A 55,999-nucleotide genomic window follows, 5' to 3' on the forward strand; every position below is an offset into this window, starting at 1 on the left:
GCCCCGGTCCTCGAGCTCGAGGACCGGGGCCGTCGACGTGTCCCTCTCCGTGTCTGTGTCCGCGCCCGGCGGGCCGTGCGGGCCGTCAGGGCCGCGGGGCCGGCGTCGTCCCGCGCGGGTGGCGGTCCGTGTGCTGCGGCCGTCTGCTGCCCGCGGGCGTCACCGGGGAGCGCTCGGCACGGCTGGTGTGCGGGCCGGGCGCGAGATAGACCGGCGACCGGGCGACGCGTCCGGCGGGAACCGGCTCGTGCACCGGGTCGGCGCGCTCGGTGAGCGGACGGACCACGACGGGGCGGCCCGCCGGGGCGGGCACCGGCGCCTTGGACGCGCGGCGGTCGCGCAGCCGGTCCCGCACGGCGAGGATCCGCGCCTCGGCCCGCGCGATCAGCGGCTCGAACCAGGGCAGCGCGAGCAGGATCAGCAGGCCCGCCACCCAGCCCAGCAGCACGTCGCTCAGCCAGTGGGTGCCGATGTAGACGGTGGACAGGCCGACGCCCAGGGACGTCACCGCGGACAGGGCGGACAGCCATCGCCTCGCCCGCGGGGTGGAGGCCAGGTAGGCCAGGATTCCCCAGGTCACCACGGCGTTCGCGGTGTGGCCGCTGGGAAATATATCCCCGCCGAGCCACATCTCGTTCGAGCCGATCTCGGTCGCGTAGTGCGGCCCGAGCCGCCCCATGCCGTACTTCGCGGCGCCCACCGTGACGTTGAGCAGCAGCAGGGAGACGCCGAGGGCGAGCAGCGGACGCAGCGTGTGCTGCCGCCAGGAGCGCCAGCCCAGCCAGGCGGCGACCATCACGGCGGTGGGGCCGCGCTGGCCCAGCACCACGTAGTAGTCGACGAAGGCGTGCAGCTCCGGCCACTGCTGGTAGGGGCGGAAGAACATGACCTGCCAGTCCAGACGGACCAGCCAGGAGGTGGCCACCACGGCCCACACGATCGCCGCGTAGAAGGCGAGGGTCGCGCCGAGGAGCACCACCCGGTGCCGGCTCATTCGCGGCATGCCGACGTGCGCCGGTCGCTCCGGCTCACGGTCCAGCCTCGCGAACACCCGGTCCAGACGGGTGTGACTCCGTTCGGTACGCACCCAATCGACGTTACAGCGAGTGAGTGTGCGGCCCCGACGATTCAGCGGCTTTGTGATGACGATGTGATGTGGCATTCCTCTCAGCCGGGCCTTTATTTCCGGCGAATCCGAACCCCCGCGCGCAATTGTTTTGGGCATGCCGTGCGCCCGGTTTATCGGTCTTCCGAATTGGTTCACCCGCAGCTCGCACGGAATTCCCGCCCCGCTCACCGGGCGGTCGCGCGGCGTGACCGGACCGGTCGCGCCGCGTGATCAGGGCGGTCCCGACCCGTTCAGCCAGAAGGCGCCGTACGCCGCCGAGGCCGCGGCGGCCGCCCCCAGCCCCGCCGCGAGCAGACGCGTCCGCGCCCGGGCCAGCGCCAGGGCGAGCGGCAGCAGCAGCGGGAAGGCCGGCATCAGCAGCCGCGGCTTCGACCCGAAGTAGCTCGACGCGCACAGGGCGAGCGCGGTGACCGTGCCGGCGTAGACCAGCAGCGGGAGCGGCTGCCGCCGGCGTACGCACAGGACGTAGAGCCACACCACCAGGGCCACGCCCGCGATCAGCGCCACCCCGGCGAGCGCGGACGGGAAGGACGTGAAGCGGCCGGCGACGAACCGGGCGAAGGCGTAGCCGCCGTCGAAGCCGTTGCGCCAGCCGGCCTGCACCTCCAGATAGCCCAGCGGGCCGTCCCCGGTCCGGGCGCCGACCCACAGGACGTACCCGGCGGCTCCGAGGGGCGCGAGCAGCATCCCGGCCACCCGGCGCAGGCGCACACCGGGGGAGTGCGGCGGCTGCGGAGCGCCGTACGGTGCGCCCGTACGCGGGGCGTCCGGCGTCGGACCGGCGTGGCCGTCACCGCGCGCGCCGGCCGCCGGTACCGCACTGCCGTCCCCCACGAAGGAGGAGCCGGAGCGCTCCCGCAGGAACGCGGCGATCCCGGCCGCCCACACCGCCGCGACCACCGCGAGCCCCACCGGCCGGGTCAGCCCCGCCAGCCCCGCCAGCAGGCCCGCCGTCACCCAGTGCCCGGTCAGCACCGCGTACAGCGCCCAGGCCGCCAGCGCCGTGAACAGCGACTCGCTGTACGCCATCGACTGCACGATCCCGACCGGCAGCACCGCCCACAGCAGCACCGCGCACACCCCGGCCCGCGGCCCGTACAGATGGCCGGCGACCGCGAAGATCCCCCAGGCCGCGGCGAGCGAGGCGAGCAGGCTCACCACGAACCCCCCGTCGGCGTACGACAGCGGGGACACCGCCGCCGCCAGCCGCTCCAGCCACGGAAGCAGCGGGAAGAACGCCAGGTTGGAGTGCACGTCGCCGTTGGGCAGCCGTACCTCGTAGCCGTACCCCAGCTCGGCGACCCTCGTGTACCAGAGGGAGTCCCAGCGGGCGGTCAGCAAGGTGTACGCGCTCTTGCCGCGCGCCTCGCTCCACAGGGCCAGGACGACCAGGCCCAGGGCACGCACGGCGGCGTACCCGAGGAGCGCCGGGGCGGCCCGGCGGAGAACTCCGGGGCGGGCCGCGGCGGCACGCGTCTCGAGATCGGTGGTCACGCGCCGATTATCGACCCGGCCCGGAACCGGCCCGCCCCGCGTCGGCGTGGCAACCGTGGGGAAGGGGCGGCGAAGACGTGGCGCACGCCACACCGATCGTCCGCGAGGTTGAGAGGCCCGCCACTCGACCCCGGCGTTCCCTCGCGTACTCTGACGTGTCACTCGCCGTTCGCCGCGCGGGCCGGGGACGACCGCTCCTCTCCGGCCGAGGCACGGGGGAGTCCCCCACCCCGTGAGCCCGCGGCTTTCGCGAGGGAACTTCTGGGAGGTACGTACATGTCCGGGACGACCACGGCCGCCTCGCTGCGCCGTAGGGCGGCCGGGGCCGGTGCCAACCGGTGGGTGGTGCTCGTCGTCCTCTGCGTCAGCCTGCTGCTGGTCGCCGTCGACGCCACCGTGCTGCACGTGGCCGTCCCCGCCGTCACCGAGGACCTCAAGCCCGGCGCGGTGGAGCTGCTCTGGATCGTCGACGCCTATCCGCTGGTCTGCGCCTCGCTGCTGATCCTGTTCGGCACCCTGGGCGACCGGGTCGGCCGCAGACGCGTCCTCCTCCTCGGCTACACCCTGTTCGGCGTGGCCTCGGCCTTGGCGGCCTTCGCGGACGACGCGCACCTGCTGATCGTCGCGCGGGCGCTGCTCGGCGTCGGCGGCGCGATGATCATGCCCGCGACGCTGTCGATCCTGCGCCAGGTCTTCCCCGACCGCCGCGAGCGGGCGCTCGCCATCGGCGTCTGGAGCGCCGTCGCCGCCGTCGGCGCCGCGGTCGGGCCGCTGCTCGGCGGCTTCCTGCTGGAGCACTTCTGGTGGGGCTCGGTCTTCCTGGTCAACATCCCGCTGATGCTGGTCAGCCTGCCCGTCGGGCGCATCCTGCTGCCCGAGTCGAAGGGCGACGGCGACGGCCCCTGGGACGTGGTCGGCGCGCTCACGGCCGCCGCCGGGCTGTTCGCGGTGGTCCTCGGCGTGAAGCGGCTCGGCGCCGGCGAGCTCGGCGCGGCCACGCTGGTGCCGCTGGCCGCCGGGATCGTCCTGCTGGTGCTGTTCGTCCGCCGGCAGCGGCGCCGCGAGCATCCGCTGCTCGACCTGCGAATGTTCTCCCGCCCCGCGTTCAGCACCTCGGTGGGCTGCATCGTGCTGGCCATGCTCGCCCTGGTGGGCCTGGAGCTGATCGCGGCGCAGTACCTCCAGCTGGTGCTGGGGCTGTCCCCGCTGGAGACCGGGCTGCGGCTGCTGCCGCTCACCGTCGCGGCCATGGCCGCGGGCCTGGCGGGCGCCCGGATGCTGCGCCGGTTCGGCCCGCGCCGCATGGTCTCCCTCGGCTTCTGCCTGACGGCCGGAGCGGTGGTGCTGCTGACCGCGATGGGCGGCGAGGACAACGCGCCGCTGCTGCTCGGCGGGTTCGTGCTGCTCGGCTTCGGCCTGGAGACCACCCTGTTCGGCGCGTACGAGTCGATGCTCAGCGAGGCGCCGCAGGAGCAGGCCGGCGGGGCGGCGGCGATCGGCGAGACGTCCTACCAGCTCGGCGCCGGCATCGGCATCGCGCTGCTCGGCAGCGTGATGAACGCGGCCTACGCGCCCGGCCTCTCCCAGGTCCCCGGGGTGCCCGCCCGGGCGTCCGACGCGGCGGCGCACTCGCTCGGCGAGGCGTACGAGGTGGCGGCACGCCTCGGCGGCCCCGCGGGGGAGGCGCTGCGGCTCGCCGCGCGCCACTCCTTCGTCCACGGCCTGCACGTGACGCTCCTGGTCAGCGCGGGCCTGCTCCTGGCCGGCGCGGCAATGGCCCTGCGCCTCCCCCGCCTGATGCACTGCGACCCCGACGAAGCCGCCCCTTCCGAGACGCCCTTCGAAGTCACCTTCGCGACCGACGTGGCCTCCGGCGGGAGCGCCCCCGTGTCGATGCCCGCGCAGCGGGAGACGCGGGAGCCGTACGGGTCAGGCGTGAAGGTGTAAGGCGCACGGCGCGCGCCGGGGCCGGTCGCGGAGCTGCCCGGCGGGCGGCTCGGTGCGCGCGCGGCCTGAGCCGGGACCGGCCGCGGGTCTGGCCGGCAGGCCGGCGCCGGCGCCGCATCCGGGACGTCCGCCGGTGCCGCCGAGGTTCCCTCCGGGACTGTCGTCGGGGCCACCCTCCTGGCCGTGGCACGGGCCGTGTCTGCGGCCGTCCCCGGGCAGGCCCGCTGCCGGAGCTGCCCAGGGGCCGGTGCGATGCCGCATCCGGGACGTCCGCCGGTGCTTCCGCCGAGACTCCCCGGGCGGCTCGGTGCGCGCGCGGCCTGAGCCGGGACCGGCCGCGGGTCTGCCCGGCAGGCCGGCGCCGGCGCCGCATCCGGGACGTCCGCCGGTGCCGCCGAGGTTCCCTCCGGGACTGTCGTCGGGGCCACCCTCCTGGCCGTGGCACGGGCCGTGTCTGCGGCCGTCCCCGGGCAGGCCCGCTGCCGGAGCTGCCCAGGGGCCGGTGCGATGCGCATCCGGGACGTCCGCCGGTGCTTCCGCCGAGACTCCCTCCGGGACCGTCTTCGGGGGCACGCCCCCGGCCGTGGCACGGGCCGTGTCTGCGGCCGTCCCCGGGCAGGCTCGCTGCCGGAGCCGCCCAGGGGGCCGGTGCGATGCCGCCCCGGGGCCGGATCCGGTGCCGCCGAGGCGGGGGTCCGGGGCCGCCCCCGGCACCGGGAGCACCCCCGTGCGACTGCCCCGCGCAGCGGAAGCCGCCCGGGTCGGGGTGGACGGCGGAGGAAGCTCGTCGTAACGTCGGCGCGAGCCTGACTAGCAGTGCTAGTCGACATACCGGATGACCAGCCCCCGGAGGGTGCCCCCATGGCCGCGTCCGCGAAGCCGCCCGCGTTCGATCCCGCCGATCCCCTCGGCCTCGACGACCTGCTGGAGCCGGAGGACCTGGCGATCCGGGACACGGTGCGCGGCTGGGCGGCGGACCGTGTGCTGCCGTACGTCGCGGACTGGTACGAGAAGGGCGAGCTGCCCGGCATCCGGGAGCTGGCCCGGGAACTCGGCGGGATCGGCGCGCTCGGCATGTCCCTCGACGGCTACGGGTGCGCGGGCGCGAGCGCCGTGCAGTACGGGCTGGCCTGCCTCGAGCTGGAGGCGGCCGACTCCGGCATCCGCTCGCTGGTCTCCGTGCAGGGCTCCCTCGCCATGTACGCCCTGCACCGCTTCGGCAGCGAGGAGCAGAAGCAGCGGTGGCTGCCCCGGATGGCGGCCGGTGAGGTCATCGGCTGTTTCGGGCTGACCGAGCCCGACCACGGCTCCGACCCCGGCTCGATGCGCACCTACGCCAAGCGCGACGGCTCCGACTGGGTCCTCAACGGCCGCAAGATGTGGATCACCAACGGGTCCGTGGCCGGGGTCGCGGTCGTCTGGGCGCAGACCGACGACGGCATCCGCGGCTTCGCCGTGCCCACCGACGCCCCCGGTTTCTCGGCGCCGGAGATCAAGCACAAGTGGTCCCTGCGCGCCTCCGTCACCAGCGAGCTCGTGATGGACGACGTACGGCTGCCCGCCGACGCGGTGCTGCCGGGGGTGACCGGGCTGAAGGGCCCGCTGAGCTGTCTGTCGCACGCCCGGTACGGGATCGTGTGGGGCGCGATGGGCGCCGCGCGCAGCTGCTTCGAGACGGCGGTCGACTACGCGAAGTCACGGGAGCAGTTCGGGCGGCCCATCGGCGGCTTCCAGCTCACCCAGGCCAAGCTCGCCGACATGGCGGTGGAACTGCACAAGGGGATCCTGCTCGCCCATCATCTGGGGCGGCGGATGGACGCCGGCCGCCTGCGTCCCGAGCAGGTCAGCTTCGGCAAGCTCAACAACGTGCGGGAGGCGATCGAGATCTGCCGCACGGCCCGGACGATCCTCGGGGCCAACGGGATCTCGCTGGAGTACCCGGTGATGCGGCACGCGACGAATCTGGAGTCGGTGCTCACCTACGAGGGCACCGTGGAGATGCACCAGCTGGTGCTGGGCAAGGCGCTCACCGGAATCGACGCGTTCCGGTAGAACGGCCTGCGGGGGAGGGGGCGGGGCCGGCTGAGCGGCCCCGCCTCAGCTCTGGTTGAAGAAGCCGTCGGCGCGGTGCGCGGCCGGCTCGCCGCTGACCACCTCGGTGTCGGCGGGGCTGAGCAGGAACACACGGTTGGACACCCGCTCGATGGAGCCGCGCAGACCGAAGATCAGGCCCGCCGCGAAGTCGACGACGCGCTTGGCGTCGGCGGCGTCCATGGCCGTGAGGTTCATGATGACCGGCACGCCCTCGCGGAACAGCTCACCGATGGCACGGGCGTCCCGGAAGCTGTCCGGGGTGATGGTGCCGATCCGGCGGCCCCGCTCCTCGGCGGCGTCCGCGGCCACCTTGACCCGCGGATCGGTGACCCAGGCCTCCCCGGGCTCGGTCCCGTCGGAGTAGTCGTCGTCGTAGTAACGCTCGTCTTCGTTGTCGTCGACGAGGCCAAGCCAGGCACTCGCCTTGCGTACCGATCCCATGGACGCCTCCTCTCACAGCGGTCTTTCGTGCGTTCCGCATCCCTATGGTCGTCCATGATGCGGAGGGTGCGCCAAGTGGATAGACGCCGCGCGGGGGGTTTGTGACGGTACTGGTGCACAGCGAATCCGTCGAGAGTCCTGGTTTCCCAAGGGCCGCGACACAAACGGCTGCTGACTGTGAGTGAAATATGATTCTACGCGGCGTACGGGTGAAGGGGGGCGCATCCGGGTGAACGCCGCGGCCGGTACGATGCCGCACCTGAACGTCGTACGCACGCATCGGGGGACGTCGTGTTCGGGATCGTCAGGCCTTGCCGTCACCGGCTGGGCGAGAAGCTCACCGCCCAGTGGACGGCCCATCTCTGCGGGCTCTGTCTGGCCCTGCGCGGCGACCACGGGCAGCTCGCACGGATCGTCACCAACTACGACGGGCTGCTGATATCGGTTCTGACGGAGGCTCAGTCGGGCCCGGGCGGCGGCGGCGCGGGGCGCCGGACCGCGGGCCCCTGTCCGCTGCGCGGGATGCGCACCGCGTCCGTCGCCCACGGTGAGGGCGCGCGGCTGGCCGCGGCCGTCTCCCTCGTCCTCGCCTCCGCCAAGGTGCGCGACCATGTCGCCGACGGCGACGGGCTGCTGGCCCGCCGTCCGGTGGCGCTCGCCGCGCGCCGGGTCGCGGCGAGCTGGGACCGGGCGGGCGCCCGGACCGGCTCCGACGTCGGCTTCGACACCGCGGTCCTGGTCGACGCGGTGGACCGGCAGACCGGCATCGAGTCGCTGGCCGGACCCGGCACCCCGGTCCTCACCGTCACCGAACCGACCGAGACGGCGACCGCGGCGGCCTTCGCGCACACCGCCGTGCTCGCCGGACGGCCGCACAACGCCGCACCGCTCGCCGAGGCCGGACGGCTCTTCGGACGGCTCGCGCATCTGCTGGACGCGGTGGAGGACCGGGAGGCCGACGCCGCGTCCGGCGCCTGGAACCCCCTCACCGCCACGGGCACCTCGCTCACGGAGGCCCGCCGGCTCGCCGACGACGCGGTGCACGGCATACGGCTGGCGCTGCGCGAGGTCGAGTTCACGGACGGCGGTCTCGCCCACCGGCTTCTCGTGCATGAACTCCCCGACTCCGTCCGGCGTGCCTTCGGTACGCCCTCCTGTGCCCACGGTTCGCATCCGTACGCCCCTCCGGGTGCTCCCGGTGCGCCGGGCGCGCCCACGCCGCCCGGGCCGCCGCGCCGGGACCGGCGCGGGCTGCTGGCGGGGTGCGCCGTATGGCTGGGACTCGCCTGTACCTGCCAGCTCTGCTGCGGGACCTACGAGGACCCGTGGACGCGTGAGCGCAAGGACGGCTGTCTCCACAACTGCGACTGCGACTGCTGCAACTGCTGCGAGTGCTGCAACTGCTGCGGTGAGGACGGCTGTTGCAGCGGGTGCGACTGCGGCTGCGACTGCTGAGGCGGCCTCGGACGTGACGGGTGCGCCGACGGTTCCCTCAGGGGGCGAGATCCGGCCATCACGATCTTCGTTCGACCGGTCGTCACAGGGGTGTGACGACCGGTAACGCTGGGGCTGGAGGGGATCAAGTCGACCAGTCGTCCCTAATCACCGGGCAATCCCTAGGCCAAAAGGCACCCTTGCGCCGAACGGTCGGTCGGCCGAATACTCACCGCAGCGCTTGTCAGGGGCACGACGGGTCCGGAATCCGGTCCGCCGTCCGCTGGCTGCGCCTCACCGGGCCCACAACCCCACGAGGGCCCCCAACTTCCTTTGTGGAGGAACGAAACGTGAGGATCAAGCGCACCACCCCCCAGAGCGGCATCTCGAGACGGACTCGGCTGATCGCCGTCTCCACCGGCCTCGTGGCCGCCGCCGCGATCGCGATCCCCAGCGCGAACGCGGCCGACACCCCCACCACCTTCAGCTCCTCCGCGCTCAAGAGCGCGAGCAGCTCGGTGCTGAAGGCCGACGTCCCCGGCACCGCCTGGGCCGTCGACAGCAAGACCAACCGGGTCGTCGTGACCGTCGACAGCACCGTCTCCCAGGCCGAGATCAACAAGATCAAGCAGCAGGCCGGGGAGAACGCCGAGGCGATCACCGTCAAGCGCACCCCGGGCAAGTTCACCAAGCTCATCCAGGGCGGCGACGCCATCTATGCGAGCAGCTGGCGCTGCTCCCTCGGCTTCAACGTCCGCAGCAGCAGCGGTGCCGAGTACTTCCTGACCGCCGGTCACTGCACCGACGGCGCGGGCACCTGGTGGTCCAACTCCTCCCACACCACGGCCATCGGCTCGACGGCCGGCTCCAGCTTCCCGGGCAACGACTACGGCATCGTCCGGTACACCGGGTCCGTCAGCCGGCCCGGCACCGCGAACGGCGTGGACATCACCCGCGCGGCCACCCCGAGCGTGGGCACCACGGTCATCCGTGACGGCTCCACCACGGGCACGCACAGCGGCCGGGTGACCGCGCTCAACGCGACCGTCAACTACGGCGGCGGAGACATCGTCTCCGGTCTCATCCAGACCACGGTCTGCGCCGAGCCCGGCGACTCCGGCGGCGCGCTCTACGGCAGCAACGGCACCGCGTACGGTCTGACCTCCGGCGGCAGCGGCAACTGCTCCTCCGGCGGCACGACCTTCTTCCAGCCGGTGACCGAGGCCCTGAGCGCCTACGGGGTGAACGTCTACTAGGACGCCCCGCCGGCCCGGCCGGTTTCGTACGGCTCCCCCGAGGAGCCGGCAGCCCCACGAGCCCCCGCACGCGACCCGCGTGCGGGGGCTCGTCCTGTTCCGGGCCGGACGCCGCGGCCGGTGCAGGTGCAACTTCTGTGCGTCGCCCCCCGCACGGATCCCGCCGCGAGGGGTCGATTTTCGGCCACCGACCGAACGGATGGTACGTGCCCCCGGTAACCCCCGCGTGACGTTTGCAGTATGAACCGTCCCGCGTCTCCATGAACTGTCAGGACATAGAGGGCGCGCGGCCGTTGTCGCACGCGCGTCCTGAAGTCGACCTTGTGTGCTCCCTGTGACGTTCGGAAGAGTAGGCGGCGTTCAACCGGCGCGGGCGTGGCTTTTGCTGTGCTCCACCCCCGTGGCCGTACGCCTTCCGGTCCGGCGAGGTCCCCACAACCTCCCCGGCACCGACCCCCCACAGGAGGACGTGAGTTGAAGCACCGACGCATACCCAGGCGCCGTGCCGTCATGGCGGGTGCGGGCATCGCCGCACTGGCCGCGGGCGCGGTCACCTTCCAGACTGCGAACGCCAGCGAGGTCCCGGCCGACGCCGCGCCCCGCACCCTCTCGGTCCAGGCGGCCGGAAACCTCGCCTCGACGCTGCTGCAGGACCTGGGCGGCGACGCGGCGGGAACGTACTACGACGCGAAGAGCAAGAGCCTCGTGGTGAACGTGCTCGACGAGACGGCGGCCGAGGCCGTCGAGTCGGCCGGCGCGAAGGCCAGAGTCGTGGCGAACTCGCTCGCCGACCTGAGGAGCGCGCGCACCACGCTCACCGAGGACGCCACCATCCCGGGCACGTCCTGGGTGACCGACCCGGTCTCCAACAAGGTCGTCGTCACGGCGGACCGCACGGTCTCCAAGGCCGAGTGGGCCAAGCTGACCGAGGTCGCCGAGGGGCTCGGCACCACGGTGGAGCTCAAGCGCACCCAGACCGAGTTCAAGCCCTTCGTGTCCGGCGGCGACGCGATCACCGGCAACGGCGGGCGCTGCTCGCTGGGCTTCAACGTGACCAAGGGCGGCGAGCCGCACTTCCTCACCGCGGGCCACTGCACCGAGGGCATCTCGACCTGGTCGGACTCCTCGGGCAACGTGATCGGTGAGAACGCCGCGTCCAGCTTCCCGGACAACGACTACGGCCTGGTCAAGTACACGGCCGACGTGGCGCACCCGAGCGAGGTGAACCTGTACGACGGCTCCTCGCAGCCGATCTCCGGCGCCGCCGAGGCGACCGTCGGCATGCAGGTGACCCGCAGCGGCTCCACCACCCAGGTCCACTCCGGCACGGTCACCGGCCTGGACGCCACCGTGAACTACGGCAACGGCGACATCGTCAACGGTCTGATCCAGACCGACGTGTGCGCCGAGCCCGGCGACAGCGGCGGCTCGCTCTTCTCGGGCGACAAGGCGGTCGGCCTGACCTCCGGCGGCAGCGGCGACTGCACCTCGGGCGGCACGACCTTCTTCCAGCCCGTGACCGAGGCCCTGTCGGCCACCGGTACGCAGATCGGCTGAGCCCGCTCCGGCACCACGGCGTCCCGCCCCTCCCACGCGGAGGGGCGGGACGTCCGCGTTCGGGGCTGTTTGCGCAGGTGGGACAGGGCCGGACGGATGTCGCACACTCATTCGAAAATTGGTCTATGGTGGGGGTGAGGTGACTGGGAACAGTTGTTCGATAGACGGTCGGGACTCACGAGTGCGGGAGGTGCGTGTGCCGGGTTTCACGCATCTGCACACCGTCTCCGGGTTCTCCCTGCGCTACGGCGCCTCCCACCCGGAACGGCTGGCCGAGCGCGCCCTGGAGCGGGGCATGGACGCCCTCGCCCTCACCGACCGCGACACCCTCGCCGGGTCCGTCCGCTTCGCCAAGGCCTGCGCCAAGGCCGGCGTCCGCCCGCTGTTCGGCGCGGAGCTCGCGGTGACGCCCCCGGCCGCCGCCCCCGGCGACAGCGCCGTACGGCGGGACCGGCGCCGCACCCCGGTGCGCGGCGGCGCCTTCATCGACGAGTCGACACCACGGGTGACCTTCCTCGCCCGGGACGGCGCCCGCGGCTGGGCCGACCTGTGCCGGCTGGTCTCCGCCGCCCACACCGCGCCCGGCCTGCCCCAGCTGGCCTGGGAGGACAACCACGCCGACGGGCTGACCGTCCTGCTCGGCCCCGACTCCGACGTCGGCCGCGCCCTCGCCGCGGGCCGCCCCGACCGCGCCGCCCGGCTGCTCGCCCCCTGGCGCGAGGTGTACGGCGACGCGCTGCGCCTGGAGGCCGTCTGGCACGGACGGACCGGCACCGGGCCCGGCTCGCTGCGGCTGGCCGCCCGCACCCTGGGCTTCGCCGCCGAGCAGCGCGTACGGCCCGTGCTCAGCAATGCCGTCCGGTACGCCGACCCCGGTCTCGGCCCGGTCGCCGACGTGCTGGACGCCGCCCGCCGGCTGGTTCCCGTCGATCCGGCCAAAGGGCTGGACTCCGGCGAGGCCTGGCTGAAGGACCAGGGCGCCATGCGGGAGGCGGCCGAGCGGATCGTGGAGGCCGCGGGCTTCCGCCGTGAGACCGCCCTGCGGCTGCTCGACCAGACGCAGGCCACGGCCGCCGAGTGCCTGGTCGACCCCGAGGACGACCTCGGCATGGGCAGCGTCCACTTCCCCGAGCCGCACCTGGTCGGCGCCGGCCGCCGCACCGCCCAGCGGACGCTGGCCTCCCGCGCGGCGGCGGGCATGGTGCTGCGCGGCTACGACCGCCGCCGGGAGTACTGGGAGCGGATGCATCACGAGCTGGACATCATCGCCCACCACGGCTTCGCCTCCTACTTCCTCACCGTCTCCCAGGTCGTCGACGACGTGCGGGGCATGGGCATCCGGGTCGCCGCGCGGGGCTCCGGCGCCGGCTCGCTGGTCAACCACCTGCTGGGCATCGCGCACGCCGACCCGGTCGAGCACGGGCTGCTGATGGAGCGCTTCCTGTCCAAGGAGCGGGTGGTGCTGCCGGACATCGACATCGACGTGGAGTCCGCCCGCCGGCTCGAGGTCTACCGCGCGATCATCGGCCGGTTCGGCGCCGAGCGGGTCGCCACGGTCGCCATGCCGGAGACCTACCGGGTGCGGCACGCCGTCCGGGACGTCGGCGCGGCCCTGTCCATGGACCCGGCCGAGATCGACAAGGTCGCCAAGTCCTTCCCGCACATCCGCGCCCGCGACGCCCGCGCGGCGCTCGAGGAGCTGCCCGAGCTGCGGCAGTTGGCGGGGGAGAAGGAGAAGTACGGCAGGCTGTGGGAGCTGGTCGAGGCCCTGGACGCGCTGCCGCGCGGTGTCGCCATGCACCCCTGCGGGGTGCTGCTGTCCGACGCCTCCCTGCTCGCCCGTACCCCGGTCATGCCGACCAGCGGGGAGGGCTTCCCGATGGCGCAGTTCGACAAGGACGACGTGGAGGACCTGGGGCTGCTCAAGCTGGACGTGCTGGGCGTGCGGATGCAGTCGGCGATGGCGCACGCGGTCGGCGAGGTGGAGCGGGCGACGGGGGAGCGGATCGACCTGGACGCGGTGCCCGAGGGCGACCCGGCGACGTACGGGCTGATCCGGTCGACCGAGACGCTCGGCTGCTTCCAGATCGAGTCGCCGGGCCAGCGGGACCTGGTGGGGCGGCTCCAGCCGTCCACGTTCCACGACCTGGTCGTGGACATCTCGCTGTTCCGGCCAGGACCGGTCGCCGCCGACATGGTGCGGCCGTTCATCGAGGCCCGGCACGGGCGGGCGCCCGTGCGCTACCCGCACCCGGACCTGGAGGAGGCGCTGAAGGGGACGTACGGCGTCGTGGTCTTCCACGAGCAGGTCATCGACATCGTCTCGGTGCTGACCGGCTGCGGGCGCGGCGAGGCGGACCGGGTGCGGCGCGGGCTGTCCGACCCGGAGTCGCAGGGGCGGATCAAGGTGTGGTTCGCCCAGCACGCGGCGGCCCGCGGCTATGACGCAGAAACGATTCAGCGGACCTGGGAGATCGTCGAGGCCTTCGGCTCCTACGGCTTCTGCAAGGCGCACGCGGTCGCCTTCGCCGTGCCGACGTACCAGTCGGCGTGGCTGAAAGCGCACCATCCGGCCGCCTTCTACGCCGGGCTGCTCACCCATGACCCCGGGATGTACCCGAAGCGGCTGCTGCTGGCGGACGCGCGGCGGCGGGGGGTGCCGGTGCTGCCGCTGGACGTCAACGCGTCCGGGGTCGCACACAGGATCGAACTGGTGTCTGATTCGGGGGATGTGGAGGAGGCGCCGAAGGGCGGCAAGCAGGTCTGGGGACTGCGCCTGGCGCTCTCCGACGTGCACGGCATCAGCGAGGCCGAGGCGGAGCGGATCGCCGCGGGCCAGCCGTACGCCTCGCTGCTCGACTTCTGGGAGCGGGCCCGGCCCAGCCGTCCGCTCGCCGGGCGGCTCGCCCAGGTCGGCGCGCTGGACGCGTTCGGCGCCAACCGCCGCGACCTGCAACTGCATCTGACCGAGCTGCACCGCGGCGCCCGCGGCGGGCGCGGCGACCAGCTCCCGCTGTCCGGCGGCCGGCGGACCGCCCCGGCCGGGCTGCCCGACCTCACCGAGCCGGAGAGGCTCAGCGCCGAGCTGGGCGTGCTGTCCATGGACGCCTCCCGCCATCTGATGGACGACCACGGCGCCTTCCTGAAGGAGCTGGGCGTGGTCTCCGCGCGGCGGCTGCGCGAGGTGCGGCACGGGGAGACGGTGCTGGTCGCGGGCGCCAAGGCGGCCACCCAGACCCCGCCGATCCGCTCCGGGCGGCGGGTCATCTTCTCCACCCTGGACGACGGCACGGGCCTGGTCGACCTCGCCTTCTTCGACGACTCGCACGACACCTGCGCCCACACCGTCTTCCACTCCTGGCTGCTGCTGGTGCGCGGGGTGGTGCAGCGGCGCGGCCCGCGCAGCTTCAGCGTGGTCGGCTCCGCCGCCTGGAACCTCGCCGACCTGCTGGAGGTCCGCCGGGAGGAGGGGCTGGAGGGGGTCGCCGCGCGGCTCGCCGCCCCGGTCGGCAACGGGTCCGGGGCCGCCGACGACGGCGACGCGCCGGCCCGCAGGCGGCTGGCCGGTTCGGACGGGCTGCCCGCGCCGGCCGGGTCGGCCGCCCGGGACCGGATGGCCGCCCGGGAGCCGAGGGAGGAGCGGGAGCCGGGGGAGGAGCGGACGATCCGCATGCCCACGGGGTACGAGATGCACCCCTGGGCCGATCTGCGCCCCGCGGGCGAAGGGCCCGCGGTGGGAAGGAAGTTGTGGCACCAGAGTCCGGGGAGTGCGGGATGACCATTCTCTGCGTACGTTTCCAGCTGCCGCCGATGTACGAGGCGGCCCTGCCGGGACTGCTCGGCCTGCTGGAGGAGTTCACCCCCGTCGTGCAGGCCCTGCCGCCGGACGGGGCGCTCGCCGATCTGCGCGGCGCCGAACGGTACTTCGGGCGCACCGCGCTGGAACTGGCCTCGGTGATCCGGGTGCGCGCCCTCGCCCTGCACGGCATCGACTGCGTGATCGGCGCGGGCCCCGGGCCGATGGTGGCCCGCATGGCGCTGCGGGAGGCCCGGCCGGGGCGGACCCGCGCGGTGGCCGAGGACGAGGTGCGGGAGTTCCTCGCCGGACAGCCCGTCGTCGCGCTGCCCGGCGTCGGCGCCAGGACCGCCCGCACCCTGTGCGAGTACGGCCTGGACACCCTCGGCCGGGTCGCCGCCGCCCCGCTGTCCACGCTCCAGCGGCTGGTGGGCGCCCGCGCCGGACGCGAGCTGCACGAGAGGGCGAACGGCGTCGACCGCGGCCGGGTCGTCCCCGACGCCGTCTCCCGGTCGCTCGCCGCCGAACGCCCCTTCACCCGCGACGAGCTGGACCCGGACCGGCACCGGCGCGCCCTGCTCTCGGCCGCCGAGGAGCTGGGCGCCCGGCTGCGCGCCCTGGACAAGGTCTGCCGGGGCCTCACCCTCACCGTCCGCTACGCCGACCGGTCGGCGACCACCCGCACCCGCACGCTCCCCGAACCGACCGCGCACTCGCCCGCCCTCACCAGGGCGGCGTACGGCCTGTACGAGGCGCTCGGCCTGCAACGCGCCCGGGTGCGCGCGGTGGCCCTGCGCGCGGAAGGCCTCGACCCCGCCGAACAGGCCGCCCACCAGCTCACCTTCGACCCGGTGGACGAGAAGGTGCGCCGCATCGAGGAGGTCGCGGACCGCGTACGGGCCAAGTTCGGCCCGCACGCGGTGATGCCGGGGACACTGGCGGCCTGAGGGTGAGCGGGCTCAGTTGGCCCACGGAGGCGCGATGCGCGTGCCGTCGGCCAGGGTCGCCTCCAGCCCGTGGGAGGTGGTGACCCAGGAGACCGCCGCCTCGGCGGCCGGGTTCTCGACGGCGAGGGTCGCGCCGGGGTTGACGATCACCGTGTCGCCCGCGGTGATCCGGTGGACGGTGCCGTCGAGGGTGATCAGCAGCTCACCGGCGAGCAGGTGGAAGATCTCCTCCCGGCTGACGGTGTGCGCGGGCGCCCGGGTGCCGGCGGGGATCTCACCCCGCCAGGCGCACAGTTCCCTGCTGCCGGCCGACGGGGTGGCGTACGCGATGAACCGGGCGCCGTGCATCTCGTGGACGACGGCCTCGGACGGGCGGACTACGGGCATGACGGTGCCTCCGAAGGGGTAAGTGGTCAAGCGGCTTGACTATATGGTCAAGCACCTTGACCACTTCGTCAAGGTGCTTCAATGCCCTGGTGCAGAACTCCGAGGCCATGGCCCTGTCCGCCGCCCTGCTCGCCGTCGCCGGAGAGCTCACCCGGCGCATTCATGACGGCGTGGTCGCCCGTGGGTTCGAGGGGGTGCGGCCGGCGCACGGTTTCGCCTTCGCCCGTCTCGCCCCGGACGGCGCCACGGTCACCGACCTCGCGGTCCATCTCGGGATGACCAAGCAGGCCGCGAGCCAGCTCGTCGACGAGCTGGTGCGCAAGGGGTACGCCGAGCGGCGCCCGCATCCCGAGGACGCGCGCGCCCGGCTGGTCGTCCTGACCGAGTCGGGGTGGGCCTGCACCCGGGCGGCCGAGGAGGCGGCGGCGGAGGCCGTGCGGGCCTGGGGTGCGGACCTGGGGGAGACGGAACTGCGCGCCCTGGGGCGGCAGTTGCTGCGCATCGCGCCGAACGGGCCTGTTCGTCCCACTTGGTGACGCCATATCAGGTGCGGAGGGGCGTCCGCAGGTGAACGCCGGCAGTTTTTGCCGACCCGTAACTTCCCCCTTTTACTACTCGCCCGTAACTTGATGAGTGAACAGCATCCCGTGATCCGGATCACAGGGCGTAGGACCCCACCCTTCCCCTTGAGCCGCAAGGAGATCACACGATGCTGCCCTGGAAGCGGGTGATCAGACCGCTGGCCGCGCTGCTGCTGGCCGCGGTCGCCGTCACCGCCCCCGCCGCGTCGGGCGCGCAGGCCGCCGCCGCACCCAGCTCCGGCTGGAACGACTTCACCTGCAAGCCCTCCGCCGCCCACCCCCGCCCCGTCGTCCTGGTGCACGGCACCTTCGGCAACTCCGTCGACAACTGGCTGGGCCTCGCGCCCTATCTGACCAGCCGCGGCTACTGCGTCTTCTCCCTCGACTACGGACAGCTCCCCGGCGTCCCCTTCTTCCACGGCCTCGGGCCCGTCGAGAAGTCCGCCGAACAGCTCGACGCCTACGTCGACCGGGTGCGCGCCGCGACCGGCGCCGCGAAGGTCGACATCGTCGGCCACTCCCAGGGCGGCATGATGCCCCGCCACTACCTCAAGTTCCTCGGCGGCGCCGCCGAGGTGAACGCCCTGATCGGCATCGCCCCCAGCAACCACGGCACCACCCTCGGCGGCCTCACCGCGCTGCTGCCGTACTTCCCCGGCGCCGAGGACCTGATCGACGAGGCCACCCCCGCCCTCGCCGACCAGATCGCCGGCTCCGCCTTCCTCACCGAGCTCAACGCGGGCGGCGACACCGTCCCCGGCGTCCGCTACACCGTCATCGCCACCCGGTACGACGAGGTCGTCACGCCGTACCGCAGCGCCTTCCTGACCGGGCCGAACGTGCGCAACGTGGTCCTTCAGGACCTCTGCGCGGCCGACCTGTCCGAGCACCTGGCCATCGGGCTGCTCGACCGGATCGCCTTCCACGAGGTGGCGAACGCCCTCGACCCGGACCACGCGCGACGGACCACCTGCGCCTCCGTGTTCAGCTGACACGTGTCACGTGGCGTGAAAACAGCGGGTCCCTGTCCGGCCTGAGCCGCCGGACAGGGACCCGCCGCCGGTTCAGCGGCCGTGACGTCCGGTCGCCGTGCGCCGCCGCGCGGAGGCGAACAGCGCGGCCGAACCGAGCGCCAGCGCCGCCGCGCCGCCGATCATCAGGTACGACGTGCTCTCGTCCCCGCCGGTCTCCGCCAGGTTCTGCCCGCCGCCGGCCGCCTTGAGCTGGTTGCCGGCACCCGCCTCCGCCGCGACCGGGTCCGCCGTGGTGGCGGGGTCGGCGTCGCCGTGCCCGTGGTTCTCGACCGTCGACTTCTCGGCGCCGGCCTCGATCTGCCGCTCGGACGGGGCGGAGGCCTCCGGCGCCGGGGCGGGCGCCTCCGGAGCGGGCGCCTCCTTCGGCGTGTCGGCGCCCGCGGGGGCCTCGCCGCCGGCCGGCTCACCGCCGGCCGCGCCCCCGCCCGCCTGGGCGCCGCCGAAGGTGACGTCCGAGCAGGAGTAGAACGCCTCCGGGCTGTCCGACCGCTGCCAGACCGCGTACAGCAGCTGCTGACCGGAGCGCTCCGGCAGGGTGCCGGAGAAGGTGTAGAAGCCGTCGACCGCGGCCGGGTCGGTGGAGGTCGCCACCGGGTTGGCCAGGTCCAGGTCGTCCCAGGCCAGCGGCTGGGACGGGTCGTAGCCGGGCTTGGTGATGTACACCGTGAAGGTGCCCTTGTGCGGGGCCGTCACCCGGTACTTGAAGGTGTGGTCGCCGCTGGACACGCTGGTCGCCGGCCAGTCGGAGCGCGCCAGGTCGAGGCCCTTGAACGCCTCGTTGCCGGCGCTGCACAGCTTGCCGTCCGGGATCAGCTCCTGGTGACGTCCGCCCGCGTCGCCGATGCGGACGCCGTTCCAGTCGTACAGCGCCTGGGTGCCGCCGGCCGCGACGGCCGCCTTGCACGCCTCCGACTTCGGGCTCTCCGGGCCCTCGGCGAAGCACTGGAAGACCCGGCTGACCGGGTCGCCCATCGAACCGTGGGCGGCCGCCGGCGCGGCGGCCAGACCGGTGAGGGCGAGCGGGGTGAGACCTATGGCGGCGACAGCGGCCTTGCGGCGTGCGGACATGGGGCAGCAACTCCTCGGCGAACAGCGGATCTCATGGGGAGACCCCGGGGAGGGATCCCGTGGGGGTGGCTCAGAACGTAGCCCCGCGAAACCCGGAAATCGCCCGGTGAGGGCGGTACGAGGAGATCCTTATGGTCGCTTTAAGGAAGCGTTCGGACTGGGATCAGGTAGGTACCGTGCGGGCATGACGCACGCGCGGATCAGACCTGCCGCCACCGCCGACGTACCGGCCGTCAAGGCGGTGATCGACGCGGCCTTCGGGCCCTACGTCGCGCGCATCGGGGTGGTGCCGGTGCCCATGGAGGCGGACCACGCGGCGAACGTGGCCGCGGGCCGGGTGTTCGTCGCCGAGGCCCCGGACGAAGCGGGGGCCGGGCCCGAGCGGGTGGCCGGCCTCGTCGTGCTGGAGCCCCGCCCGGACCACCTGTACCTGGACGTCGTCGCCGTCCGCCCCGACGCCCGGGGCACCGGGCTGGGACGGCTGCTGCTGGAGTTCGCGGAGAACCGGGCACGGGCGCTCGGACTGCCCGAGATCCGGCTCTACACGAACGCCATGATGTGGGAGAACCAGAAGATCTACCCGAAACTCGGCTACGAGGCCGTCGAACGCAGGGTGACCGGGCCGTACGACCGGATCCACTACCGCAAGCGGCTGCACTGAGCCGGGCGGCGGGGCGTTCAGCCGTCGGGCCACCAGGTGCGGGCGATGTCCTTGCGGATCTCGGGGCGCTCCGCGGGGCGCTCGTCGGCCTCCTCGCGGACCCGGCGGGTGTCCGTCTTCCTCGAGGGCTTCCGCACGGTGACTCGGCGCATGGCTGCCTCCTCGGAGGTCCACCGGGTCGCCCGCTTCCACGGCGGTGAACCTTTCGGGGGAGAGTTCCTCATCTGTCCCACGGTGTCTGTGGCGGCGGTCACGAATCGACTGTCAGTGGCAGGTGTCACCCTGGGCCCATGACCCCACATCACGGTGACGGGACGGACCTGAGCGGTGTCGACTGGGACGCGCGGGCGGCCGGCTTCGACGAGGAGCCGGACCACGGTCTGCGCGACCCCCGGGTGCGCGCCGCCTGGGCCGCGCGCCTGCGCGACTGGCTGCCCGGGCGCCCCGGAGACGTCCTCGACCTCGGCTGCGGCACCGGCAGCCTCTCCCTCCTCGCCGCCGAGCAGGGGCACCGGGTCACCGGCGTGGACCGGTCCCCGGCCATGGTGGAGCTGGCCCGGCAGAAGCTCGCCGGGCGGCACGCGGTGTTCCTCCACGGCGACGCGGCCCGCCCGCCGGTCGACGGCGAGCGCTACGACGCCGTCCTGGTCCGGCACGTCCTGTGGACGCTGCCCGAGCCGGACCGGGTGCTGCGGCGCTGGCGCGACCTGCTGCGGCCGGGCGGGCGGCTGGTGCTGGTCGAGGGCGTGTGGGGCACGGTGAGCCAGGTCGGCATACCGGCGGACCGGCTCACCGCCCTCCTCGCCCCGCTCACCGCGCGGGTGCGCGTGGAGCCGCTGTCCGGGGACGCGGCGCTGTGGGGGCGGGAGGTCGACGACGAGCGGTACGCGGTGGTGGCCTCGTGGGAGTGACCCCGGGGCAGGGGACCGCCGGGCGTGTCTCAGCCGAGCAGGGTGCCCAGACCCGCCCCGTGGGCCAGGGCGTCCAGCTCGTCGAGGGCGGCCACCGCGGCCGCCGCCGCGCCCGGGTCCCTGGCCGACAGGCCGCTGTCCGCGAACTCGTCCTCGTCCAGCCGCCGTACGTCCGTGCCGTCGGCGGAGACCCACAGGTCCAGGTCGAGGTCCTCCACGACCAGGCGGCCCCCGGACAGCTCGGCCGGGCGGGTGATGTCGCAGTAGTGGCCCTTGAGCGCGCCCCCGGAGGCCCGCACCTCCTTCACGGAGTACCAGCGGTCGCGCCAGTAGTGCTCCGTGAAGACGTCCCCGGGCTCGAAACGGACGAAGCCGAAGTCGCGCACGCCCTCGCCCGCCCACGGGGCGCGCACACTGATCCGGACGCCGTTGTCGGCGAGCAGCTCCGCCGGATAGCTGATCTTCGTGCGGCCCGCCTTGACCAGGACCACCTCGACCGTCGTCGCCGGTCCGTCAGACGAGCTCGCGGACATGACGCACCTCCGTTCCGCACAGCTCGTAGCCGAACCACGTGTTGATCGCGATCATCGGTCCGTTCCCGGTGTCGTTGCCCGTGAAGGCCTCCGTGTACCCGGCCGCGCGGGCCCGGTGCAGCGAGTCGTTCTTCGCGAGCTTCGCCAGACCCCGGCCGCGATGGGCGCGGGCCGTGCCGGTCATGCCCGTCGCGTACCGGGTGGAGCCGTCCGTACGGGCCGCCGTGAACGCGGCGGGCCGGCCGTCGACCACGGCCACCGTGGTCAGCTCGGCGTCGAACAGCGGGTGCTGCCAGGTCTCCCTGAGCCATGCCTCGTAGTCGGTGAACTCCGTGTCCACGTCGCTCGGTTCGTCCGCCGTGGTCTCCGCGTCCAGCTCGAACAGCGGGCGCGGGTCGTCGGCGTACGACGAACCCGGACGCAGCTCCACCCCGGGCGGAGGATCCTGGAGCGGGGGCAGCTCGCGGTGCGCCAGGTCCAGGCGGAGGAAGTGCGCGGAGCGGCTCGCCCGGTAGCCGTGCAGCTCGGCGAAGGCGCGGTTGCCGGGCTCGTCCAGCACCCAGGCCAGCAGCCGGGTCGCGCCGTGCGCGGCCAGATGCTCCTCGCCGGCGCGCACCAGCAGCGTGCCCGCGCCCCGGCGCGTGTGCCGGGGATGCACGTAGACGTTGAGGTTGCCCTGGCCGGGCACGGCGCTCTCGTGCGTCAGGTGCACCTGGGCGGTGCCGATCACCTCCCCGTCGTCGTCCACCGCCACGAGGGGGCGGTAGTGGGCGTCGGGGTGCATCTGGGTGAGGTCGTGCGCCAGGCTGCGCGGGGTGACCAGGATGAACGGCAGCGCGGCCTGCCGTACGCGGGCGAAGCCCTCCAGGTCGGCGGCGGCGTCGGGGCGGAGATCGCGGACGGTCACTGTCATGTGAGCGCACGGTACGAGGTGGTGAGGCCGGTGTGCCTCCCATTTTCGCGGGGCCGGGAATGCGTCCTCCGGGGCGCGGGTGCGCGACAATCGCGGCGTGACTGTACGGATCCATATCGAGGACGGAACACCGCCGTACGAGCAGGTGCGGGCGCAGATCGCCGAGCAGGCGCGGTCGGGGGAGCTGCCGGTCGGGTACCGCCTGCCGACCGTGCGGGGGCTGGCCGAGACGCTCGGCCTCGCGGCGAACACGGTCGCCAAGGCGTACCGGGCGCTGGAGGCGGACGGGGTGATCGAGACGCGGGGGCGTAACGGAACGGTGGTCGCTGCCGCTGGGTCGGCGGCGGAGAGGGAGGTTGCCGCGGCTGCGCAGGTTTTCGCCGAGCGGGCTCGGAGGTTGGGGGTGGGGGAGGAGGTGGCGGTGGCCGCGGTGAGGGATGCGTTGCGGGCGGCTTTTCAGTGACGTTCAGTGTCCACTGCGGGTTCGTTGTGGCTGGTCGCGCAGTTCCTCGCGCCCCTGGGGTGGTGGGCGATCAGCGTTCGCTGCGGGTGGGTGGGGGCTGGGCGCGCAGTTCCTCGCGCCCCTGGGGGTGTTGTGCCTTGAGCGTCGTGAAGGTTCTGGCGTTGTGGACTGCTGCCGCGTTGGGGTCGTTGTTGAAGTAGGCGTGGACGTCCGCTTCGGCGGGCCAGGTGGTGGTGATGCGGCGCAGCCAGGTGCGGAGGGCCTGGCGGCCGTAGTGCGGCCAGGGGTGGGCGCGGCCCTGGTGGAAGCGGACGTAGCCCCAGTCGGCGGTGCGCCACAGCGGGGTCACCGGGCGGGAGAGGACGTCCGCCCAGCACAGGGCCGCGCCGCGTGACTCCAGGACCGCGCGTACCTCCGGGGTCCACCAGGACGGGTGGCGGGGTTCGACGGCCACCCGGGTGGACCCGGGGAAGCAGCGCAGGCAGGCGTCCAGGAGGGCGGGGTCGGCCTGGAGGGTGGGCGGGAGCTGGAGGAGGACCGGGCCGAGCCGGTCGCCGAGGGCTTCGGCGCGGCCCATCAGGCGCGCCACCGGCTCCTCGGGCTCCCGCAGCCGCTTGACGTGCGTCAGGTAGCGGCTCGCCTTGACCGCGACGACGAAGCCCGGCGGCGTGCGCTGCCGCCAGGACGCGAAGGTCTCCCGGGACGGCAGCCGGTAGAACGCGTTGTTGACCTCGACGGTGGGGAAGGCGGCCGCGTACTCCTCCAGCCACAGCCGTACCGGCAGACCGGGCGGGTACAGCACCCCGCGCCAGTCCTTGTACTGCCATCCCGAGGTCCCCACCAGCAGCGGCATGCGGCCCTCCCGGCTCCTACAGGTACAGGCCCGCGTCCGCGTCGCCGCGCGGCTCCGGCAGGGAGGTCGGGGAGGTGCCGCGGCGCAGGGCGTACAGCTCGGCCAGGGTCGCCCCCTCGCGTCCGACGCCCTCCTCGCGGCCCAGCCAGTTCACCGCCTCCGTGCGGGTCAGCGGTCCCACCTCGATCCGGGCCAGGCAGCGGCCCGGACGCACCACGGCCGGGTGCAGCCGCTCCAGGTCCTCGTTGGTGGTGACGCCCACCAGCACGTTGCGCCCCTGGCCGAGCAGGCCGTCGGTGAGGTTCAGCAGCCGGGACAGCGCCTGTCCCGCCGTGTGCTTGGCCTCGCCGCGGATCAGTTCGTCGCAGTCCTCCAGGAGCAGCAGCCGCCAGCGGTTCCTGCCGGACGCGTCCTCCTCGCCGATCGCGATGTCCATCAGGTAGCCGACGTCGGAGAAGAGCCGCTCGGGGTCCAGCACGCAGTCGACCTGGCACCAGTCGCGCCAGGAGCGGGCGAGGGTGCGCAGCGCGGAGGTCTTGCCGGTGCCCGGCGGGCCGTGCAGCAGGAGCAGCCGCCCCGAGATGTCCTCGGGGGTGGTCTTCATCAGACGGTCCATCGCGTCCGCTACCGGGGCGGTGTAGTTGGGCCGGATCTCCTCCCAGGTGCCGGCCGTGATCTGCCGGGTGGTGCGGTGCGGGCCGCGCCGCGGGGAGACGTACCAGAAGCCCATGGTGACGTTCTCCGGCTGCGGTTCGGGCTCGTCGGCCGCGCCGTCGGTGGCCTCCTCCACGATCCGCTGCGCCAGGTCGGCGCTGGTCGCGGTCACCGTGACGTCGGCGCCCCGGTTCCAGCGGGAGATCAGCAGCGTCCAGCCGTCGCCCTCGGCCAGGGTGGCGCTGCGGTCGTCGTCCTTGGCGAGCCGCAGCACCCGCGCGTGCGCGGGCAGGAGGGTCGCGTTGGACCGGACGCGTTCGATGTTGACGGCGTGCGAGTAGGGCTGCTCGCCCGTCGCGAAGCGGCCGAGGAACAGCGCGTCGACGACGTCGGACGGGGAGTCGTTGTCGTCGACGGTGAGCCGGATCGGCAGGGCGTCGTGCGGTTGCGCGGACATGCCGCCATGATCGGTCACGCGAGCGGCCCGTGCACCCGATTTGCCGGGTGCGCCCGCGCGCGTCGCGTCGCTCCCGTGTCCCGGTGTCTGCCGTCGAGCCGCCGTCGAACTGCCGTCGAAGTGTCAGAAAGTCGTACCGTCCCGGTGTTTGTCCGGTACTCAACGGTAATAACTTTGACATGAACACTTCCGTTCAACACGCGTAGTTGGTACGACGGTTGAGGCAGAGATCCTGCTAAAGGGAGGTTCCATGAGACGTTCCCGACTTGTCCTCTTCCTCACCGCCCTCGTCCTCGCCGTCACCGCCGCCCTCACCGGGGCGACCGCGGCGCAGGCCTCCACGCAGGCGGCCCCCGGCCCGTACGTGGCCCTGGGCGACTCCTACGCCTCCGGAGTCGGCGCCGGCAGCTACATCTCCTCCAGCGGCGACTGCAAGCGCAGCACCAAGGCCCACCCGTACCTCTGGGCGGCCGCCAACTCCCCCTCGTCCTTCTCCTTCACGGCCTGCTCGGGCGCCCGAACGGGTGATGTTCTCTCCGGGCAGCTCGGCCCGCTCTCCGCGAGCACCGCCCTCGTCTCGATCAGCATCGGCGGCAACGACGCGGGATTCGCCGACGTCATGACGACCTGTGTGCTCCAGTCCGACAGCTCCTGCCTCTCCCGCATCGCCACCGCCCGGGCCTTCGTCGACTCGACGCTGCCCGGCAGGCTCGACGGCGTCTACACGGCGATCCGGGACCGGGCGCCCAACGCCCATGTCGTGGTGCTCGGTTACCCCCGCTTCTACCGGCTCGGCACCAGCTGCATCGGCCTCTCCGAGACCAAGCGGAAGGCCATCAACGACGCCTCCGACCACCTCAACAACGCCATCGCCGCCCGCGCCCGCGCGTACGGCTACACGTTCGGCGACGTCCGCACCACGTTCACCGGCCACGAGATCTGCTCCGGCGACTCCTGGCTGCACAGCGTGGACTGGCTGAACATCGGCAACTCGTACCACCCGAAGGCCGCCGGACAGTCGGGCGGCTACCTCCCGGTGCTCGACGCGGCGGCCTGACCCCCGTGGCTCAGTAGCCGTCGTCCCCGTCCGCACCGGACGCCGAAGCGGAGGCCCCGTCCGACGGGGTCTCCGTCGCGCACACCACCGAGAACGGCACCGTCCCCGACGTCACGCGCACCGGCTCCCGCACCTCCACGCCGATCCGGCCGTGCAGCTCCCCGCTCTCCGCGTACGTCGTCACCACCACCGTCTCCTGCCGGGTCCGCCCCCCGTCCGCGGGGAACGACAGCGTGCGCCACTCCCGGTCCACCACCGAGCCGTCCTCGGCCGCCCAGCGGTAGCGCACCTGGGCCGGCAGCCGGTTCACCGTGAACGTCGCCGTGAACGCGGGCGCGTCGTCGTGCGGGGGCGGGCAGACGCCGGAGTACTCCGTGTGCGCGCCCTCCACCGCGACCGACACCGTGAGCGCCGGGGCAGTGGACTCCTCCCCGTGCCCGTCGTCGCCCTCGTCCCCGGTCCCGTCGTCCGTCGCGGAGGAAGAAGGCTGCGGGTCGTCCTCCGTTTCCGCCATGCCTCCGGCGCCCGTGTCGCCGGCGGCGGACGTCGTCCCTCCGTTCCCGGCCTCCGGACCGCCGTCGTCCCGGTCCAGCAGCGCGTACGTCAGCCCGGCCAGCGCGAGCGCCAGCAGCACCACCCCCGCGACCAGGAGCGCGGCGCCGCGCCGGCCGCGCGGGGGCGGGGCGGTCGCCGTGGCGGCCGTCGGCACTCCGACCGCAGCCTGGCCGGCGGTGACGGGCGGCTGGTACGGGTCGGTCGGCGGCACGGGGAGCGCGGCCACCGTGGGCGCGTACGCGGAGGCCGCACGCGCCGGGTCCGCGTCCGGCGCGCCCCCGGCGGCGACGGCCCGCAGATCCTCCGCCGCCCGTTCGGCCGACAGGCGTGCGGCCGGATCCTTGCGCAGCAACCCCTCGACGACCGGAGCGAGCGGACCCGCCCGGCGGGGCGGCGGCAGCTCCTCGTCCACGATCGCCCGCAGCGTGGACAGCGGGGTGTCCTGCCGGAACGGGGAGTGGCCCTCGACCGCCGCGTACAGCAGCACGCCCAGCGACCACAGGTCCGACTCCGGACCGGGGGTACGGCCCAACGCCCGCTCCGGCGCGAGGAATTCGGGCGAGCCGACGACCTCCCCGGTCATCGTCAGGGCCGAACTGCCCTCGACCGTGGCGATCCCGAAGTCGGTGAGCACCACCCGGCCGTCGTTCGCGATCAGCACGTTGGCGGGCTTCACGTCCCGGTGCAGCACCCCCGCCGCGTGGGCGGCGCGCAGCGCGGCCAGCACCTCCGCGCCGATCCGCGCGGCCCGCCGCGGTGACAGCGGGCCCTCCGCGTCCAGCACCTCCGCCAGCGACAGGCCGCGCACCAGCTCCATCACGATCCACGGACGCCCGTCCTCCACGGCCACGTCGTACACCGTGACCACGTTGCGGTCGGCGATACGGGCCGCCGCCCACGCCTCCCGCTCAAGGCGCGCGTACATCCGCTCCACGTCGGAGGCCGGCAGCCCTGCGGGGGCGCGGACCTCCTTCACCGCGACCTCGCGGTGCAGCACCTCGTCCCGGGCCCGCCACACGGTGCCCATGCCGCCCTCGCCCAGCGGCGACAGCAGCCGGTAGCGTCCCGCGATCACCCGCTCACTGCCCGGTTCTTCGGACACGGCGCCCCCATTCGCGTCCGGGCGAATTCGCCCTTTCCTCATGAAAGTAGCTCAGCCGAGAGCGGATGCGGCCCCCCTGAACACCATTCCGGCCCCCAGGACCAGCACCACGCACGCCGAACCGAGGGGCGCGCTCCGGCGCACCAGCGCCGCCCACGGCGCGCTCGTCCAGCGCGCGCGCCGGGCCAGCAGCCGGGACATGCCCCCGCCCGCCCGCACCACCGCGTACCCGGCGGCGGTGAGGGTCAGCGCGAGTCCCACGCCGTACGCGACGACGAGCAGCAGCCCGAACCAGGCGTGACCCAGGGCGGCGGCGCCGACCAGCACCACGACGGCGGACGGACTCGGCACCAGCCCGCCCGCGAACCCGAGCAGGATCGTCCCGCGGAGCGTGGGCGCGGAGGGGTGGGTGTGGGTACGGCCGCCGTGGGTGTGGGTGAGGGGGGCGTGGGGGCGGTCGTGCCCGTGGTCATGCGCGTGCCCGTGCCCCTCGGTGTGCCCGTGCTCGTCGGCGTGCGGATGCGGATGCGTGTGGTGCCCGCGTTGGTGCAGGGCGCGGCGCACGAGCTGGGCGCCGGCCAGGGTGACCAGGACGCCGCCGGCGATGCCCAGCCAGGCGACGACGGCGGGCGTGGCGGCGGAGCCCGCCGTGACCAGCAGGCCCAGGGCGACCACGCCGAGAGTGTGGGTGACCGTGACGGAGGCGGCCATCGGCAGCACGTCCCGCATCCGCGCCAGGCCGCCCCGGGCCGCCGCGGTCGCCGCCATCAGGGTCTTGCCGTGGCCCGGCGCGACCGCGTGCATCGCGCCGAGGACCACCGCGAGCAGCAGGGCGAGCGCCGCGAAACCGACGGTCAGGTCGCGTCGGGCGACGAGGTCGTCCAGGGCCCGCGTCCAGCGGTCGGCGCCCCGGGGCAGGATCGCGGAGGCGGGCGTGTCCGCCTCGTCCGTCCCGTCCGCCGCCAGGGCCGGGCCGCCGGGGCGGACGCGCAGGGACGCGGTCCTGGTGTCGGGCGGGGACGCGAGCCGGTCCTCCGGGTAGCGGGTCAGCCCGGCGGAGGGGGACGCCTCGGGCACGTCCGAGGCGGCGAGCGTCGTACGGTCCCCTTGCGCGGTGATCTCCCGCCAGCCGGGGCCCGAGTCCCCGCCCGCCGCGCGGAAGCCGACGGCGACCGTACGGCCCTGGGGCAGGGGCGCGGTCAGCCGGCACTCCACGCGCAGGGTGTCAAGACCCGCCTGGCCGGGCCGCACCTGGACGCTGGCGGCCCGCACGGTGAGCGGCGCCGGACGCCCGTCGGCGCGGACCGCGCTCTCCCGGGCGGCCGTCGCGCACCGGCGGCGGGCCCAGGCGCCGTGGCCCAGTTCGGCGAGGTCCGGTGCGGCCTGGGTGGCGGGGATCTCGGCGAGGTCCTCGACGTGACGCACACGCAGTTCGCCGGGCGCGGCCACCAGGCCGTCGTAGCGGTTGACGGTGAAGTTGCCGAGCGGGTGCGCGCTCGCCTCCGTGGCCGGGACCAGGGCGAGCGCGGTGGCGGCGGTGAGGACCGCGGCGCAGGCCGCGGCGGGACGCAGCAGGTTCAACGCGCCGCCTCCAGTTCCTTCAGGGCGGCCCGCGCCGCGCGGGCGCCGAGCGGGGAGAAGCCCGGGTTCAGCCCCAGGGCGGCGGTGAGCGAGGCGCGGGCGGCGCGGTCGTGCCCGGTGGCCTTCTCGATCATGCCCCGGTGGTGGAGGAAGGCGGCGTCGCGGTAGCCGGTGGCCGTGGCCCGGCGGGCGTACGGCAGGGCCTCGGCGGAACGGCCCGCCCGGTGCAGGGCCCAGGCGAGGGCGTCCGCGGTGTGCACGGTGTGCCGGCGGCCCCATTCGGCGCGGGCCGCGCGGAGCGCCTCGGCGGTGTCCCCGTGGTCGGCCGCGGCGAGCGCGGTGTCGAGGTCCACGTCGACGCCGCCGGCCCGGGCGAGCGCGGTCCACGCGTCGACCAGGGCGTACTGCTCGCGGGCCTTCGCGCGGTCGCCGGGGCCGTCCCGGTCCTCGTACAGCTCGCCGAGGGCGACCAGCGGGCCGGGCAGCGGGGAGCGGGCGACGACCTGCTCCAGCGTCGTGATCGCGCCCTCGCGGTCGCCGTCCGCGGCCTGGGCGCGGGCGCGTCCCTCCAGCGCGGGGAGGTAGGCGTCGTCCGCGGCGAGCGCGCGGGCGTAGTGGCGCAGGGCCGTGCCGTACCGGCCCTGGCCGCGTTCCAGGTTTCCCAGCGCGGTCGCCACGTACGCCACGTCGGCGGGGCCGGCCGCGCCGGCGAGGGCGCGGTGCAGCACCCGGCGGGCGGCGGGCACGTCGCCGCGCAGCTCGCGCACGTACGCGTACCGCGTGAACACGGGGACGCCCGGACGCCTGCGGTCGGCGACCGTGGCCGCCCTCCCGGCCTCCTCGTACCGGCCGAGCTCCACCAGGGCGTCGATCCGGGAGCAGAGGGCGCGTTCGCTGTACGGGTTCCGCTCCAGGGCGCGGTCGGCGTGGTCCAGGGCGGCGGCGAAGTCGTGGCGCGCCGCGGCGAGGGCGGCCTGTCCGGCGAGCGCCTGGTCGTTGCCGGGCCGCAGGGCGAGGGACCGCGCGAGGGCGCGTTCGGCACGGGCGTAGCGGGAGGGGTCCCCGTCCGTGCGCGCCCGCTCCACCTGCGCGAGCCCGAGGGCGGCCCAGGCTCCGAAGTCCCGCGGCTGCGCCCGCACATGGGCCTGCAACGACCGGATCGCCGTGTCCAGGTCTCCCCGGACCAGCACATCGGCGCCCACCGCCCGGGACACCCCGGGCGCCGCCCGCGCCGCGTCCCGCCCGTCACCGCCCACGGCGACGGCCCCGGCGGTCATCGCCACGGCCAGCAGCACGGCGCACGACGTCACATGCAGCCCCCGCCCACGGCGCACGGCGGCGGCGAACCGCCGCAGGGCGTCGACGCGTTCGGCGGTCGACGGCGACCGCGGCGACTCCGGCGCCTCCGCTGCCGCGGGCGCCTTCATGGCTTCCGGCGCCTCGGCGGGCGGTGTCGCCCGCGCCTCGGCGGGCCGTGGCGCCTCCTGGCCGCCGCTCCCGCGGGGGCTGTCGTTCGTACGCGGGGACATGGGGCTCCTTCGTGGGTGTGGGGCGCGGCCCTGCCGTGGGGGACGGGAGGGCCGCGCCGGTCGGCGGGGCGGCCGGGGGCGCCGGCCGCCGGGTGGGTCAGTAGGCGCGGCGGCGCATGCGGCGCCACCACATGAGGGCCACGCCGATCAGCAGCAGTCCGCCCGCTCCCGCGCCCGCGGACGCGGCGACGAGGGTGGTGTCGTCGGCGCCGTCCGCCCCGGCGGGCCGCAGCGCGTCCCCGAGCTGGCTGCGGACGTCGTTGCCGCTGTCCACGCCCTTGGCGAGCGGCCCGCGCGAGCCCTCCGTGGGGTTGGCCAGGTACGGGAAGGACGCGCCGAACTTCTTGTCGTTCTTGTCGACCGCGTCACCCAGGTCGTTCTTCGCGCCGACCAGCTCACCCTCGACGGCCTGGAGCGCGGCGTCGACGACGTCGTCGGTCAGCCGGCGCCCGTTGGGGAAGCCGGCGGTGTCGCCGTCCAGGACGCCCAGCCGCTTGGGCTTCGCGGCCGGCTCGATCGAGGTGTTGAGGCGCAGCATCTCCGAAGGGCGCACGTGGGGCGGCTGGTTGAGACCCTCGACGCCCTTCAGGAACACGTCGACCAGGTCGTCGCGCGGCTCCTTCGGCGCCGGGATCTTGTAGATCGCCTCGATCAGCTTCGGCAGCTCGGGCTCCGTGACGTTCTTCAGGAACCGCGCGTCGTCCCACGGGGCGGACGCGTTGAACGTGTCCTTGTCCCCGACCGGGTTGACGACCTCGTTCACCAGCGGGCTGCCCAGCCGCGACACCTGCACGAAGTCTCCTTCGGCGTTCTCGCGCTGGGTGGTGGACCAGATGCCGACGACCGGCTGGTCGGCCGACTCCGTGATCAGGTGCGTCGGCACCTGGAGCGCCACGGAGTTGACGTTGTAGCCCTTGAGCGTGTCGTTGCCGACCTCCGAGAGGTTCCCGCCGTACAGCAGGTCGAAGACCCGCAGGTCCAGGAAGAACGGGTCGTCGGCCTGGCCGGCGAACGTGGTGGTGCCGCCCGCCAGTTCACGGACCGCCTGCTTGCGGAGGGTGTCGTAGTCCGGCATGGACGCCTTGCCGACGTTCGACGGAGCCACCGGCACGTCGTGGGCGATCTTCGTGCGGGACACCGCGTGCTGGTCCTTCAGCTTCAGCAGCTCGATGTCGTAGGTCTGGGTGATGTTGAGGTCCGGGTCGTCCAGGCTGGTGACCGGGCCGGTGTTGTAGAGGAACGTCTTCTCGTTCTTGACGTGCGTCTCGAAGGTGTAGCGGAACAGCAGCTCGCCCTGCGCGTCGCCGTTGTTGTCGATGTGGATGTCGTACTGCGCGTCCTCGGCGAACGTGAAGAAGTTCGGGCCGCCGGCGGGCTCCTCGAACGGGATCCAGTTGGCGATGATCGTCGTCGTGTCCGGCTTGTCGGGGCTGACGAACGCGTACAGGTCCGTGTTGTCGTACTGCGGGGTGCCCGAGATCAGCGGGGCCTCCCGGTGGGAGGAGGCCGAGGCCGCCTCGGGTTCCAGCGCGGACGCGCCGGCGGCCGCGAGCCCTCCGGCGGCCAGCGCACCGCAGATCAGGGTCGCGAGGCTCCTGCGCCCCGCACCGGTCCTGGAGTCAGTTGTCATGCCGTCCGTCCTCAGTGCCGACTTGCCTTGACGCACTGGGATTCGGAGCATCGCCGGACCCGGATTGGTCGAAGGGCGGACGAGTTTCCCGCCCCCTCCCCAACGGCCGTTCGCGGCCTAGGATTTCTCCGCGCCGACCCGCGTTTTCGGCCCGGTGATCCGTACTTCCCATCCGGAGGCGCGCTCGCTGCGAATGCCTTGTGCGACCGGACGGTCCGGCAGGGCCGGGAGAGGGGGACGAGCGTTGGAGGCGGACCAGTTGCTGATCCGGGTGGCCGGAGGTGACCAGAAGGCCTTCGAGGATCTGTACGGACTGGTCTCCGGGCCGGTCTACGGGCTGGTGCGGCGCGTGGTGCGCGACCCGGCCCAGTCCGAGGAGGTGGCCCAGGAGGTGCTCCTCGAACTCTGGCGCTCCGCCTCCCGCTTCGACCCCGGCCGGGGCAGCGCCCTGTCCTGGGTGCTCACCCTCGCCCACCGCAGGGCCGTCGACCGGGTGCGCAGCGCCCGCGCCGCCGGCGAGCGCGAGGAGAGGGAGGCGCGGCGCGGCCACGGTCCCGCCTTCGACCAGGTCGCCGAGGAGGTGGAGGCCGGCCTCGAACGCGAATGGGTGCGCCGCTGCCTGGACCGCCTCACCGCGCTCCAGCGCCAGTCGGTCACCCTCGCGTACTACGACGGCTACACCTACCGCGAGGTGGCCGAGCGGCTCCGGCTGCCGCTGGGCACCGTCAAGACCCGGATGCGGGACGGGCTCACCCGCCTGCGCGACTGCCTGGGAGGCGCGGCATGAGCGTGTTCCGCCGGCTGTTCTCCCGCGAGGACCTGCACTCGCTCGCCGCCCCGTACGCCCTCGACGCGCTGGAGCCCGCGGAGCGGGTCCGCTTCGGGAAGCATCTGACGTCCTGCGACCGGTGCGCCGCCGAGGTGCGCGACCTCACCGAGGACGCCGTCCGGCTGGCCTGGTCCACCGCCGCGCCCGCCCCGCCCGCCCTGCGCGACCGGGTCCTGGCCGCCGTGCGCACCACCGCGCAGGAACCCGCGCCGCAGGAGGGGGCGCGCGCCGCCCGCGAGCCCCAGCTCCCGCCCCATGTCTGGGGCGCCGCGCCCCCGCCGCGCGGGCGGGGACGCCGTCGGGCGGTGCTGCTCGTGCCGTTCGCCACGGCCACCGCCGCCGCGGCGCTCGTCGTCGCCTCGCTGTTCGCCGTCCAGGCGAACCGCACGCAGGACGAACTCGCCGCGGAGCGCGACCGGGCACGTGAGATCGCCCACGTTCTGGCCGCGCCGGACGCGCGTGCGAGCAGCGGCCGGGACGCCCGCGGCCGCACGATCGGAGTGATCGCCTCCGTATCGGCCCGCGGCGCGGTCGTCACGCTGGGCGGATACGACGACCCGCCTCAGGGCCGGGTGCGCCAGCTCTGGCTGATGGACCGGGACGGCCGGCCCCGCTCCCTCGGGCTCTTCGACCGCGACACGCCCTTGGTCGCCTCCGGTCTCGACCCCGCGTCGACGTCACTCGCGGTGACCGTCGAACCGGACGGCGGCTCTCCACAACCCACCGGCCGCCCCATCGTCCAACTCGCCCTGGAAACTGTCGGATTCGGAGAGTAATCGACGAGTGTTCGTCAACACCCTTATGGGGAAGGTGAATCCTGTGACCTCGATACACGGGTGCCGGTACGGGGCGATAGGGTTACCCTGCCCGGGCCGGGTGGAGTCGTACGGGTGGGGAGTGACATGGAACAGATAACAGTGCGCAGCAGGGCCAGGGTCCCTGCGATCACCTGCGGCAGCAGCGCGAGCAGTTCGCGCCTCGACCGCCACCTCTCGGTCCTCGCGGGACCCGCCGTCCCGCAGCGGGAGACGGCCGAGGCGACGTCGCTCATGCGTGAGCTGACCGCGCGTGACAGCGCGCACCACGGCACCAGGGGCGCACGGGCCCGCGCGAGCCGCGTCTCGCTCTTCGCCCCGCTGCGCCGGCTGCGCCGCTCCCTGTTCGGCAGCCGCTAGCGTCCGCGCCGGACGGTCCCACCCGTCCCGGCGCGGCGCGCCCGCCCGCCGTCCCCACGGCACCCGGCTCCACCCCGCCGGCCACCGACACCGGCCTCACCCCGCCCACCCCGCTCCCACCCGGCGTCCCGCAGGGCACCTCCACCCCGCTCACCTTCGTCCCGCATGCGTGCCCGCCTCACCGCTCACCCCGCGCGTACCGCCGCACGGCCAGCGGGACGAACACCGCGAGCAGCACCGCGCACCAGACCAGTGACCCCGCCACCGGATGCGCCATCGGCCAGGCCGCGCCCTCCGGCGCCGGCGCGTTGCCGAACAGGTCCCGCAGCGCCGTCGCCACCGCGCTGATCGGGTTCCACTCCGCCGCCGTGCGCACCCCGTCCGGCAGCCCCGCCGTCGGGATGTACGCGCTCGACAGCAGCGGCAGCAGAAAGGTCGCCCCGCCCAGCTGCCCGGCCGCCTCCTCGTTCCGTGTGAGCAGTCCCAGGAACATGCCGGCCCACACGCACGCGAACCGGAACAGCAGCAGCAGGCCGAAGCCGCCCGCCGCCGCGAGCGCGCCGCCCTCCACCCGCCAGCCCACCGCGAGCCCGACCAGCAGGAACGGCACCGTCCCGGCCGCCGTCACCAGCACGTCCGCGACCGCCTGCCCCGCCGGCACGGCCGCCCGGCTCATCGGCAGGGTGCGGAACCGGTCCGTCACCCCGCGGTGCACGTCCTGCGCCGCCTGGAACATGCCGGTCATCACACCGCCCGCCGCCGTCGCCACCAGCAGCCCCGGCACCAGGAACGAGCGGTACTCGAACCCCGGCACGGCGAGCGCGCTGCCGAAGACGTAACCGAAGAACAGCAGCATGCTCACCGGCATCGTCTGGGTGAGGATCAGCAGCCCCGGGTTGTTCCGCATCCGCCGCAGCTGCCGGCCCAGCATCGCGGTGCCGTCGTACGCCAACGTGCTCATGCCGCACGCTCCTTGTCGTCGTGGGTGAGGCCCGCCCGGTCCGCGGGCGGCTCGGCCAGCCGCAGGAACACGTCGTCGAGCGTCGGCGGCCTGAGACTCGCGTCGACGAGCGGCACGCCCGCCGCGTCGAACGTGCGCACCAGGTGCGGGAGGGTGAGGGTCGCATCCCGGGTGACCGCGCCGACCGCCTGCCGCTGACGGTCCAGCGAGGGGTGCGCCCCGGTGAGCCGGTCCAGCACCCCGGCCGCCGCCTCCAGCGTGGCGGCGTCCGCCACCACCACCTCCGCGTGCGTGCCGACCAGGGCCTTCAGCTCGGCCGGAGAGCCGGTGTGCGCGACCCGGCCCCGGTCGACCAGCGCGATGCCGTCGGCCAGCTGGTCGGCCTCCTCCAGGTACTGGGTGGTGAGCAGCACCGTCGTGCCCTCGCCGGTCAGCTCCCGGACCACCTCCCGGATCAGGCCGCGTCCTGCCGGGTCGAGACCGGTCGTCGGCTCGTCCAGGAACAGCACCTCGGGCCGGCGGACGAGGCTCACCGCCAGGTCGAGCCGGCGCCGCATGCCGCCCGACCAGGTGGACGCGGGGCGGTCGGCGGCCTCCGCCAGCCCGAACCGGTCGAGCAGCTCACCGGCGCGGGCCGCCGCGTCCCGCGCGCGGTGCAGCCGGGCGAACAGCCGCAGGTTCTCGCGGCCGGTGAGATCCCCGTCGATCGAGGTGTCCTGCCCGGTGACGCCGATCCGCCGGCGCACGGCGGCCGCCTCGCGCACCAGGTCGTGGCCCGCGACCCTCGCGGACCCCGCGTCGGGGCGCAGCAGCGTCGTCAGCAGCCGCACCGCGGTCGTCTTGCCCGCCCCGTTGGGCCCGAGCAGCCCGCACACGGTGCCCTGCGCCACCGCCAGATCCAGTCCGCGCAGGGCGTGCACGGCGCCGAAGCGCTTCTCCAGACCCTCACTAAGTACAGCGTACGTAGTAGTCATGGCCCGACCATAGCGCACTACGTACGGTGTACGTAACTACGATGGTGAGCGAGGTGATGACCGATGGCGGGCCGAGCGGCCGAACCCGAAGTGATCTGGGCGCGCCCCGAGCGCAGCGGCCGAGGGCCCAGGCCGGCGTACAGCCGCACCGACATCGCGGCTGCCGCGGTGCGGATCGCCGACGCCGAGGGCCTGGACGCGGTCTCCATGCGCCGCGTCGCCGCCGAGCTGGGCTGCGGCACCATGTCGCTCTACAACTACGTCCCCCGCAAGGAGGACCTGCACGAGCTGATGGTGGACGCGGCCGGCGGCGAGCACGAGCTGTGGGAGCCGAGCGGGGACTGGCGCGCCGACATGCTGCGGGTGGCGCACCAGACCCGGAACCTGATGCACCGGCACCCGTGGCTGCCGCGGCTGATGTCACCGGTCTACGGCTTCAGCCCCAACGCCCTGCGCTACCTGGAGCACTGCCTGGCCTGCCTGGACCCCATGCCGGGCCCGCAGGGCACCAAGCTGGAACTGATCGCCCTGCTGAACGGCGTCGTGACGACGTACGTCGCCAACGAGCTGGCCACCGCCGAACGCGCCCGCTCGCTGCCCTGGTCGCAGGAGCAGGAGAACGCGGTCCGCGGCGCCTATCTGATGTCCCGCGTCGCGAGCGGCGCGTACCCGCGCATGGCGGCGGCCTTCGCCGAGGACCCGGGGCCGATCGACCTGGAGGCGGTCTTCGAGCGCGCCCTCACCCGGGTCCTGGACGGCTTCGACGCCCGCCGCTGACGCCCGCGCGGGCCCGGTGTCAGTGCCTGCGCAGCTGAGCCGCCAGGGCGGCGAGGGTCTGGGCCGTCTCGGCGAGGCTTGCCACGGCGGTCTCCAGGTCCGCGGCGACGCGGGAAGCGGGGGCGGGGAGGTCGGTGAGGGGCGAGGCGGCGACGGGGGTGCCGCGGTAGCCGATGGGGCCCTCGTCGTGGCGCTGGTAGTAGCCGGTGAAGCCCTGGCCCACGGGGCGTTCGAGGAAGCGGACCTGAGCGAGCTGGATCTCGTGCGCGCCGCCGTTGCGGGTGATCTCCAGACGGAGGTGACGGTGGGCCCTGGGCGTGCCGCGCAGGGTGAACTCCCGTGCCTGGTACCGCCGGTCGAACGTCTCACCCGTGCGGGAGTCCAGCGGCGTCCAGGTGCGGCCGTCGTCGGAGCCGTGCAGCGTCCAGTCCTGGGGGTCGCGGTCGGGGAAGTCGTTCGCCGACACGAGGACGTACGAGGTGACGGTGGCGGGGCGGGCCAGGGTGAAGTCGAGCACCGCGGTGTCGTCGCCCGCCAGCCACTTGTCGCGGGAGTCGTCGAGGAGGTTGTGGGCGATCTCGTCCGCCTCGGCGTACTCGTCGCTCGCCTCGACCTCCGTCACCTCGGCCTCGTCCTCCAGCGTGTGCAGCACGACCACACCGGAGTTGCCCCGCTGGTCCCGCCAGGTCATCCGCTCCGGGGCGGGCCCGCCGTCGTCCACCAGCAGCCTCAGTTCGTGCGAGCGGTGCCAGCCGCCGCCCCACCCCTCCTCGGTGTGGAAGCGGTGCAGGGACTCGGCCGGCACCTGGTCGACACCCTCCGGGTAGGCCCAGCGGCCGGCGACCCGTCCCCGGTACTCGTGCACCACGCCGTCCGCGTCACGGCGGCAGCCGTGGAAGTCGGACATGTTCGACTGGAAGCTGATGGCGGTCTCGGCGCCGTCCGTGCCGCGCCAGCCGAGCTGCGCGGGCAGCGCGTGTTCGCCCCGGTCGACGTGGAACAGCAGCCGCGGCGCCGGCTGCCAGTGGGCGGACGACGAGTGGGCGGGCCGGACCTCCGTACGGTAGGCGAACACCGAGTCGCGGGCGGCCGCCGCCGTCCGGGCACGCTCCGAACGGCCGCGCTCCCAGACGGGGTCGAGCGTGACCCGGTAGAGCCAGAGCATGGTGCGCGCCTCGGCCGAGGACCGTATCTCCAGGGTGTTGGTGCCCGGCTTCAGCAGATGTCCGGGCACGGCGAAGACGTTGTCCTGCGGAAGGTCCCCGCCCCCGGGCACGGTCAGGTTCTCGGCCACCGGCTCACCCTGGACGAACACGTCCATCGGGGCGTACCCCAGCGATGCGCCGGCCTTGGACACCAGCGCGGTGACGGTCAGGGTCACCTGCGGGACGTCCTCCGGGTCCGCCACCTCGAACCGCAAGGTCACCGTCCCGCCCGCGCTGAGCGCCAGGTGCGACCCGGCGAACCGGGCCCCGTGCAGCCTGACGTCGGCGTTGGCCAGTCGGGCCGGGTCGGCGGAGAAGTCCGCGTAGGTCGCCTCGAATCCCATGGGTGCAACAACTCCTGAAGTACCGTCGGTCGAGCGGCCGTCCGTGCGACGACCGTGACCGGGACCCTAGTGCGCCCGACTGACAACGCTGCCGGGAAGCGCCGGGACCGTACGGGGGCGGGGCGCCGGCGTCCCTCAGAGCAGCGCGAGCTGGCCCTCCGGGCCCTCTTCGCGGGCGTTAAGGACCGAGGCGGGGCGGCGGGCGGCGGCCGGTACGGGCAGGACGCCCGCCGTGCGCAGGTCGGACGGTGTGACCTGGGCGGGCAAGGACGCGGCCGTCAACTCCTCGCGCTGCGGCTTCAGTTCGGCGAGGAGGGTGAGGACCGTGACCAGCTCCAGCAGTTCCGACGTCCAGGTCTGCGGCCAGGCGGCCGGGCGGATCGCCTCCAGCGTGCCCGGCTCGGCCGGGCGGGTCCGCGCCGCGAACCACTCCTCCAGCACCCGCACCCCGCCCGACTCGAACTCCCACGCCTCCACCGGCACCGGGGAGATGCGGCCCTCGCCCAGCAGCAGCGCCTCCTCGTCACGGTCGTAGGCGAGGTCGGGCGGGCGGGACGGCAGCGGGGCGCGGACGTACGGACGGCGGCCGCCCGGGAGCCGGGGGCGTTCGCCGTCCCGGCGCATCAGCCACAGCATGCGGCGGCCCAGCGCCACACCCCGCTGCCAGGTGTCCGGGTCACCGGTGAGCGGCACGGCGAGCCCGTCCGGCGAGGGCCGCGCCACGGCCGTCGCCCAGGCCAGGACGTCGACGGGGGAAACCTCCAGGCCCAGCCGCGCGGCGAGGTGGTCCGTCAGGCCCGGGGCCAGATTGGGCTCGGCGGCGCCAGGACGGCGGTACAGCGGGCGGATCCGGCCCGTGCGCAGCACCGGGAAGAGGGAAGTGGCGAGCAGCGGCGGGCCGTCGCCGGACGTCTCGACGGCGAAGATCTGGCGGTCGTCCGCCACCCGCCACACCTCCGGCCGGGGCGCGTCGATCAGCCGCTGGTCGGGGATCAGCCACTGCTCGTCGAACGGGCCGTGCAGCACCCGCACCGGCTCCGGACACGGCCCCGAGGCGCGGGCCAGCCGCTCCGTGCCGCCCTCCCGCCCGGGCAGCTGCCCGACCGCCGTGTGCGGGGTGCGGGACCGCGTCGGCACGAACAGGGCCTCGCGGTCCGGTCCCTCGGCCTTCACCAGCGCGTCCCAACGGGTCTTCAGGGACGCCGCGTCGGGGGCCGCCGGCCACCCCCGGCCGAGCCGCGGCGGTGCGACGGACCACGGCATGAGGTCCGCCAGCAGCGGAGCGTCGTCGTGCGTCACGCTGGGCATCGTACGGCCTGACGGCGGGCGCGGATCAGTGGGCGTCCAGGGTCACCGTGAAGGAGAAACGGTCGCCCCGGTAGTGGATCACGGCCACGTCCAGCACCTGTCCCGCGGAGTCGTAGGTGACGCCGGTGTAGTGCAGGATCGGGCTGAGCAGCGGAACCCGGAGCAGCCGCGCCGTCTCCGGGTCCGCCAGCCGCGCCTCTACGGTGTCCGTGATGCGGCTGATGTCCGCGCCGACGACGTCCCGCAGCACCTTCGTCATCGGCCACCGCACCAGATCCTGCGGGTCGATCCGCTCGGCCAGCTCCGGACGGACATGGTTGCGGGCGTGGTTGGTCGGCTCGCCGGTCTTCTCGTCGGCGCGCAGCCGGTGGTAGGCGGCCGTCTCCACCAGGTCCGGGAAGTACTCGGCGAGTTCGGACGGCACCGGCGCCGGACCGTGCTCCAGCAGCTGTGTCGTCATGCCGGACTGCTGGGCCACGATCGCGTCGACCGAGCCCAGCAGCCGCACCGGCGCGCCCCGCCGGGCGTCCGGCTCGATGAACGTGCCGCGCCGCCGGTGCCGGGTGATCAGCCCCTCGTCCTCCAGCTCCTTCAGCGCCTGCCGCATGGTCAGCACGCTCACCCCGTAGTGCCCGGCCAGCTGCTCCTCGGTGGGCAGACGCAGCGGGTCGTGGGGCGAGCGGCCGAGGATCGAGGCGCGCAGCGACTGCGACACCTGATACCAGAGCGGCAGCTTGCGGTTGAGGACGATCGAGTCCGGGGCGAAGGAGGTCACGCGCTATCCGTACCGGTCGGGGAACGGTCAGTGCAATGGCCGGAAGTGACGCTCGAGGCCCTGCCACACGTCGTCGTAGCCCTGCTGAAGGTGCTCCGCCCGGGCCGCCTGGGGGGTGAGGGACACCGGCCAGCGGGTCTCGAACATGAAGGCAAGACCGTCGTCGATCTTCTGCGGCCTCAGCTCCGCCGCGCTCGCCCGGTCGAACGTCTCCCGGTCCGGGCCGTGCGCCGACATCATGTTGTGCAGCGAGCCGCCGCCCGGCACGAAGCCCCCCTCCCCGGCCGTCTTCGCGTCGTACGCGCCCTCGATCAGGCCCATGTACTCGCTCATCACGTTCCGGTGGAAGTACGGCGGCCGGAACGTGTCCTCGCCGACCAGCCAGCGCGGGGCGAACACCACGAAGTCCACGCCCGCGAGACCGGGGGAGTCGCTCGGGGACGTCAGCACGGTGAAGATCGACGGGTCCGGGTGGTCGTACGAGATGGTGCCCATCACATTGAACCGGCGCAGGTCGTAGGCGTACGGCACATGGTTGCCGTGCCAGGCGACCACATCCAGCGGCGAGTGGTCGTAGGTGGCCGCCCACAGGTTGCCGCAGAACTTGTTCACCACCTCCACCGGGCCCTCGACGTCCTCGTACGCGGCGACCGGGGCGCGGAAGTCACGGGTGTTCGCCAGGCCGTTGGCGCCGATCGGGCCGAGGTCGGGCAGCCGGAACGGCGCCCCGTAGTTCTCGCACACATAACCGCGGGCGGTCTCCTCCAGCAGCTCCACACGGAACCGCACCCCACGCGGGATCAGCGCGATGTGTCCCGGCTCCACATGCAGCAGCCCGAACTCCGTGCGCAGCAGCAGCCCGCCGCGCTCCGGCACGATCAGCAGCTCACCGTCGGCGTCGCTGAACACCCGGCGCATGGAGGCGTTGGCGTGGTACAGGTGCACCGCCATGCCGCTGCGCTGCGTCACGTCGCCGTTGCCGCCCAGGGTCCACAGGCCGGCCAGAAAGTCGGTGCCCTCGGCCGGTGCCGGCAGCGGGTTCCAGCGCAGCCGGTTGGGGTCGGGCACCGTCTGGGTGAACGGCGCCGAGCGCAGCGCGCCGTTGCCCGTGCGGGTGAACGCCGGGTGCGCGGCGGACGGGCGGATCCGGTACAGCCACGAGCGGCGGTTGACCGCGCGCGGCTCGGTGAAGGCCGACCCGCTCAGCTGCTCCGCGTACAGCCCGAGCGGCGCGCGCTGCGGGGAGTTGCGGCCCACGGGCAGGGCCCCCGGCACGGCCTCCGAGCTGTGCTCGTTGCCGAAGCCGGAGAGGTGCTCCAGACCCTCGGCGGTCTTGCGCGCCTCCTCACGCTCCGTCGCGCTCCCGCGGGCGGTGGCCCCGTCGCTCATGTCCGCTGCTCCCTTGTACCCGGCTCATTCCTATAGGACACCGTAGGATTGCGGTTACCCGGGCGCAAGAGCGCCGCGCGGTCTCGTTCCGGAGCCGGACCTCTCCTCCCCTCCGAGGAGTACGCGGAACCAGACTCCAGGGGGATTCGCGCGTTCGGACCGTTGTTCTACGCTCCCCGGCATGACGTGGACGCGGAGGCCGATCATCCCCGCGCTCGCGGTCTGTGTCGTCGTACTGGCCGGATCCGCGGGCTGCGACTCCCCGGGCGGCCGGGGCGGTGGCGAGGTGTCGGCCTCACCCGTGGGCCGGCTCCTCGACGAGCGCGACGAGGACGGCCGCCCCTACCGGGAGGTGGACGAGCAGGACGCCCCCGAGGTCACCGTGGAGGTCGCCCCGGACGGCGAGGGCGGCTGGGACGTACGGCTGCGCGTGCGCAACTTCCGCTTCTCGCCCGACGGGACGGGCCGCCGCGCCGAGGCCGGCCGGGGCCTGGCCCGCCTGGAGGTCAACGGCCGCCGCGTCGCCGTGCTGCGCACCCCCGAGTACCATCTCGCCGCGGGCGCCTTCCCGCGCGGCACCCACCAGGTCACCGCACGGCTGTACGCCGACGACGGGTCGGTGTGGGCCGTCGACGGCAAGCCCGTGGAGAGCACCGCCGACATCACCGTCTCCGGGCAGGAGCCGACCCCGGAGCAGAGCGTGGCACCGCTCGCCGAGGGGCCCGGTTCACCGGACGGTCCCGTGCGGGCATGATGAGCCCCGTGTCCCACACGCCATCGCTCCGCCGGGCGCCGGTGCAGCGGCGCAGCGCCGAACGGCTGGCCAGAATCCTCGACGCCTGCGCCGCCCTCCTCGACGAGGTCGGCTACGACGACCTCAGCACCCGCGCGGTCGCCGAGCGCGCCGGCGTCCCCATCGGTTCCGTCTACCGCTTCTTCTCCAACAAACGCCAGATGGCCGACGCGCTCGCCCAGCGCAACCTGGAGCGCTTCACCGAGCGCGTCACCGAACGGCTGTCCGCCACCGGCGACCGCGGCTGGCGGCACGCCATGGACGCCGTGCTCGACACCTACCTGGACATGAAGCGCACCGCCCCCGGCTTCTCCCTCGTCGACTTCGGCAACCAGATACCGGTCGGCACCCGCCGTGCCGAGCCCAACCACCGGGTCGCCGACCGGCTCACCGCGCTGCTCTCCGACTACCTGGGCCGCCCCGCCGACGGCGACCTGCGCCGCACCTTCCTGGTCGCCGTGGAGACCGCCGACGCCCTGGTCGACCTGGCGTTCCGGGTGACGCCCGAGGGGGACGAGAAGGTCATCGCCGAACTGCGCGCGCTGCTCAGGGCGTATCTGGCCCGGGTGCTCGACTGACCCGGTGGCCGGTGCGCGGTGCGCGGTGCGCGGTGCGGACCGGGAAGGCGGCCCGGTGCGGACCGGGAAGGCGGGCGTCTGCCCTCCCCAACATGCCTACCGGTCGGTATGCTCGGCCCGTCCGTGCGTCACCGCCGCCGTACCGGGAGGACCCGTGTCCCGCACCGCCCTGCGAATCTGCCCTTTGTGCGAGGCCACCTGCGGCCTGGTCCTCACCGTCGACGACGGCACGGTCACCCGCGCCCGCGGCGACCGCGACGACGTCTTCAGCAAGGGCTTCGTCTGCCCCAAGGGCGCCGCCTTCCCCGAGGTGGACTCCGACCCCGACCGGCTGCGCACCCCGCTCGTCCGCGTCGACGGAGAGCTGCGCGAGGCCACCTGGGAGGAGGCCTTCGACGCCGTCGCCGCGGGACTGCGCGGGGTCGTCGAACGGCACGGCCCCCACGCCGTCGGCGTCGTCCTCGGCAACCCCAACGTCCACACCATGGCCGGCGCCCTCTACCCGCCGCTGCTCGTCGGCGGCCTCGGCACCCACAGCCTCTTCACCGCCTCCACCGTCGACCAGATGCCCAAGCACGTCTCCAGCGGGCTCCTCTTCGGTGACGCCAACCTCATCCCCGTACCCGACCTGGACCGCACCGACCACCTGCTGCTCATCGGCGCCAACCCGCTCGAGTCCAACGGCAGCCTGTGCACCGCGCCCGACTTCCCCGGCCGGCTCAAGGCGCTCAAGGCCCGCGGCGGCACCCTCACCGTCGTCGACCCGCGCCGCACCCGCACCGCCCGCCTCGCCGACCGGCACCTCGCCGTACGCCCCGGCACCGACGCGCTGCTGCTCGCCGCGATCGCCCGCACGCTCCTCGACGAGAACCTCGTCGACCTCGGCGACGCCGCCCCGCACATCGAGGGCGTCGCCGAACTCTCCGACGCCCTCGCCGGCTTCACCCCCGAGGCGGTCGCCGACGCCTGCGACGTCGACGCCGATGTCATCCGCACCCTCGCCCGCGACCTCGCCGCCGCGCCCACCGCCGCCGTCTACGCCCGCATCGGCAGCTGTACCGTCCCGCACGGCACCCTCGCCAGCTGGCTCGTCGACGTCCTCAACGCCCTCACCGGCAACCTGGACCGGCCCGGCGGCGCGCTCTTCCCGCAGGCCGCCACCGACAGGACCCCCCGCCCCGCGGGACCCGGCCGCGGCTTCGCCCTCGGCCGCTGGCACTCCCGGGTGAGCCGTCACCCCGAGGCCAAGGGCGAACTGCCGCTGTCCGCCCTCGCCGAGGAGATCGACACCCCCACCGAGGAGGGCGCGCCGGTCCGCGCCGTCGTCGCCGTCGCCGCCAACCCGGTGCTCTCCGCGCCCGACGGCGACCGGCTGGACAAGGTGCTCGCCTCCCTCGACTTCATGGTGAGCGTCGACCCCTACCTCAACGAGACCTCCCGGCACGCGCACGTCGTCCTGCCGCCGCCCCCGCCCGCCCAGAGCCCGCACCACGACTTCGCCTTCAACACCCTCGCCGTGCGCAACCAGGTCCGCTACACCCGCCCCGCCGTGCCCCTCGAACCCGGCCGCATGGCCGAGACCGAGATCCTCGCCCGGCTCGTCCTCGCCGCCACCGGCATGCACGGCGCCGACCCGGCCGCCGTGGACGACCTGGTGATCCGGCAGACCCTCGGCAAGGCCGTCGGCGAGCCGCACTCCCCGGTCCACGGCCGCGACCCGCAGGAACTCGCCGCCCTGCTCACCGGCGACAACGGCCCCGAACGGCGCCTCGACATGATGCTGCGCCTCGGCCCCTACGGCGACGGCTTCGGCGCCGACCCGGACGGGCTCACCCTGGAGAAGCTGCTCGCCCACCCGCACGGCATCGACCTCGGACCGCTGCGGCCCCGTCTGCCCCAGCCGCTGAAGACCCGCAGCGGCAAGGTGGAGCTGCTGCCCGCCCCGATCGCCGCCGACCTGCCCCGGCTGCGGGCCGCCCTCCAAGAACGCCCCGCCGGCCTCGTCCTGGTCGGCCGCCGCCATCTGCGCTCCAACAACAGCTGGCTGCACAACGTCCCCGCCCTCACCGGCGGCTCCAACCGCTGCACCCTGCACCTCCACCCCGACGACGCCGCACGCCTCGGCGTGGCGGACGGGCAGCCGGTGCGGATCAAGGGCGCCGGGGGAGAGGTGACCGTCCCCGCCGAGGTCACCGACGCCGTGCGCCGGGGGGTGGTGAGCCTGCCGCACGGCTGGGGCCACGACCGTCCCGGCACCCGCACCCGGCACGCCTCCGTGAACCCCGGCGTCAACGTCAACCAGCTCCTCGACGGCAGCCTCCTCGACCCGCTGTCCGGCAACGCGGTGCTCAACGGCGTCCCCGTCGAGGTGTCCCCGGAGCGGGCCGAGCAGCCCGAAACGCTCACCGTGCTGACCTGAGCAAACGTCTGACCTGGGATTTTGCGCTTATTGCTCACGGCCGGACGTCTTGTTGACACCGCCCGGCCGTACCTAACGTCGTCACACCGCCGGCCCTGGCCGGATGTTCAAGGGCGAACGTTAGGTGTCCCATTCATGCTGACCATCCTCGGCTTCGCCATGATCGCGACCTTCCTGGTCCTGATCATGACGAAGAAGATGTCGCCGATCGCGGCGCTCGTGCTGATCCCCGCGCTGTTCTGCGTGGCCGTAGGCAAGGGCGCCCACCTCGGCGACTACGTCATCGACGGAGTGTCCAGCCTCGCCCCGACGGCGGCGATGCTGATGTTCGCGATCGTCTACTTCGGCGTCATGATCGACGTCGGGCTCTTCGACCCGGTCGTGCGCGGGATCCTCCGCTTCTGCAAGGCCGACCCCATGCGGGTCGTCGTGGGCACCGCCGTGCTCGCCGCGATCGTGTCGCTGGACGGCGACGGCTCCACGACCTTCATGATCACCGTCTCGGCGATGTACCCGCTGTACAAGCGGCTGGGGATGAGCCTGGTCGTGATGACCGGCGTCGCCGCCATGGCCAACGGCGTCATGAACACCGTCCCCTGGGGCGGCCCCACGGCCCGCGCGGCCACCGCGCTGAAGCTCGACGCCGCGGACATCTTCGTCCCGATGATCCCCGCGTTGCTGACCGGCCTGCTGGGCGTCTTCGGCCTCGCCTACGTGCTGGGGCTGCGGGAGCGGAGGCGGCTGGGCGCGCTGCGGCTTCAGGACGAGGAGTCCGTGGAGACGAAGGAGGCGGTGCTGGTCGGCGCGGGAGGCGGTGGCGGTACTGGTGCTGGTGCAGGGCGTCTTGAGAAGCGGACCGTCGGAGGTGCCGGCGGCACGGACGGCGTGAACGGCGTGGCCGGAACGGACGACGCCGTGGACGGCGGGAACGACGGGGACGACGACGGGGACCTCCTCAAGGGCCTCGACCCGAACCGGCCCACCCTGCGGCCGCGCCTGTACTGGTTCAACGCGCTGCTCACCGGCGTGCTGATCACCGCGATGATCCTGGAGCTGCTGCCCATCCCGGTGCTGTTCCTGCTCGGCGCCGCGCTCGCCCTCTCCGTCAACTACCCGCGCCTGCCCGACCAGAAGGCCCGCATCGCGGCCCACGCCGACAACGTGCTCAACGTCTCCGGCATGGTCTTCGCCGCCGCCGTCTTCACCGGCGTCCTCCAGGGAACCGGCATGGTCGACAGCATGGCCGGCTGGCTGGTGGACACCGTCCCCGACGGACTGGGCCCGCACATGGCCCTGGTCACCGGGGTGCTGAGCCTGCCGCTCACCTACTTCATGTCCAACGACGGCTTCTACTTCGGCGTCCTGCCCGTGCTCACCGAGGCCGGGGCGGCGCACGGCGTCACCCCGCTGGAGATGGCCCGCGCCTCCCTCGTCGGCCAGCCGCTGCACATGTCGAGCCCGCTCGTCCCCGCGGTGTACGTCCTCGTCGGCATGGCCCGGGTCGAGTTCGGCGACCACACCCGGTTCGTGGTCAAGTGGGCCGCGCTCACCTGCCTGCTGATCCTCGCGGCCGGAATCCTCTTCGGCACGATCTGACACCCGCTACTCCCACTGACCGAGGAAGGACTTCGTCATGACGCCCGGCGGGAACCGCGGCTGGCTGCTCCGGCTCGTCGTCGCCTTCGGCTTCGCGCAGGCGGCGGTGTCGATGGCCCGGCCCGCCGTCTCCTACCGGGCGCTGGCCCTCGGCGCCGACGAGCGGGCGGTCGGCGTCGTCGCGGGCGTCTACGCCCTGCTGCCGCTGTTCGCCGCCGTACCGCTCGGCCGCCGCACCGACCACGGCCGCTGCGCCCCGCTGCTGCCGACGGGTGTCGTGCTGATCTCCGCGGGCTGCGCGCTCAGCGGCGTCGCCGGGTCGCTGTGGACCATGGCGCTGTGGAGCGGGGTGATGGGCCTCGGGCACCTGTGCTTCGTGATCGGCGCGCAGTCGCTCGTCGCCCGCCAGTCCGCGCCGCACGAACAGGACCGCAACTTCGGGCACTTCACCATCGGCGCGTCGCTGGGGCAGCTCGCCGGGCCCGTCGCGGCGGGGGCGCTGATCGGCGCGGACATGGCCCGCACCAGCGCCCTCGCCCTGCTCGCGGCGGGCGCGGGCGGGGCCGTCGCGCTCACCTCGCTGTGGCGCGTCGAGCAGGCGGGGGCGGCGAAACCCCGTACGGCGCGGGGCGACCGGGTGCCGGTACGCGGCATCCTGCGGGCGCGGGGCGTGCCGGCGGGCATGCTGATCAGCGTGGCCGTGCTGTCGGCGACCGACATCCTCACCGCGTACCTGCCCGTGGTCGGCGAGCACCGGGGGATCGACCCGGCCGTCGTCGGCCTGCTGCTCAGCCTGCGCGCGGCGGCGACGATCGCCTGCCGGCTGGTCCTCACCCCGCTGCTGCGGCTGCTCGGCCGTAGGGCCCTGCTCACGGTGACCTGCCTGCTCGCGGCGCTGCTGTGCGCGGCGGTCGCGCTGCCGCTGCCGGTGCCCGTACTGGCGCTCGTCCTCGCCGCGCTCGGCTTCTGCCTGGGCGTCGGGCAGCCGCTGTCCATGACGACGGTCGTCCAGGCCGCGCCCGCCGCGGCACGCTCCACCGCGCTCGCCCTGCGCCTGACCGGCAACCGCCTCGGCCAGGTCGCGGCCCCCGCTACGGCGGGCCTGATCGCCGGAGTGGCGGGCGTGGCGGCGCCGTTCGTGATGCTGGGCGCGTTGCTGCTGGCGTCGGCGGGGGTGGCGGTACGGACGCCGGCGGGGGCGGTTCCGGGTGGGTACGCGGGGGCCGCGGCGGACGCGTCCGCGGAGTCCGAGCCGTCCCGGACGCGTTGACCGGGAAGCTCCCTCCGGCATGACGGACAACCGCGCCGAATGACCCCGTCCGGTTTCTCGGCAGGCGGACGGAACGCCCCGATCCTGTCCGTCGTCTTCCCCGGTCGCCTACTTTCCGTTAACTTCCGTGACTCACACGCCCCGTACGACCCGCACGAGGCGTCCGACCGCGGAGCAGCAGCGCCCTGATGAGCCCCCGGGGGCCCCTTCATGACACGCGCCATCACCCTGCACGACGTGAGCAAGTCCTACACGCGAGGCGCCCGCGTGGTGGAGCGGCTGTCCCTGGCCGTCACCCCCGGCGAGTTCCTCGTGCTGCTCGGCCCGTCCGGCTGCGGCAAGTCCACCGTGCTGCGGATGATCGCGGGCCTGGAGGAGATCGACGAGGGCAGCCTCTTCCTCGACGGCGAGTACGCCAACGACCTGCCGCCGTCCGAGCGGGACATGGCGATGGTGTTCCAGAACTTCGCCCTGTACCCGAGCATGACCAGCCGCGACAACATCGGCTTCCCCCTCCGCATCGAGGCGCCCGGCGACGACCCGGCGCCCAAGGTGGACGCCACCGCCCGGATGCTCGGCATCGAGGACCTCCTCGACCGTTTCCCCGGCCAGCTCTCCGGCGGTGAGCGCCAGCGGGTCGCGATGGGCCGGGCCATCGCCCGCCGCCCCTCCGCGTTCCTGATGGACGAGCCGCTGTCCAACCTCGACGCCAAGCTCCGCAACCACGTGCGCGCGGAAATCTCCCAGCTCACCCGCCAGTTGGGGGTCACCACCGTCTACGTCACCCACGACCAGTCCGAGGCGATGTCGCTGGGCGACCGGGTCGCCGTGCTGCGCGGCGGCGTCCTCCAGCAGGTCGGCACGCCCCGCGCGGTGTACTCCCTGCCCGAGAACGTCTTCGTCGCCGCGTTCATCGGCACCCCGCGGATCAACCTGCTGCGCGGGCTGGTCCGCGCCCCGCTGGACGGCGCGATGACCATCAGCCTCGGCAAGCAGTTCCTGCGGCTGCCCGAACCGCTGTCCCTGGATCACCAGTTGCTGCGGGTGCAGCAGGGCCGCGAGGTCATCGTGGGCCTGCGCTCCGAGGCCGTACGCATCGCCAAGCCGTCCGCCGCGCGCCCCGGCGAGGTGGCCCTCACCGGCCTGGTGGAGCACCTGGAGTTCCAGGGCCACGAGGTGCTGGTGCATTTCAACACCGGCTCCCGCCGCGCCGTCGTCCCCGAGCTGGAGGCCCCGCGCCCGGCCACCGGCCGCCCGGGGGCCCGTCGCCGCCGCGAGGCGGCCACGGTGCTGGAGCGCCTCCGGGAGCGCGCGGGCGCCCTCCGTGCGGGCTCCGTGCGGGGCTCCGTGCGTACGGGCGCCCTGGCCACGCTGGGCGGCCCGGGCGGCGCCCACGGCTCCGGCGGCCCCGACCCGGCCGGAGCGCCGTCCGCCGCGTCCGCCCCCGCCTCCGCAGCCACCTCCGCAGAACCCCGACTCCCCGGCGACCTCATCGTCCGCACCACGCCCGACATCCGGCTCCGGCACGGCATGCAGGTCCCGCTCCTGGTCGACCTCGCCCACCTCTTCGTCTTCGACCAGCACGGCCGGCGGATCTGCCCCAGCCCGGACCGGCTGCCCGACCTGGAGGAGTGAGCACGGCACGCGGCCGACCCACGGGCACACGCGGCCGACCCCCTGGCGCGGAAAAACTAACATCGCTAGTTTAGGTGTCGCACAGGACGCCCCCGCCCCGGAGGAACCGCGATGAAGGCATACGACGGCATGTACATCGACGGCGCCTGGCGGCCCGCCGCCGGCTCCGGCGTGATCGAGGTCGTCGACCCGGCCGACGAACAGGTGATCGCCACCGTCCCGGCGGGCACCGCGGAGGACGTCGACGCCGCCGTGCGCGCCGCCCGCGCCGCGCTCCCCGCCTGGGCCGCCACCCCGCCCGCCGAACGCGCGGCCCGCCTCGCCGCGCTGCGGGACCAGCTGCACGCCCGCCGGGACGAGATCGCCGCGACGGTCACCGCCGAACTCGGCGCGCCCGAGAAGCTCGCCCAGACCGTGCACGCCGGCCTGCCGGTCGCGGTCGCCGGCTCGTACGCCGAGCTGGCCGCGACGTACTCCTTCGAGGAGCGGATCGGCAACTCGACCGTGTTCCACGAACCGGTCGGCGTGGTCGGCGCGATCACCCCGTGGAACTACCCGCTGCACCAGATCGTCGCCAAGGCCGCGCCCGCCCTCGCCGCCGGCTGCACCCTCGTGGTCAAGCCCGCCGAGAACACCCCGCTGGTCGCCCGGATCTTCGCCGAGTGCGTGCACGAGTCGGGCATCCCCGCGGGCGTGTTCAACCTGGTCACCGGTCTCGGTCCGGTGGCCGGACAGGCGCTCGCCGAGCACCCCGGCGTCGACCTGCTCTCCTTCACCGGCTCCACCGCCGTCGGCCGCCGGATCGGCGCGATCGCCACCGGCATGGTGAAGCGGGTCGCCCTGGAGCTCGGCGGCAAGTCCGCCAACGTCATTCTGCCCAGCGCCGACCTGGCCCGCGCGGTCAACGTCGGCGTCGCCAACGTGATGTCCAACTCCGGCCAGACGTGCAGCGCCTGGACCCGGATGCTGGTCCACAGCGACCGGTACGAGGAGGCCGTCGAGCTGGCCGCGGCCGCCGCCGCCAAGTACGGCGACCGCATCGGCCCCCTCGTCAGCGCCCGCCAGCGGGACCGCGTCCGCGGCTACATCGAGAAGGGCGTCGCCGAGGGCGCCCGCCTCGCCGCCGGCGGCCCCGAGGCGCCGCGCCCGCGCGGCTGGTACGTCAGCCCCACCGTCCTCGCCGACGTCACCCCCGAGATGACCGTCGCGCAGGAGGAGATCTTCGGCCCCGTGCTGTGCGTGCTGCGCTACGAGGACGAGGAGGACGCCCTGCGCATCGCCAACGGCACCGTCTACGGCCTGGCCGGCGCCGTCTGGGCCGGTGACGAGGCGGAGGCCGTCGCCTTCGCCCGCCGCATGGACACCGGCCAGGTCGACATCAACGGCGGCCGGTTCAACCCGCTGGCCCCGTTCGGCGGTTACAAGCAGTCGGGCGTGGGCCGCGAACTCGGCCCCCACGGCCTGACCGAGTACCTCCAGACCAAGTCCCTCCAGTTCTAGGGGAGTCGAAACCCTCATGGCCGTACGAGCCGCCGTTCTGCCCGCCGTCGGCGCCCCGCTGGAGATCACCGGCGTCGACCTGCCCGACCCCGGCCCCGGCGAGGTGCGCGTCCGCCTCGCCGCCGCCGGGGTGTGCCACTCCGACCTGTCCCTGTCCGACGGCACCATGCGCGTGCCCGTCCCGGCCGTCCTCGGCCACGAGGGCGCCGGCACCGTCGTCGCCGTCGGCGAGGACGTCACCCATGTCGCGCCCGGCGACGGGGTCGTCCTCAACTGGGCGCCCTCCTGCGGCGCCTGCCCCGCCTGCGGGCGCGGCGAGGTGTGGCTGTGCGCGCACGCCCTGGACGGCGCCGCCCGGGTGCACGCCCGCCGCGCCGACGACGGCACCGACCTGCACCCGGGGCTGAACGTGGCCGCGTTCGCCGAGGAGACCGTGGTGCCCGGCGCCTGCGTGCTGCCCGCCCCGGACGGGGTCCCCCTCGCCGACGCCGCCCTGCTGGGCTGCGCCGTCCTCACCGGCTACGGCGCGGTCCACCACTCCGCCCGCGTCCGCGCCGGCGAGACCGTCGCCGTGTTCGGCGTCGGGGGAGTGGGCCTCGCCGCGCTCCAGTCGGCCCGGATCGCGGGCGCCGGGACGATCGTCGCCGTGGACGTCTCCCCGGAGAAGGAGGACCTGGCCCGCGCGGCCGGCGCCACCGAGTACGTCGTCGCCTCCGACACCACCGCCCGCCAGATCCGCGCCCTCACCGGGAAGCAGGGCGTCGACGTCGCGGTGGAGTGCGTCGGCCGGGCGAGCACCATCCGCACCGCCTGGGAGTCCACGCGGCGCGGCGGACGCACCACGGTCGTCGGCATCGGCGGCAAGGAGGAGAAGGTCTCCTTCAACGCCCTGGAGATCTTCCACTGGGGCCGCACCCTCGCCGGCTGCGTCTACGGCAACTCCGACCCCGCCCGCGACCTGCCGGTCCTCGCCGGTCACATCCGCTCCGGCGCCTTCGACCTGGGCGCCCTGGTCACGGAACGGATCACCCTGGAGGGCATCCCGGCCGCCTTCGACACCATGATCGCCGGCAAGGGAGGCCGCGCCCTGGTGATCTTCTGACCCACACCGACGCGAACGCGCCCCCAGGGGCGCGGGGAACTGCGCCCCGAGGGCCGGGGCGGCACATGCCACGGCCGCGTGCGGATACACCCTTAGGGGCGCGGGGAACTGCGCGACCAGCCCCCACGCCGCCGCACCCGAGGGCCGGGGCGGCCCGTGTCGCGGTCGCGTGAGTACACATCCCCAGGGGCGCGGGGAACTGCGCGACCAGCCCCCACGCCGCCGCACCCGCCGCCCCGCTACGGACGAACGGCGACGGGGTAGTCGACATACCCCCGCTCGCCACCCGCGTAGTACGTGTCGCGGTCGCCCTCGGCAAGCGGCAGCCCGCGAACGAACCGCTCCACCAGGTCCGGGTTGGCGATGTACGGCGCCCCGAAGGACACCGCGTCGGCGAGCCCCCGCTCGATCAGGTCGTTGCCGCTCTCCCGCGTGAACCCGAGGTTGGCGACGACCGAGCCCCGGTAGTGCGCACGGAAGCGGCCGAACGTGGTGAGCGTGTCGTCGACGCCCGCCCCGGCCTCCGGGCCGACCAGATGGAGATAGGCCAGGTCGCTGTCGCCGAGCCGCTTCAGCAACTGGTCGTAGTCGGCGAGCAGTTCCTCGTCCGCGGTGAAGGCGAAGCCGCTCCGCCAGTACGGCGACAGCTTCACGCCGACCCGGCCGGCGCCCCACACGTCGGTGACGGTCTCCACGACGTCCAGGAGGAACCGCGCCCGCTTCTCGCCGCTGCCGCCGTAGGCGTCGGTGCGCCGGTTGAGGCGGGGGTTGAGGAACTGGGCGATGAGGTGGTTGCCCTGCGCGTGGATCTCCTGGCCGTCGAACCCGGCGCGCCGGGCGTTCTCGGCGGCCCGGCGGTAGTCGTCGAGGGTGGCGGCGATCTCCGCGCCGGTCAGGGCGCGGGGCGTCACCGTCTCCTTCGGGCCGTCGGGGGTGAACGTCATCTCCTCGGGGTTGACCGCCGACGGCGCCACGGGGAGCCGGCCGCCGAGGTGGTCCGGGTGGGAGACGGCGCCCAGATGGCCGATCTGGGAGACGATCCTGCCGCCCGCCGCGTGCACGGCGTCGGTGACCTCGGCCCACCCGGCGGTCTGCTCGTCGGTGTAGATGCCGGGGACGTGGATGTAGCCGATGGCGTCCGGGCCGACCCAGGTCCCCTCGGTGACGATCAGGCCGGCGCTCGCCCGCTGGGTGTAGTACTCGGCGTGCAGGTCGGTCGGGACCAGCCCCGGATTGGTGGCGCGGGCGCGGGTCATCGGTGCCATGAGGACACGGTTGGGAAGCTCGAGCGCGCCCAGGCGGACGGGCCGGAGGAGGGGCTGGGGAGCGTAGTCGGACATGGGTGATCTCTTCTCCTGGCTCAATGAGGTGAGGTGGTGAAAAAGCGGGCAGCGGATTCAGTCCTGCTTGAGGACGTGCAGCGCCGACAACGGCCCGCCGAGCTGGATCAGGCGCCCGCCCTGGCGGAGCGGGCCGAGGTCGACGGGCGCGAAGCCGAAGGAGTCGGCCAGCCCGCTCACGGTCCGCTTGGCGCCGGCGTCGTCGCCGGCGAGGAACAGCACCTGCCGTCCGGCCTGGTGACGCGGATCGGCCGCGATGTACTGGGCGAAAAGGGCGTTGAACGCCTTCACCACACGCGCCCCCGGCAGCAGGGAGGCCACGTACTCGCTGCCCGTGAGATCGCCCAGGTCGGCGGTCCTCGGCTCCGGGTGAAGGGACGCGAACTGGTTGGTGGCGTCGACGACGACAGTGCCGTCCAGACGGGGGAGCGCGGCGGCGACCTCCGGTACCCGCGGCCAGCCGACCGCGAGCACGACGAGATCGGCGCCGGCCGCCTCCGCCGGAGTGGCGGCACCGGCGAGCGGGCCCAGCTCCCGCACCAGCGGGGCGAGCGAGGCGGGCCCGCGGCTGTTGCTGAGGACGACCTCGTGGCCCTGGCGTATCGCGTGCCGGGCGAGGGCCTGGGCGACGGTTCCGGCGCCGAGCATGCCGATCCTCATCGCGTACCCCCGGTCTCCGCCGGCGAGGTGAGCAGCACGGTGCCGCTCTTGCCCGTGCGGCGGGCGTGTTCCACGGCGGCCTTGACGTCGGCCAGGTCGTAGCGGGCCGCGACCTCCAGCAGTTCCGGCGAGGTACGCGCCAGGTCCACGGCGAAGGCGAGGTCCTCCGCCCGCTGCTCGGGCGTGCGGTCCGTCCACTGCCAGATGGTCACACCCCGAACCGTCAACCCCCGATTGACCAGCGGCAGTTCGTCCAGCACCGTGGCGCCGGACCCGAGCCGGCCGTAGCTGATCAGGGTGCCGCCGTCACCGAGCAGGCCGACGAGGTCCCGGGTGAAGGAGCCGCCGACGCAGTCCAGGACGGCCCGTGCACCCCCGCCGGTCGCGTGGCGCACCTGGTCCTGCCAGTCGGCGTCCGACGTGACGATCACGGGCTGCGCGGGGAACATCTCACGCACCTTCCGCGCCCCGGCCGCACCGCGTACGAGATTGACCAGACGCAGCCCGCGGCGGTCGGCGTGCGCGGAGACGAGCCGGCCGACGGAGGAGCCGGCGGCGGTCTGCACGACCGGGCCGTCGTGCCCGTCCAGGGCCTGCTCCACCGCCCGGTGCAGCATGACCAGCGTCAGCGGGTTGACCAGCATCAGCGCCGCGGTGTCGTCCTCGACCTCGTCCGGCACCGGCACGGCGCGTTCGGCCGGGACCACGACGTACTCGGCCCAGGTGCCCGGCGCGGGGAACACCGCGACGCGCCGGCCGGCGAGCGGCGCGCGCACGTCCGCGCCCACGTCCTCGACGACGCCCATGCCCTCCACGCCCGGAATCCGGGGCTGCGGGTCCTGGTCCGGGAGGCCCGGCAGGCCGCCCTCCACGGCGATCAGATCGCCCGGGTGGACGGGCCGGACCCGCAGGCGGACCAGCACCTCCCCGGCGCCGGGCCGCGGCCGGCCGGGTTCCTCCCGCAGTGCGAGGACCTCGGCGGGGTCTCCCCGGCGGGTGTGCACGACGGAGCGCATGACTCCTCACCACCTTTTAATGATGATCGACATCAAAATAATGATGAGGGGTAACCTTGAAAACGTCAAACAGGGTCGGAGCGGGAGGGCGGGCATGCCGAGGATCACCAAGGAAGAGAAGGCCAGGAACCGGCAGAACATCGTCGAGGCGGCGGGACGCATGTTCCGTGCGCAGGGCATCGACGCCGTGGGCATCGCCGACCTGATGAAGGAGGCGGGTCTCACCCACGGCGGCTTCTACAACCACTTCGCGTCCAAGGACGACCTGGCCGCCGAGGTGTGCAACGCC

Annotated in this window: 49 protein-coding genes (1 of these 49 cut by a window edge); 26 read left to right on the top strand and 23 right to left on the bottom strand. The window is 74.0% G+C overall.

Annotated elements, in window-relative coordinates; genetic code table 11:
• Window positions 1–85: 85 nt before the first annotated feature.
• On the bottom strand, window positions 86–1,087 hold the full coding sequence (locus ACFOSY_RS28550) for a phosphatase PAP2 family protein (RefSeq protein ID WP_394312234.1): 1,002 nt from the start codon (window positions 1,085–1,087) through the stop codon (window positions 86–88).
• 252 nt (window positions 1,088–1,339) lie between these two features.
• Window positions 1,340–2,623 carry a glycosyltransferase family 39 protein gene (locus tag ACFOSY_RS28555; protein WP_394312237.1) on the bottom strand — a complete coding sequence of 428 codons (1,284 nt, stop codon included), beginning with the start codon at window positions 2,621–2,623 and terminating at the stop codon, window positions 1,340–1,342.
• Between the two features lie 276 nt (window positions 2,624–2,899).
• Here ACFOSY_RS28555 and ACFOSY_RS28560 point away from each other — a divergent pair, with 276 nt between their 5' ends.
• Both ACFOSY_RS28560 and ACFOSY_RS28565 read left to right on the top strand, forming a co-directional pair.
• Complete coding sequence (locus ACFOSY_RS28560) at window positions 2,900–4,570, top strand: MFS transporter (protein WP_394312239.1); 1,671 nt, start codon at window positions 2,900–2,902, stop codon at window positions 4,568–4,570.
• An 861-nt stretch (window positions 4,571–5,431) separates the two neighbouring features.
• Window positions 5,432–6,622, top strand: coding sequence for an acyl-CoA dehydrogenase family protein (locus ACFOSY_RS28565; RefSeq protein ID WP_394312241.1), 1,191 nt, complete (start codon window positions 5,432–5,434; stop codon window positions 6,620–6,622).
• A 45-nt stretch (window positions 6,623–6,667) separates the two neighbouring features.
• On the opposite strand, the gene ACFOSY_RS28570 is transcribed toward ACFOSY_RS28565, so the two are convergent.
• Window positions 6,668–7,105, bottom strand: coding sequence for a cell division protein SepF (locus tag ACFOSY_RS28570; protein WP_394312244.1), 438 nt, complete (start codon window positions 7,103–7,105; stop codon window positions 6,668–6,670).
• Window positions 7,106–7,396: 291 nt separating this feature from the next.
• On the opposite strand from ACFOSY_RS28570, the gene ACFOSY_RS28575 reads away from it, so the two are divergent.
• The 5 genes from ACFOSY_RS28575 to ACFOSY_RS28595 all read left to right on the top strand — a co-directional run bounded on the left by ACFOSY_RS28575 (window position 7,397) and on the right by ACFOSY_RS28595 (window position 16,095).
• The gene (locus ACFOSY_RS28575) at window positions 7,397–8,560 is read left to right on the top strand and encodes a DUF5685 family protein (RefSeq protein ID WP_394312246.1); all 1,164 of its coding nucleotides are present in this window, start codon (window positions 7,397–7,399) and stop codon (window positions 8,558–8,560) included.
• 329 nt (window positions 8,561–8,889) lie between these two features.
• Window positions 8,890–9,795 carry a S1 family peptidase gene (locus ACFOSY_RS28580; RefSeq protein ID WP_394312249.1) on the top strand — a complete coding sequence of 302 codons (906 nt, stop codon included), beginning with the start codon at window positions 8,890–8,892 and terminating at the stop codon, window positions 9,793–9,795.
• Window positions 9,796–10,269: 474 nt separating this feature from the next.
• Window positions 10,270–11,352 carry a S1 family peptidase gene (locus tag ACFOSY_RS28585; protein WP_449343589.1) on the top strand — a complete coding sequence of 361 codons (1,083 nt, stop codon included), beginning with the start codon at window positions 10,270–10,272 and terminating at the stop codon, window positions 11,350–11,352.
• Between the two features lie 196 nt (window positions 11,353–11,548).
• Window positions 11,549–15,130, top strand: coding sequence for a DNA polymerase III subunit alpha (locus tag ACFOSY_RS28590; RefSeq protein WP_394312252.1), 3,582 nt, complete (start codon window positions 11,549–11,551; stop codon window positions 15,128–15,130).
• Complete coding sequence (locus tag ACFOSY_RS28595) at window positions 15,127–16,095, top strand: DNA polymerase Y family protein (protein WP_394312254.1); 969 nt, start codon at window positions 15,127–15,129, stop codon at window positions 16,093–16,095. The genes ACFOSY_RS28590 and ACFOSY_RS28595 overlap by 4 nt, the downstream gene beginning before the upstream one ends.
• 12 nt (window positions 16,096–16,107) lie before the next feature.
• On the opposite strand, the gene ACFOSY_RS28600 is transcribed toward ACFOSY_RS28595, so the two are convergent.
• Window positions 16,108–16,482, bottom strand: a complete 375-nt coding sequence (locus tag ACFOSY_RS28600) for a cupin domain-containing protein (RefSeq protein WP_394312430.1) — start codon at window positions 16,480–16,482, stop codon at window positions 16,108–16,110.
• A gap of 89 nt (window positions 16,483–16,571) precedes the next feature.
• Between ACFOSY_RS28600 and ACFOSY_RS28605 the strand changes: the two genes are divergently transcribed.
• Together ACFOSY_RS28605 and ACFOSY_RS28610 are read left to right on the top strand one after the other, a co-directional pair.
• Complete coding sequence (locus ACFOSY_RS28605) at window positions 16,572–17,018, top strand: MarR family winged helix-turn-helix transcriptional regulator (RefSeq protein WP_394312257.1); 447 nt, start codon at window positions 16,572–16,574, stop codon at window positions 17,016–17,018.
• 173 nt (window positions 17,019–17,191) lie between these two features.
• On the top strand, window positions 17,192–18,055 hold the full coding sequence (locus tag ACFOSY_RS28610; protein ID WP_394312259.1) for an esterase/lipase family protein: 864 nt from the start codon (window positions 17,192–17,194) through the stop codon (window positions 18,053–18,055).
• Window positions 18,056–18,127: 72 nt separating this feature from the next.
• Here the strand turns inward: ACFOSY_RS28610 and ACFOSY_RS28615 are convergent, their stop codons facing one another.
• On the bottom strand, window positions 18,128–19,165 hold the full coding sequence (locus ACFOSY_RS28615; RefSeq protein ID WP_394312262.1) for a lytic polysaccharide monooxygenase auxiliary activity family 9 protein: 1,038 nt from the start codon (window positions 19,163–19,165) through the stop codon (window positions 18,128–18,130).
• Between the two features lie 184 nt (window positions 19,166–19,349).
• Between ACFOSY_RS28615 and ACFOSY_RS28620 the strand changes: the two genes are divergently transcribed.
• A complete protein-coding gene (locus tag ACFOSY_RS28620) occupies window positions 19,350–19,826 on the top strand; it encodes a GNAT family N-acetyltransferase (protein WP_394312265.1) in 477 nt (158 codons plus the stop codon).
• 17 nt (window positions 19,827–19,843) lie between these two features.
• Here ACFOSY_RS28620 and ACFOSY_RS28625 read toward each other — a convergent pair whose 3' ends face one another.
• On the bottom strand, window positions 19,844–19,978 hold the full coding sequence (locus tag ACFOSY_RS28625; RefSeq protein ID WP_394312268.1) for a hypothetical protein: 135 nt from the start codon (window positions 19,976–19,978) through the stop codon (window positions 19,844–19,846).
• Window positions 19,979–20,116: 138 nt separating this feature from the next.
• On the opposite strand from ACFOSY_RS28625, the gene ACFOSY_RS28630 reads away from it, so the two are divergent.
• Window positions 20,117–20,737 (top strand): class I SAM-dependent methyltransferase, encoded by a 621-nt coding sequence (locus ACFOSY_RS28630; RefSeq protein WP_394312272.1) that lies wholly within the window; start codon window positions 20,117–20,119, stop codon window positions 20,735–20,737.
• Between the two features lie 29 nt (window positions 20,738–20,766).
• On the opposite strand, the gene ACFOSY_RS28635 is transcribed toward ACFOSY_RS28630, so the two are convergent.
• A complete protein-coding gene (locus ACFOSY_RS28635; RefSeq protein WP_394312277.1) occupies window positions 20,767–21,270 on the bottom strand; it encodes a DUF402 domain-containing protein in 504 nt (167 codons plus the stop codon).
• Window positions 21,251–22,183, bottom strand: a complete 933-nt coding sequence (locus ACFOSY_RS28640) for a GNAT family N-acetyltransferase (protein ID WP_394312279.1) — start codon at window positions 22,181–22,183, stop codon at window positions 21,251–21,253. The genes ACFOSY_RS28635 and ACFOSY_RS28640 overlap by 20 nt, the downstream gene beginning before the upstream one ends.
• 97 nt (window positions 22,184–22,280) lie before the next feature.
• On the opposite strand from ACFOSY_RS28640, the gene ACFOSY_RS28645 reads away from it, so the two are divergent.
• Entirely contained in the window at window positions 22,281–22,646 is a 366-nt protein-coding gene (locus tag ACFOSY_RS28645) for a GntR family transcriptional regulator (RefSeq protein ID WP_369155252.1), read from the top strand.
• Window positions 22,647–22,716: 70 nt separating this feature from the next.
• Here ACFOSY_RS28645 and ACFOSY_RS28650 read toward each other — a convergent pair whose 3' ends face one another.
• On the bottom strand, window positions 22,717–23,499 hold the full coding sequence (locus ACFOSY_RS28650) for a DUF72 domain-containing protein (RefSeq protein WP_394312284.1): 783 nt from the start codon (window positions 23,497–23,499) through the stop codon (window positions 22,717–22,719).
• A gap of 16 nt (window positions 23,500–23,515) precedes the next feature.
• Complete coding sequence (locus ACFOSY_RS28655) at window positions 23,516–24,610, bottom strand: DUF5925 domain-containing protein (protein WP_394312286.1); 1,095 nt, start codon at window positions 24,608–24,610, stop codon at window positions 23,516–23,518.
• Between the two features lie 250 nt (window positions 24,611–24,860).
• Here ACFOSY_RS28655 and ACFOSY_RS28660 point away from each other — a divergent pair, with 250 nt between their 5' ends.
• The gene (locus tag ACFOSY_RS28660; protein WP_394312288.1) at window positions 24,861–25,667 is read left to right on the top strand and encodes an SGNH/GDSL hydrolase family protein; all 807 of its coding nucleotides are present in this window, start codon (window positions 24,861–24,863) and stop codon (window positions 25,665–25,667) included.
• Window positions 25,668–25,677: 10 nt separating this feature from the next.
• Here the strand turns inward: ACFOSY_RS28660 and ACFOSY_RS28665 are convergent, their stop codons facing one another.
• The 4 genes from ACFOSY_RS28665 to ACFOSY_RS28680 all read right to left on the bottom strand — a co-directional run bounded on the left by ACFOSY_RS28665 (window position 25,678) and on the right by ACFOSY_RS28680 (window position 32,064).
• Window positions 25,678–27,366: a serine/threonine-protein kinase gene (locus ACFOSY_RS28665; protein ID WP_394312291.1), complete on the bottom strand. Its 1,689-nt coding sequence runs from the start codon at window positions 27,364–27,366 to the stop codon at window positions 25,678–25,680.
• A gap of 9 nt (window positions 27,367–27,375) precedes the next feature.
• On the bottom strand, window positions 27,376–28,905 hold the full coding sequence (locus ACFOSY_RS28670) for a nickel transporter (protein WP_394312298.1): 1,530 nt from the start codon (window positions 28,903–28,905) through the stop codon (window positions 27,376–27,378).
• Complete coding sequence (locus tag ACFOSY_RS28675) at window positions 28,902–30,434, bottom strand: tetratricopeptide repeat protein (protein ID WP_394312300.1); 1,533 nt, start codon at window positions 30,432–30,434, stop codon at window positions 28,902–28,904. The genes ACFOSY_RS28670 and ACFOSY_RS28675 overlap by 4 nt, the downstream gene beginning before the upstream one ends.
• A 97-nt stretch (window positions 30,435–30,531) precedes the next feature.
• Complete coding sequence (locus ACFOSY_RS28680; RefSeq protein WP_394312302.1) at window positions 30,532–32,064, bottom strand: DUF4331 domain-containing protein; 1,533 nt, start codon at window positions 32,062–32,064, stop codon at window positions 30,532–30,534.
• Window positions 32,065–32,308: 244 nt separating this feature from the next.
• On the opposite strand from ACFOSY_RS28680, the gene ACFOSY_RS28685 reads away from it, so the two are divergent.
• The 3 genes from ACFOSY_RS28685 to ACFOSY_RS28695 all read left to right on the top strand — a co-directional run bounded on the left by ACFOSY_RS28685 (window position 32,309) and on the right by ACFOSY_RS28695 (window position 34,068).
• The gene (locus ACFOSY_RS28685) at window positions 32,309–32,851 is read left to right on the top strand and encodes a sigma-70 family RNA polymerase sigma factor (protein ID WP_394312304.1); all 543 of its coding nucleotides are present in this window, start codon (window positions 32,309–32,311) and stop codon (window positions 32,849–32,851) included.
• Window positions 32,848–33,669: an anti-sigma factor gene (locus tag ACFOSY_RS28690; RefSeq protein ID WP_394312306.1), complete on the top strand. Its 822-nt coding sequence runs from the start codon at window positions 32,848–32,850 to the stop codon at window positions 33,667–33,669. Before ACFOSY_RS28685 ends, ACFOSY_RS28690 begins: the two co-directional genes overlap by 4 nt.
• 126 nt (window positions 33,670–33,795) lie before the next feature.
• A complete protein-coding gene (locus ACFOSY_RS28695; protein WP_031021765.1) occupies window positions 33,796–34,068 on the top strand; it encodes a hypothetical protein in 273 nt (90 codons plus the stop codon).
• Between the two features lie 178 nt (window positions 34,069–34,246).
• Here ACFOSY_RS28695 and ACFOSY_RS28700 read toward each other — a convergent pair whose 3' ends face one another.
• Entirely contained in the window at window positions 34,247–35,029 is a 783-nt protein-coding gene (locus ACFOSY_RS28700) for an ABC transporter permease (protein ID WP_394312309.1), read from the bottom strand.
• Window positions 35,026–36,003 (bottom strand): ATP-binding cassette domain-containing protein, encoded by a 978-nt coding sequence (locus ACFOSY_RS28705; RefSeq protein WP_394312311.1) that lies wholly within the window; start codon window positions 36,001–36,003, stop codon window positions 35,026–35,028. Before ACFOSY_RS28705 ends, ACFOSY_RS28700 begins: the two co-directional genes overlap by 4 nt.
• 63 nt (window positions 36,004–36,066) lie before the next feature.
• On the opposite strand from ACFOSY_RS28705, the gene ACFOSY_RS28710 reads away from it, so the two are divergent.
• Window positions 36,067–36,780, top strand: coding sequence for a TetR/AcrR family transcriptional regulator C-terminal domain-containing protein (locus ACFOSY_RS28710; protein ID WP_394312313.1), 714 nt, complete (start codon window positions 36,067–36,069; stop codon window positions 36,778–36,780).
• Between the two features lie 19 nt (window positions 36,781–36,799).
• Here ACFOSY_RS28710 and ACFOSY_RS28715 read toward each other — a convergent pair whose 3' ends face one another.
• The 4 genes from ACFOSY_RS28715 to hmgA all read right to left on the bottom strand — a co-directional run bounded on the left by ACFOSY_RS28715 (window position 36,800) and on the right by hmgA (window position 41,801).
• Window positions 36,800–38,329, bottom strand: coding sequence for a discoidin domain-containing protein (locus ACFOSY_RS28715; RefSeq protein ID WP_394312315.1), 1,530 nt, complete (start codon window positions 38,327–38,329; stop codon window positions 36,800–36,802).
• A 135-nt stretch (window positions 38,330–38,464) separates the two neighbouring features.
• The gene (locus ACFOSY_RS28720; RefSeq protein ID WP_394312317.1) at window positions 38,465–39,637 is read right to left on the bottom strand and encodes a type ISP restriction/modification enzyme; all 1,173 of its coding nucleotides are present in this window, start codon (window positions 39,635–39,637) and stop codon (window positions 38,465–38,467) included.
• Window positions 39,638–39,662: 25 nt separating this feature from the next.
• Complete coding sequence (locus tag ACFOSY_RS28725; RefSeq protein WP_394312319.1) at window positions 39,663–40,412, bottom strand: GntR family transcriptional regulator; 750 nt, start codon at window positions 40,410–40,412, stop codon at window positions 39,663–39,665.
• Between the two features lie 27 nt (window positions 40,413–40,439).
• Entirely contained in the window at window positions 40,440–41,801 is a 1,362-nt protein-coding gene (gene hmgA, locus ACFOSY_RS28730; RefSeq protein ID WP_394312321.1) for a homogentisate 1,2-dioxygenase, read from the bottom strand.
• Window positions 41,802–41,982: 181 nt separating this feature from the next.
• Here hmgA and ACFOSY_RS28735 point away from each other — a divergent pair, with 181 nt between their 5' ends.
• The 8 genes from ACFOSY_RS28735 to ACFOSY_RS28770 all read left to right on the top strand — a co-directional run bounded on the left by ACFOSY_RS28735 (window position 41,983) and on the right by ACFOSY_RS28770 (window position 52,694).
• Window positions 41,983–42,555 carry a hypothetical protein gene (locus ACFOSY_RS28735; protein WP_394312324.1) on the top strand — a complete coding sequence of 191 codons (573 nt, stop codon included), beginning with the start codon at window positions 41,983–41,985 and terminating at the stop codon, window positions 42,553–42,555.
• Complete coding sequence (locus tag ACFOSY_RS28740; RefSeq protein WP_394312433.1) at window positions 42,555–43,172, top strand: TetR family transcriptional regulator; 618 nt, start codon at window positions 42,555–42,557, stop codon at window positions 43,170–43,172. Before ACFOSY_RS28735 ends, ACFOSY_RS28740 begins: the two co-directional genes overlap by 1 nt.
• Window positions 43,173–43,326: 154 nt before the next feature.
• Window positions 43,327–45,591 (top strand): molybdopterin oxidoreductase family protein, encoded by a 2,265-nt coding sequence (locus ACFOSY_RS28745; protein WP_394312326.1) that lies wholly within the window; start codon window positions 43,327–43,329, stop codon window positions 45,589–45,591.
• Between the two features lie 135 nt (window positions 45,592–45,726).
• The gene (locus ACFOSY_RS28750) at window positions 45,727–47,187 is read left to right on the top strand and encodes a CitMHS family transporter (RefSeq protein WP_394312328.1); all 1,461 of its coding nucleotides are present in this window, start codon (window positions 45,727–45,729) and stop codon (window positions 47,185–47,187) included.
• Between the two features lie 37 nt (window positions 47,188–47,224).
• Window positions 47,225–48,457: an MFS transporter gene (locus tag ACFOSY_RS28755; protein ID WP_394312330.1), complete on the top strand. Its 1,233-nt coding sequence runs from the start codon at window positions 47,225–47,227 to the stop codon at window positions 48,455–48,457.
• 210 nt (window positions 48,458–48,667) lie between these two features.
• Window positions 48,668–50,092, top strand: coding sequence for an ABC transporter ATP-binding protein (locus ACFOSY_RS28760; protein ID WP_394312332.1), 1,425 nt, complete (start codon window positions 48,668–48,670; stop codon window positions 50,090–50,092).
• A gap of 111 nt (window positions 50,093–50,203) precedes the next feature.
• Window positions 50,204–51,592 carry an aldehyde dehydrogenase family protein gene (locus ACFOSY_RS28765; RefSeq protein ID WP_394312335.1) on the top strand — a complete coding sequence of 463 codons (1,389 nt, stop codon included), beginning with the start codon at window positions 50,204–50,206 and terminating at the stop codon, window positions 51,590–51,592.
• Between the two features lie 16 nt (window positions 51,593–51,608).
• Entirely contained in the window at window positions 51,609–52,694 is a 1,086-nt protein-coding gene (locus tag ACFOSY_RS28770) for a Zn-dependent alcohol dehydrogenase (RefSeq protein WP_394312338.1), read from the top strand.
• Between the two features lie 239 nt (window positions 52,695–52,933).
• Here ACFOSY_RS28770 and ACFOSY_RS28775 read toward each other — a convergent pair whose 3' ends face one another.
• The 3 genes from ACFOSY_RS28775 to ACFOSY_RS28785 are packed head-to-tail and all read right to left on the bottom strand — an operon-like array spanning window position 52,934 to window position 55,710.
• A complete protein-coding gene (locus tag ACFOSY_RS28775; protein WP_394312340.1) occupies window positions 52,934–54,034 on the bottom strand; it encodes an alkene reductase in 1,101 nt (366 codons plus the stop codon).
• A gap of 57 nt (window positions 54,035–54,091) precedes the next feature.
• Window positions 54,092–54,694, bottom strand: coding sequence for an NADPH-dependent F420 reductase (locus ACFOSY_RS28780; protein ID WP_394312343.1), 603 nt, complete (start codon window positions 54,692–54,694; stop codon window positions 54,092–54,094).
• Window positions 54,691–55,710, bottom strand: a complete 1,020-nt coding sequence (locus ACFOSY_RS28785) for an alcohol dehydrogenase catalytic domain-containing protein (protein ID WP_394312348.1) — start codon at window positions 55,708–55,710, stop codon at window positions 54,691–54,693. The genes ACFOSY_RS28780 and ACFOSY_RS28785 overlap by 4 nt, the downstream gene beginning before the upstream one ends.
• Window positions 55,711–55,804: 94 nt before the next feature.
• Here ACFOSY_RS28785 and ACFOSY_RS28790 point away from each other — a divergent pair, with 94 nt between their 5' ends.
• On the top strand, window positions 55,805–55,999 hold the start of the coding sequence (locus tag ACFOSY_RS28790) for a TetR/AcrR family transcriptional regulator (RefSeq protein WP_394312350.1). Its footprint extends 399 nt past the window's final position; only the first 195 of its 594 coding nucleotides appear in the window; its start codon is at window positions 55,805–55,807; the stop codon falls past the right edge of the window.

The organism is Streptomyces lusitanus (assembly GCF_042647945.1).
GTDB classification, from domain to species: domain Bacteria; phylum Actinomycetota; class Actinomycetes; order Streptomycetales; family Streptomycetaceae; genus Streptomyces; species Streptomyces pseudogriseolus.

What these genes read in the sequence shown, in the direction of transcription:
- ACFOSY_RS28560 (WP_394312239.1), top strand. Translation starts at nt 2,900, where the DNA reads ATGTCCGGGACGACCACGGCCGCCTCGCTGCGCCGTAGGGCGGCCGGG.
- ACFOSY_RS28565 (WP_394312241.1), top strand. Translation starts at nt 5,432, where the DNA reads ATGGCCGCGTCCGCGAAGCCGCCCGCGTTCGATCCCGCCGATCCCCTC.
- ACFOSY_RS28570 (WP_394312244.1), bottom strand. Translation starts at nt 7,105, where the DNA reads ATGGGATCGGTACGCAAGGCGAGTGCCTGGCTTGGCCTCGTCGACGAC.
- ACFOSY_RS28595 (WP_394312254.1), top strand. Translation starts at nt 15,127, where the DNA reads ATGACCATTCTCTGCGTACGTTTCCAGCTGCCGCCGATGTACGAGGCG.
- ACFOSY_RS28600 (WP_394312430.1), bottom strand. Translation starts at nt 16,482, where the DNA reads ATGCCCGTAGTCCGCCCGTCCGAGGCCGTCGTCCACGAGATGCACGGC.
- ACFOSY_RS28610 (WP_394312259.1), top strand. Translation starts at nt 17,192, where the DNA reads ATGCTGCCCTGGAAGCGGGTGATCAGACCGCTGGCCGCGCTGCTGCTG.
- ACFOSY_RS28615 (WP_394312262.1), bottom strand. Translation starts at nt 19,165, where the DNA reads ATGTCCGCACGCCGCAAGGCCGCTGTCGCCGCCATAGGTCTCACCCCG.
- ACFOSY_RS28620 (WP_394312265.1), top strand. Translation starts at nt 19,350, where the DNA reads ATGACGCACGCGCGGATCAGACCTGCCGCCACCGCCGACGTACCGGCC.
- ACFOSY_RS28625 (WP_394312268.1), bottom strand. Translation starts at nt 19,978, where the DNA reads ATGCGCCGAGTCACCGTGCGGAAGCCCTCGAGGAAGACGGACACCCGC.
- ACFOSY_RS28630 (WP_394312272.1), top strand. Translation starts at nt 20,117, where the DNA reads ATGACCCCACATCACGGTGACGGGACGGACCTGAGCGGTGTCGACTGG.
- ACFOSY_RS28635 (WP_394312277.1), bottom strand. Translation starts at nt 21,270, where the DNA reads ATGTCCGCGAGCTCGTCTGACGGACCGGCGACGACGGTCGAGGTGGTC.
- ACFOSY_RS28640 (WP_394312279.1), bottom strand. Translation starts at nt 22,183, where the DNA reads ATGACAGTGACCGTCCGCGATCTCCGCCCCGACGCCGCCGCCGACCTG.
- ACFOSY_RS28650 (WP_394312284.1), bottom strand. Translation starts at nt 23,499, where the DNA reads ATGCCGCTGCTGGTGGGGACCTCGGGATGGCAGTACAAGGACTGGCGC.
- ACFOSY_RS28655 (WP_394312286.1), bottom strand. Translation starts at nt 24,610, where the DNA reads ATGTCCGCGCAACCGCACGACGCCCTGCCGATCCGGCTCACCGTCGAC.
- ACFOSY_RS28660 (WP_394312288.1), top strand. Translation starts at nt 24,861, where the DNA reads ATGAGACGTTCCCGACTTGTCCTCTTCCTCACCGCCCTCGTCCTCGCC.
- ACFOSY_RS28665 (WP_394312291.1), bottom strand. Translation starts at nt 27,366, where the DNA reads ATGAGGAAAGGGCGAATTCGCCCGGACGCGAATGGGGGCGCCGTGTCC.
- ACFOSY_RS28675 (WP_394312300.1), bottom strand. Translation starts at nt 30,434, where the DNA reads ATGTCCCCGCGTACGAACGACAGCCCCCGCGGGAGCGGCGGCCAGGAG.
- ACFOSY_RS28680 (WP_394312302.1), bottom strand. Translation starts at nt 32,064, where the DNA reads ATGACAACTGACTCCAGGACCGGTGCGGGGCGCAGGAGCCTCGCGACC.
- ACFOSY_RS28690 (WP_394312306.1), top strand. Translation starts at nt 32,848, where the DNA reads ATGAGCGTGTTCCGCCGGCTGTTCTCCCGCGAGGACCTGCACTCGCTC.
- ACFOSY_RS28695 (WP_031021765.1), top strand. Translation starts at nt 33,796, where the DNA reads ATGGAACAGATAACAGTGCGCAGCAGGGCCAGGGTCCCTGCGATCACC.
- ACFOSY_RS28700 (WP_394312309.1), bottom strand. Translation starts at nt 35,029, where the DNA reads ATGAGCACGTTGGCGTACGACGGCACCGCGATGCTGGGCCGGCAGCTG.
- ACFOSY_RS28705 (WP_394312311.1), bottom strand. Translation starts at nt 36,003, where the DNA reads ATGACTACTACGTACGCTGTACTTAGTGAGGGTCTGGAGAAGCGCTTC.
- ACFOSY_RS28710 (WP_394312313.1), top strand. Translation starts at nt 36,067, where the DNA reads ATGGCGGGCCGAGCGGCCGAACCCGAAGTGATCTGGGCGCGCCCCGAG.
- ACFOSY_RS28715 (WP_394312315.1), bottom strand. Translation starts at nt 38,329, where the DNA reads ATGGGATTCGAGGCGACCTACGCGGACTTCTCCGCCGACCCGGCCCGA.
- ACFOSY_RS28720 (WP_394312317.1), bottom strand. Translation starts at nt 39,637, where the DNA reads ATGCCCAGCGTGACGCACGACGACGCTCCGCTGCTGGCGGACCTCATG.
- hmgA (WP_394312321.1), bottom strand. Translation starts at nt 41,801, where the DNA reads ATGAGCGACGGGGCCACCGCCCGCGGGAGCGCGACGGAGCGTGAGGAG.
- ACFOSY_RS28735 (WP_394312324.1), top strand. Translation starts at nt 41,983, where the DNA reads ATGACGTGGACGCGGAGGCCGATCATCCCCGCGCTCGCGGTCTGTGTC.
- ACFOSY_RS28740 (WP_394312433.1), top strand. Translation starts at nt 42,555, where the DNA reads ATGAGCCCCGTGTCCCACACGCCATCGCTCCGCCGGGCGCCGGTGCAG.
- ACFOSY_RS28750 (WP_394312328.1), top strand. Translation starts at nt 45,727, where the DNA reads ATGCTGACCATCCTCGGCTTCGCCATGATCGCGACCTTCCTGGTCCTG.
- ACFOSY_RS28755 (WP_394312330.1), top strand. Translation starts at nt 47,225, where the DNA reads ATGACGCCCGGCGGGAACCGCGGCTGGCTGCTCCGGCTCGTCGTCGCC.
- ACFOSY_RS28760 (WP_394312332.1), top strand. Translation starts at nt 48,668, where the DNA reads ATGACACGCGCCATCACCCTGCACGACGTGAGCAAGTCCTACACGCGA.
- ACFOSY_RS28765 (WP_394312335.1), top strand. Translation starts at nt 50,204, where the DNA reads ATGAAGGCATACGACGGCATGTACATCGACGGCGCCTGGCGGCCCGCC.
- ACFOSY_RS28770 (WP_394312338.1), top strand. Translation starts at nt 51,609, where the DNA reads ATGGCCGTACGAGCCGCCGTTCTGCCCGCCGTCGGCGCCCCGCTGGAG.
- ACFOSY_RS28775 (WP_394312340.1), bottom strand. Translation starts at nt 54,034, where the DNA reads ATGTCCGACTACGCTCCCCAGCCCCTCCTCCGGCCCGTCCGCCTGGGC.
- ACFOSY_RS28780 (WP_394312343.1), bottom strand. Translation starts at nt 54,694, where the DNA reads ATGAGGATCGGCATGCTCGGCGCCGGAACCGTCGCCCAGGCCCTCGCC.
- ACFOSY_RS28785 (WP_394312348.1), bottom strand. Translation starts at nt 55,710, where the DNA reads ATGCGCTCCGTCGTGCACACCCGCCGGGGAGACCCCGCCGAGGTCCTC.